The organism is Fibrobacter sp. UBA3718 (assembly GCF_002371935.1).
Lineage (GTDB): Bacteria > Fibrobacterota > Fibrobacteria > Fibrobacterales > Fibrobacteraceae > Fibrobacter.
Map to the genome: position 1 here is coordinate 56,852 of NZ_DFHR01000027.1, position 52,338 is coordinate 109,189.

Here is a 52,338-nt window from a genome sequence, read left to right on the forward strand (position 1 = left end):
CGCATGGAATTCCTTCTGGATTCCGATAAACTTGCTTGCCCACTTCTTGCCCTCTTGCAAGCGGGTCGGGAGCACGATAAACTTTAGCCTCCCCTGCTGCTTCGTAATGAAGTTGACCGCCGCGTGTGCCCCGGCCGACACACCGGACACGTAATTGAAATCAATACCCTCGTCGAACCACGTATCCAGCACTCCTGCGCTGAACATCGTCTGGCGCGAGCCTCCTTCCAGCACCAAACCCGCCTTCACGCATTCCCCCTATTGTCATCCCCGGCCTGACCGGGCGGACAGCACTTAGAGCTTTGCTCTTTAGTGCGCATGGCCACCAAGGTGGGGATCTGTTCGGGCGGTGTTTCTGCCGCAATGGGCAAAACCGGAGGTTCTGCAACGCCGAGCGCACGCTGCTTGAGCGTCCAAACCTTCTGGCGGAAATACTCACTGCGTTCGGCCAGATGCTTCGAAGAAGGTATGCCCTTCACGCGCTCGATTTTCTCGGGTTCACCCACGACTATGCGGGTGCGGCGCCCAATCTTGTAGACACCTTCAAGGCCCACAGAAAGCACGGGAGCGCCCGTACTACGCGCAAGGAAAGCGAACCCCGTCTTGAACTCATTCAAGAGTCCATCATAGCGGCACTTGCCTTCGGGGAAAATAATGACGTTGTTCCCCTTTTCAAGTTCGCGCTTCGCTAGCAAGGCCCATTCGGTATCCAGGTTAAAACGGTCGCAGGGAATCACGCACTTCACGCGCGTCAAAGCCCAGCTGAAATGTGGATCTTCCACCTGGTCTTTCGCCACAACAATGCTCTTCTTGTGGAAAAAGATGGCCAGCATCATGAGGGGGTCAATCATGCTGGTATGGTTCGCAATAATAACCGAAGGGGTCTTGAGCCGCGGAGACTTCACCGTCTCCCCCACGTACTCGATTTTCGGGCGATACGCCACAAGCAGGTAAACGCGCACGGTGTATATCACGACCACCATGACAAACTTCATGAAAAGTTCGAACAAAGGATTCTTCTTTTTCATTACTTTCCGAGGCTTTCTTTCGGAATGCTCGTGAACGTCAGCGCACCCTTCGCGTGCACGTTGCCGTTCACCTTCACGATACAGTCAAAGCCAACGATGACTCCACCACCCTTCGTCTTGTTCACGGTAATTTCGAGCTGGTCGCCCGGAATCACGGGCTTCACGAACTTGAACCCGTCAATCTTCAAAAGCACGTAGAGGTTCTTTTCCAAATCCTCGGCGGGCTTCTCGATAACGAGGGAGCAGAGCTGTGCGCAGGCTTCGCAAATGAGGACGCCCGGCATAATCGGGGTGCCCGGGAAATGCCCCATGAAATACGGTTCGTTCACGCTCACGTTCTTGATGCCGGTAGCGGATTCGTTTGGCACGAGTTCCGTGACCTTTTCGATCATCTGGAACGGCGGACGCTGTGCAATCTTTTCGCTGATTTCGAAAATGTTCATCATAGCGAAAGGCCTCCATCGAGCACGAACACCTGGCCCGTCACGTAGGCGAACTGGTCAGACGCGAGCGCAGACACGATGTTCGCGACCTCGTCCGCGGTACCGAAGCGCTTGAGAGGAATCTTTTCCACATAGCCCTTGCGGGTCTCTTCGGGAATGGCCTCAATCATCTCGGTCGCGATAAAGCCCGGAGCAACGGCGTTCACGCGGATGCCAAAGCCGCCGAGTTCCTTCGCGAGCGTCTGGGTGAGCGAGTTCACGGCTCCCTTCGTGGCGCTATAGACGGCCTGGCCGGCAAGCGCAAACTTGGAGGATACGGAACTCATGTTGATAATCACGCCGGACTTTTGCTTGTACATCTTGACGGCGACCTGCTGGGCGCAGTAGAAGTAGCCCTTCACGTTCAGGTCGAAGCACTTGTCGAGCGTTTCGGGGTTCATCATCAGGAGGTACTCGTCGCGCACGATGCCCGCATTGTTCACGAGCACGTCGATGCGGCCATAGGCCTTGAACACCTCGCGGACCATGACCTTCACCTGGGAGAGGTCGGCCACGTTCGCCTTGTAAATCATGCCGTCACCGCCCTCGGCCTTGATCTGGTCGAGCGTCTGCTGCGCGGCCTCGTCGGAACTGGAGTAGTTCACCACGACCGTGTAGCCGTCGCGGGCAAGACGCAAGGCACAAGCCTTGCCGATTCCCTTCGATGCACCTGTAACGAGAGCAACTTTCATTTTTGAGCCTCCCTATTAAGCATTTTTCCCAAACACGACTGCGCTGTAAGAGCCACCCGCCGCAAAAGAGATGATTAGAATTTTCTTGAGACCGGCCGCATCGGCAGCCTTGCTTGCCACGGAGCCGTCGTCCGCAATAAAATAGGCGTTATCGCTTGTAAGTTCGCCATTCAAAAGCATGGCGGCTTCTGCAGCGGCGAGCGCGGCAGACCCCGCACGGCCTTCACCGACACGTTCCTTGACCTCGAACAGCGGCATCGTAGCGAGCTTGTCGCCGAACACACGCTGGAGGGCTCCCTTCTCGATGTCGTCAATACGCTTGCAGCCGTTCGCGAATCCGCAGACCGCATCGATATCGGCGGCAGAGAGACCCGCATCGGCGAGGGCGTCGTTGATGGCCTTGTCGAGCGCCTCGTCGGAACCCACGAGCTTGCCGAACTTCACGTTTTTGCGGCCATGGCCGAACCCAAGCGCATAGCAGTAGACCTTCGCACCGCGGGCCTTCGCATAATCCTCTTCCTCAAGCATTATCGACACAGAGCCGTCGCCCACCACGAAGCCTTCGTTTTCGGCAAAGGGTGCGACCACATCACCTGCGGCAACACCGAGCTTCTGGGCAAACTCGGTAATAATCGGCAAGTTCTCGTCGGTACCGGTTGCCATCATCGCCTTTTCCTGGCCGTCGTGGATGACGTTCATGGAGTAGCCGATGCTGTCGAGACCGGAAAGCGGGCCCGTCGTAATCGTGACGCCGTAACCCTTGATGCCGGAGCAAATCGAGAGGTAACCACCAGCAGCGTTGTAAACCGTGTGCGGGAACTTAAACGCGGAACCGCCCGCATTGCCCGCCTCGGCAATGAGTTCCTCGAAATCGTAGGTGGCACCGAGACCGCCCTCGCTGGTACCCACGATAATGCCGATATCCTTCGCGTTATCGTCGGTCACCTGGAATGCGGAATCCTGCAGGGCGCGCATGCCCGAAACCGTCTGGAGCTGGCCCAAGTTATCGAGCTTGCGGTAGAACGCCATCTTGATGCCGAGTTCCTTGTAATCGTCGAGCGCGATGGTCGAATGTACCGAGGCGCTCTCGGGCTTCTTGCCCGCCTTCACGGCATCCAGGTAGGCTGCCTTGCTGTTGCCGAGCGGAGACACGATTCCAAGACCGGTCACCGCAATCTTCTTCGCCTTGGCGGACTGAGCCGAAACTTCGCCGGGCACCTTCGAGAACACGATGGCCGCGTTCGTGCCGCCGAATGCCACGTTGTTGCTCAACACGCACTCGAGTTCCTTGTGGCGGGCCTTGTTCTGCACAAAGTCGAGAGCGCCAACCTTCTCCTTGAGGGCAGCGGACTGTTCCTCGGTATAGGGGAATGTCGGGAGCACCGTATCGGTCGTGAGAGCCTTGATGCTGAAAACCGCCTCGATGGCACCCGCGGCGCCCAGGCAGTGGCCAGTCATCACCTTCGTCGAACTCACGCTCACGTTCGCGTTGTCTTCGCCAAAGAAATTCTTGAAAGCCGTAATTTCGGCATTGTCATTCTTGCCCGTACCCGTACCGTGAGCGTTCACGTAGCCGATATCGGACTTATCGATGCCGGAGTTCTTGACAGCGCGGTTAATCGCCTCCATCAGGCACACGCCGTCTTCGCGCGGGGCCGTAATGTGGTTCGCGTCGCTCGTGACGCCGGAGCCGAGCACCTCGCAGTATGTCTTCGCGCTGCGCTTCTGGGCATGTTCGTAAGATTCCACGATAACGATGCCCGCACCTTCACCGAGCGTAATGCCGTTGCAGCGGTTGAACGGGGAGCAACCGTTCTCGTCGAGCGCATGAAGCGAAAGGAAGCCGGAATACGGCACGGACGCAAAGGAATCCGCACCGCCCGCAATCACCACGTCGGCCTTGCCCGCGCGGATGAGGTCGCAGGCAACCGCGATGGAAATCGTGCCAGCCGCACATGCATTCGCCACGTTCGTCACGATGCCACCTGCACCGCAGGTTTCAGCCACCTGGGATGCGATGGATGCAATCGGCATCTTCGCAATTTCTGCGGCATCGCGCCCGTGCTGGTGATACTGTTCAATCGAGAGCACGCCACCCACGCAGCTGCCGATGACCACGCTCACGCGCTGGTCGTCGCCAAAATTAGAAAGCCCCGCATCGGCTAGGGCCTCGTTCGCGGCCTTAATGCAGAGCTTCGAGACGCGGTCCTTCTCTTCGGGGGCGTCAATCTGGTCGAGCGTGTCGCACTTGACTTCGGCAGCCAAGTCCGCATAGCAGTTCTTTGTATCTAGGGAAGTCGTCTTGTGGATACCCGAAACGGATTCCAAAGCGCTCTTCCAGGTTTCTTCGACATTGTTACCGACGGCGCAAATCACACCCAGGCCAGTAACAACACAGCGGCGTTCGTCAGGAGTCATATTTTACCCATGGATCCTGTCGGGCCTTTGTCCGGCTAGCTCAGTAACCGCGGCCATCCAGGATGACCATTCTAAAATTAAGCTTTGTGAGATTCGATGTAGGCAGCGATAGTATCGATGCTCTGGAAGTTTTCCTTGGCAACGCCGGTCATGGACACGCCAAAGGTAGAATCCACGAAGGAGATGATTTCGAGGGAATCGACAGAATCGAGACCGATTTCTTCGCCAAAGAGCGGAGTGTCGAACTGGAGCACGTCACCATCGACGCCGAGATCCGACATAAAGAACGACTTGAGCTTGTTTTTCATTTCTTCGTTAGCCATTGTTTCCTCTTTTGTTTATTTTTGCGACAAAGATAGAAATCTTTTTGTAAGTATTTATCGCAAAAACCTTAAAAAAACGACATGTAGGCCCAAAATGGCGATAAAAAGCAAGAAATCGCCCCTACTGTTCAGGGAAAAGCCGCCCATCCTTCAAAAAAACAATGCAATGAAGAGCCCGCCGTGCAAGGGACTCCTTTCACAGACAACTTATAATTGAACCTAAACTCGCCCCAACCGAACGGAAATTTTGAAATTGCTATTTTTGGGATATGGCACGCGCACGCAAGACAATCACACCTGACCCGTATGCGAAACCGATAGCGAAACCGCTACCGCCCGAGCAGAGCCTACCGGGGCACCTCAAACAGTTCCAGTCGCCGACGCGCGCGAACTTCGAACTCGTGAGCCCTTACGGAGCGGCGGGCGACCAGCCGAAGGCCATAGAGGAACTCACCGAAGGTTTCAAGCACGGGGAGCAGTTCCAGACGCTGCTTGGCGTCACAGGTTCCGGCAAGACTTTCACGATGGCGAACGTCATCAAGAACGTAGGCAAGCCGACGCTCATCCTTACGCACAACAAAACGCTGGCGGCACAGCTCTATCAGGAATTCAAGGCGTTCTTCCCCCACAATGCGGTAGAATACTTCGTGAGCTATTACGATTACTTCCAGCCCGAAGCGTATATCCCGCACACGGACACCTTCATCGAGAAAGACGCCAGCATCAACGACGAAATCGACAAGCTCCGCCTGCGTGCCACCGCGAATCTGTTGACCCGCCGAGACGTGATTATCGTGGCTTCCGTGAGCTGCATCTACGGTTTGGGTAGCCCCAGCGAATACTTCGACCTGATGGTGCGAATCAAGAAGGGTGACGTCTACGACCGGGACAAGATTCTGCACGACCTGGTGCGAATCCAGTACACGAGAAACGATTTCAGCCTGGAGCGCGGCAGTTTCCGCGTGCACGGCGACGTAATTGAAATTCACCCGAGCTACGACGAAGAAGGCCTCCGCATTGAGCTTTTCGGCGATGAAGTCGACAGGCTCGTTCGCTTCAACATCATTACCGGCGAAGTCACTCAGGAAATGGACGAGATGACCATCGCTCCGGCAAAGCACTTCGTGACCAAGGAAGAAGGCCGCGCAGGAATTTTGCAGCGCATGCAAGTGGAACTGACCGAGCGCCTTGCGGAACTCGACAAGGAAGGCAAGGTGCTGGAATCGGCCCGACTCAGCAGCCGCACCCGCTACGACATGGAAATGATTCGCGAGACCGGCATGTGCAGCGGCATCGAGAACTACTCCCGCATTATCGAGAACCGCGCGCCGGGTACGCGCCCGTTTACGCTTATCGATTACTTCGGCGACGACTGGCTCTTGATGGTGGACGAATCCCACGTGAGCATTCCGCAGGTGGGCGGCATGGCTGAGGGCGACAAATCCCGCAAGACGACGCTTGTGCAGTACGGCTTCCGCCTTCCTTGTGCGCTGGACAACCGCCCGATGAACTTTGCCGAATTCGAGTACATGTACCCGAAGCAGGTGCTCTTCGTGAGTGCCACCCCCGGCGATTACGAACTCACCAAGACGGGCGGCGTCGTTACCGAACAAATTAACAGACCGACCGGACTTCTGGACCCGAAAATCGAGATGTTCCCCATCAAGGGCCAGATGGACGTACTGCTCTACCGCATCGAAGAAGTCGTCAAGAACGGCGACCGCGTGCTGGTCACGACGCTCACCAAGAAGATGGCGCAGGACCTCACCGACTTCTTTGTGGAAGCGGGCATCCGCGCGCGTTACCTGCACAGCGACATCAAGACGCTCGAACGCCACGAACTCATCCGGGGCTTGCGCACCGGAGAATTCGACGTGCTGGTGGGCATCAACCTGCTGCGCGAAGGCCTGGACCTGCCCGAAGTGAGCATGGTCGCGATTCTCGATGCCGACAAGGAAGGATTCCTGCGCAACTACCGCAGTTTAATCCAGACCATGGGACGTGCCAGCCGTAACGTGAACGGTACCGTCTTGCTTTTTGCAGACAACATGACCGACAGCCTGGAAAAGGCTATTTCCGAAACCGCCCGCCGTCGTAGCGTGCAGGAAGAATTCAACAAGGAACACGGAATCACCCCGAAATCCGTGACCCGCAAGATCGAAGATGATTTGAGGATTAACGACCCGCTGGGAATAGATGGCGACGATTCCGTCGACGAAGACCAGTTCCCTGAGCCTGCCGAAGGGAACGAACCCGGAATCCGTCCGATGGAACCGCTGCAGCCCAGTTCTAGACGAAAGACGAAAGACGAAAGACGAAAGAAAGGTTCTAATTACTCCAAGCGCGCGGAGAACGCCAAACTGAGTGCGGCAGTCGGCGCCACCGCAACACGTCATCCTCGCGCAGGCGAGGATCTATCGGCAAAACTTGCCGACCTCGAGCGCCAGATGAAGGAAGCCGCCGCGCGCCTCGACTTCGAAGAAGCCGCACGCCTCCGCGACATCATCCGCGGCATGCAATAAACCCTCATGTCATCCCCGGCTTGACCGGGGATCTCCCATAAAAAAATCCCGCGAATTTCTCCGCGGGATTTTTCACATTCGTCATGTTCGCGACAATTACACGTCGACCACTTCAGTCCAGCCGAACGGGTCTTCGGCTTCGCCGAACTGGATAGCAGTGTACTTCGTGAAGAGTTCCGTGCAGACCGGGCCCGGATTCTTGCCGTCACCGTAGGTGAATTCCTTGCCGGCAACCGGATCCACAATCTTCTTGATCGGGGTAATCACGGCGGCGGTACCGCATTCGGCAGTTTCGGAGAATTCAGCGAGTTCTTCGAACGGGACCTGGCGGCGTTCCACGGTGTAACCGAGGTATTCGGCAAGCTGCTGCAAGCTCTTGTTCGTAATCGACGGCAGGATGGATTCGGACTTCGGGGTCACGTAGGTCTTGCCCTTGATGCCGAAGAAGTTTGCCGGACCGCATTCGTCGATGTACTTCTTTTCCTTCGCGTCCAGGTAGATGGTGCTGGAGTAGCCGAGCTTCTTGGCTTCTGCGAGGGAAAGCAAGCTGGCAGCGTAGTTACCGCCGACCTTCACCGTACCCGTACCCTGAGGAGCGGCGCGGTCGAAGTTGCGGCTAATCATCATATCCACGGGCTTGAAACCGTCCTTGAAGTACGGGCCCACCGGAGTCACGAACATCAACAGCAGGTATTCGTCGGAGGGCTTCACGCCGACTTCCGGGCTCGTACCGATGAGGAGCGGGCGGATGTAGAGCGTTGCACCATGACCATACGGCGGAATAAAGCGGGCGTTAGCCTTCACCACGGTGTGGACCATCTCGCGGAACAGTTCGACCGGCGGCACGGCCATGAGCACGCGGTTCGCGGTGTTCTGCATGCGCTTCGCATTCTCGTCAACGCGGAAGATACGGACCTTGCCGTCCTTGCCCGTGTAAGCCTTGAGGCCTTCGAAACCTTCCTGGCCGTAGTGCAAGCAAGTAGCGGCCATGTGGATGCTGATGTCCTTGGAAGAAGAAAGTTCAACCTTGCCCCACTTGCCATCGCGGTAGTAGCAGCGGACATTGTAATCGGTATCGTAATAACCGAAGGGGAGCGTCTTCCAATCGACAGTGTTCAAATCAAGCATAATTTAACCTTTTTTGCAGTTTGTGCATTTTTAAAGGTATCATTCGGTACCGTACAGAAAAATACAATTATCGCAGGGATTTTGGCTTGATTTATCGTGAAAAAATAATGAAATATTGGCTATAAGCCCCGCAACGCCCCGGCTAGCCGTTGCACTACTTCGTAGTGCAGACTGCTGCGCCTCGGAAATGGTCGCACAAGCAAGCTTGGCGACCGCATCACTCGGCTTGCAAGTCTTTGACGCAACGGACAGAGAGTCCGAGATCCTTGAAGTTGATGAACAGGTGCGCTCTGTCGTCGTAATAGCCCAAGCTCACGCTGTGCGCATCGACGCCATTGTACTGGGAAGAACTCCAGAAATACGCGATGCGGCCCTCACCGTTGTATCCTTCGTAGAAGTCGCCGGCAGACAACGCCGTAAAGGAATAGGCGTCCGAGCCACAGCCATTTACATCATTGCCATATACCTTATAATATTTATTCCAGCCCCAGCCGCTAGTAGACTTGAGCATTTTGCTCGCTGTATATATTCCACCGACAGCGGAGAACAATATTTTCCACTCTGTCGTATCCGGCAAGTGCCAGCCCTCAGGGCAAACGCCTCGCACCGGATAAGTCGGCGAACACATCTCATCTTCTTTATGGACATAACCGCAACCCTTACCGTTTGTAGACCACCTGCCCACGCCATCCATCGCAGCAATCCAGGTGTAAAGGCGACCATACTTGGAACACTTGGCAGGGTCATTGCCATAGCACCAGCTAGAGGAATCGGATCTGACCAACCGAAATTCATAGGGAACGCCTGTGTATGCGTAGTTCAAATTCTCTGCCATCCAAGTCTGCGTACCAATTTTGACCGTCTTGTAAGTCTGACCGTCACGTTCGTCAGTCATAGTCCCCTTAACCACAGTCGACGGGTCTACATATCCCTCAGGGATACCGCTTCTCAACGCCGCACTCGACGACGATTTCGCAGAGCTGCTACTAGGCTCAGCCGTGTCACCGAAAGATGAACTTTGCTCAAAGAATTCGTCCTTGAGGCAGCGAACCGAGTGGCCGTAGTCCTTGTAGTTGTGGGTACAAGACACACCATCGCCGTCGTTGTCCAAGCGTATGAAGTACGCATTGCTTCCACTATGCTGGGAGGAACTCCAGAAGTGCGCATCCTCGCCATCATAGCCGAAATAACCTTTTTTGAAGTGCTTGCAGACGGTAGGAAACGCAGCAAAAGAATAGGCGTCTATACCATTGCCATTTTCTCCCCTATTATCATTCCAGCCGCTAGTAGACTTGAGCATTTCGCCCGCATTTAATCGCCCGCCAACCGCAGTGAATAGCGTTTTCCATTCCGTTGTATCGGGCAAGTGCCAGCCCTCGGGGCATACACCACGCACCGGGTATGTCGGCGTACAGGACGCTATAAAATAACACAAGCCCTCTACGCAGCTTCCACAACCCTTGCCGTTTGCAGACCACGTTCCTGCGCTATCTATTGCAACTGCCCAAGTATAAGTACGACCGTATTTGGCGCAGTATTCTGCGGAATCATTATAGCAGAAACTGTTCGCGCTCTCGTAGTTCAGGTTCTCCGCCATCCAAGTCTGCGTACCGATTTTAACAGTCTTGTAGATCTTGCCATCACGTTCGTCGGTCATTGTCCCCTTTATTACAGTCGTGGGGGCCACATAGGCCACAAAAGCACTGCTGCTGGACCTGGAGTTACTAGATTGCAGTTCCTTCGAATCCAACTCTACTAATAAGTCGACAAGTTGCCTAGTATCGTATATCGTGTCGCCCGCAATGACGCTAGAAGAGTTGCAACAGGATCCTTCGCCGGAGCTCAGGATGACGTTTTTAGACAAAGAAGATTCCCCATCAGGATGAGCCTCAGAGTTACGGTTGCCGCCGCAAGCCACCAGCACCGCCGCCACAACTGCAACCATCAAGAATTTCTTCAAGGCCATAAATAACATTCCTGCGCTAAACATGCATGAATATACATTAATTTTTATAGGCACCCTCAAAAAAATCTATCTTTGGGGGTATGGACAAGAAGCACCCCCTCTACTTTACTATTCACGGTCATTTTTACCAGCCCCCTCGCGAAAACCCCTGGACGGGCGTCATCGAGAACCAGCCGAGCGCACGCCCGAACCACGACTGGAACGACCGAATAGCGAGCCAGTGCTACAGTCCCAATTCCGCAAGCCGCATCTTGAGCCCGCACGGGCATATCGTAGACATTGTCAACAACTACGAGTACATGAGTTTCAACATGGGTCCAACCCTCATGGGCTGGATCCGCACGAACACGCCGGATACCTACAAGCGCATCCAGGAAGCCGACAAGAAGAGCATCGAGCGTCTCGGGCACGGCAACGCGATTGCGCAGGTCTACAACCACATCATCATGCCGCTTGCAAGCGAGCAGGACAAGCGCACGCAAATCCGCTGGGGTATCGAGGATTTCAAGTTCCATTTCGGTCGCATGCCCGAGGCCATGTGGCTTGCCGAGACCGCCATCAACTTCGAGACGGTGGTGGAACTCATCAAGGCGGGCATCAAGTTCACCATCCTTTCGCCCACGCAGGCCGATAGCTTCCGCAAGTTCGGCGACGAGGAATGGACCGGGTGCAGCAACACCGACATCGATACGACGCGCCCCTACCGCGTGTACCCGCGGGACAAAGACGGCAATCTCGTATGCGACGGATACCTGGACGTATTCTTCTACAACCCGTGGCTTTCTTCTGCCGTAGGGTTCGAACACCTCCTGCGCGATGCCGGCACGTTCGGCAGGCGCATTGCCGACGCCTGGGACGAGAACCGCGAAGACGCGCAACTCGTGAGCATCGGCACCGACGGCGAAAGCTACGGTCACCACGAGCCTTTCGGCGACATGTGCGCCGCCTGGCTCTACAACCGCTACGCTCCCGAACACAAGATGGTGCCGGTGAACTACGGCTGGTTCCTCGAGAAGTTCCCGCCGCAGCACGAGGTTATGCTCAAGAACTTCTACGGCGAAGGATGTGCATGGAGCTGCGCCCACGGCGTGGGCCGCTGGTACCGCGATTGCGGCTGTTCGACCGGCGGCGGGCCCGACTGGAACCAGAAATGGCGCGGACCCCTGCGTGACGCGTTCAACCACCTGAAAAAGCTTGCCGACGACGTTTTTGTCCGCGAGTTCGAGAAGATTTCGAAAATCGATCCGTGGGATGCCCGCAACAACTACGTGCAGGCGCTCGTCGCACCCGAAGACAAGTCCCGCGTGGAGCAGTTCCTCAAGGATACCGTCAAGGAACCCGAAAACGAGGCCATGTGCGCGAAGGCGATTCGCCTCTTGGAAATCCAGAAGTTCTGCCTGTTCAGCTTCACGAGCTGTGGCTGGTTCTTCAACGATATCGAGGGCCTGGAACCCGTACAGAACATGCGCTACGCCCTGCGTGCCATGGAACTGCTGGAACCGTTCCTGCCGTTCGGGCACAACATCAAGAGCGAGGTGCTGAGCATCCTTGCCCGCGCCACGAGTAACGAACACAAGTGGAACGGAGCCGAGGTCTTTACGCGCTACGCCGAAGACGCGGTTCCCGTAATCCTCAAGGAAATGGCCGAACGCGCCGCGATATTCCACCTGGAACTTGAACAGGATTCCGACAACACGAACTCCCGCATGAAGGCCGAGAAGATTTCTAGCCGCAGACGCCAGACCCTCGTGCGCGTTACCTACGAAGACAAGTTTATCGGCGAAAAGCGCGAGACGACAAACCTCGTGATTACCGACGCCCTCGGGCGCGTGAACATCGTGGTGGCGATGGGGAGCATCGAGGAGAATGGCCTCAAGTTTGTGGAAAACCCGAACATGGGGACCATCGAACTCAGGAACCTGTTCCCGACCGCCTACGTGGTGCGTATGCGCGACCTCATGAGCGACTCGCTGCAGACCATCAACAAGCGCAGCACGCAGAAACACCTTGCGAGCCTCACGGAATCGTTCTCGAGTTTCGCGCTGAATCACGGCATCTCCATCGACAGCCTTGCCGACCCCGATCACACGCTGCCCGACACCATGCGAAAGATTCTCTCGCTCGAACTCAACGCCCGCATTCACCACGAGGCGCTCAAGCTGCTCGAAGGTCCGGACTCTAACCTCGTGAAGGAAATCCAGGGGCTTATGGACGAGGCGAACAGGCTCGACACCAACCCGAGTTTTGGCGGTACGGGCCGCATGTTCTTCCGCAAGCTGAGCGCCCTCATCGACGACGTTTACGCCAAGATCGACGAATCTACGGTCAAGTACATAACCGACCTCATCACGGTTGCCGACTGGCTCAAGCTCGGCATCGACAAGACGAGCCTCGAAAACAAGGTATTCAAGATTTACAAGCAGTTCAAGGAAGACCCGAAGGGCAAACTAGCTGCACTCAAGCCCATGTTCGGCTGGCTCAACTTCGAGGTGGACAATGTATAGGAAGTCCAGCAAACCGCTCATTTCCGCACAGGAGATAAACGAACGGCTGGACACGCTCGGCAAGGACGTGGCCGCGTTCGGGTGCGATATCGTAATCACCGTGCTTTCGGGCGGATTCATATTCAGCGCCGACATCTGCAAGCGTATCGCGACGCCGAAACTGCAACTCGCCTTCATACGGGCGTCCAGTTACGGTAGCGGCACCGAATCGAGCGGGAACCTCAATATCACGGGGCTCGAGAACATCGATATCCGCGGCAAGAAGGTGCTCGTGATAGACGACATTCTCGATACCGGCAACACGATGTTCGGAATCAAGCAGGCTCTTGCCGACATGGGCGCGAAGGAAATCAAGACCTGCGTGCTGCTCGACAAGCCCGCCCGCCGTACCGCGGACATAACCGCCGACTTCGTGGGTTTCGAGATAGAAAACAAGTTTGTCGTGGGCTACGGGCTCGACTACGCGGGCGACTACCGCACATTCCCCGAAATTTGGACGATGGAGGAAGACGATGGCAAGTAACGATTTTGAAGACGTCAGGCTGCATGCCACACAGACATTCGAAGCCGTCGAACGCAGCTACAACAAGATAAGCCGCGGCAAGCGATTCCTTATCAACGCTGCCGTGTGCCTCCTGTTCTTCATTGCAGGCTTTATCGTGAGCAAGGTCATAAACGACGTGCCCTCGCAGGGAATAATCGAGAAGGTGGCCGCGCAGCCCGACCTCAAGAACAAGTGCAAGGGCCGTTACGACCGCCCGATGGAATACGCCATCATGCACGAATGCGTGTTCGCGAAGGGCACTCCCTCCGATGACGTAAAGCTCGTGCAGCGTATCAACTACTGCACCTGCGCCCTCCAGAGCGTGCAGGCGAAAAAGCCCTACCAGAAGATGTTCGAGAACAACCTGGTCGACTTCACCTTCAAGATTCGCGAAGAGAACCTGTGCCAAGAAGAAAAGAACATTCCGGTGCTAGACAGCAACGACGCGGAGAAGTAGCAGGCTGGCGGGGCGGGCGGTTGCACGATGAATACAAACTTGCAAAAAGCGGTTGACGGAACCCGCATCACTCCGGCGGAAGCGCTCGATATCCTAAAAAACGCCCCGTGGACTGAAGTGGTGGAAGCGGGAGACGCGATTCGCAAGCGCATGCATCCCGATAACCGCGTGGGCTATACCGCGTTCCGCATCGTGAACTACACGAACGTGTGCGAGGTGACCTGTAGCTTCTGCAGTTTTTGCAGGCCGGCGCATAGCCCGGAAGTGTACGTGCTTAGTTTAGACGAAATCCGCCGGAAGACTTTTGAAGCGAAGGCGAAAGGCGCCGACCAGATTTTTTTGCAGGGGGGCGTGAACAAGGAAATTCCCCTGAGTTATTACACCGACGTGCTGAAGATGCTCACGCAGGAAATGGGCGTGAAGGTGCGCGGTTTTTCGCCGGTGGAACTCGTGCGTATCGCGGAATTCAACAACATGCCACTCGACGAACTGCTCGACGTGCTGAAGGAAGCGGGCCTGAGTTCCGTTCCGGGAGCAGGCGCCGAAATCTTAAGCGACCGCATGCGCCAGATGCTGAGCCCGAGGAAACTTACCGCGCAGCAGTGGTGCGATACACTCGCCGCCTGCCACAGGAAGGGTTTACCCGGGAGCGCGAACATCGTCTTTGGGAGCGTCGAGACCGCAGAAGAAATCATCGAGCACCTGAACTACGTGCGGAACACGCAGGATATCGCGCAGGGCTTCAAGAGTTTCGTGGTATGGACATTCCAGCCGCAGACCGACAAGTTCCCCATCCGGCACGTGCGCGGCGACGAGTACCTCAAGCTGCTCGCGCTCAGCCGCATATTCCTCGACAACATCCCGCACATTGAAGTCTCACTCCTCGGGATGGGACTTTCCCTAGGGGAACTCGGGCTCCATGCCGGCGCCGACGACATCAACAGCATCGTGATAGAAGAAAACGTACTGCAAAATCACGGCCTCACCACCATCGAGGCGGCCGAAAAGTTCATTACCGACGCCGGTTTTACCCCGTACCGGCGCAGCTTAAATTTTGATTAAAGCATAAAAAAACCGGCCCGTTTTTTCAACGGCACCGGAAATCACTAGAGAGAGATATCTAAAAAAAGAGCCGAGCGTCGATTAGGCGCGTTTGGCGTACTTCTTGAAGCTCTTGACCAGCAGGGCAGCGAGAATGCAGTACATATTAACCTTTCTATCCTTTATTTTTGCTTTTTATCGCCGTTTTTCACTTCTTTTCCAAACAGCGCGCCAAAATTAACAAAAATTTACTAACGTGTCAAGGGGAAAAATTATATATATTTAAATAATTTACCCACTCCATTTTTTCTCGCATCCCTACATCCCTCGCCCTCTTCCCCCGAACGCCCAATTCGGATCTTTCTCGTTGGTTTTCTCCCTGAAAAATTGGTATTTTTGGGGCATGAAACAGATTATCGTATTCTGCCTCGTCCTGGCTGCCATAGCCTCCGCGCGGCCTTCCCTGCAACTCGACAGGGAGCGCGTAGAAGCGGGCAAGACCTTTGGACTGCAGCTTGTATACCCGTTAAGCGAATTGCCCGAAAACAGGAGCGGTTTTTCCATCGACACGCAGAACGGTTTCACGTTCCTTGGCATGGACAGTACCGACCAGGTGATGCGCCCCAGTATGGAAGAAATGTTCAATTCCTTCTGGGGAGGCGGTAGCCGCGGCGCCTACAAGGCCCGCATTTACACCTTCAAGCTAAGGGCCCCCAAAAAGACAGGGCGCCTGAACATCGGCAAGGTCCTAATCGAATTTGAAGGGCAAAAACAACCCATCTCGGGCGAAATCCCCGTCAACATCCAGCGCGCCTATACCGACGATGCTCTCGGCGTATCGCTTACCGCAAGCAAGAAGACCATCTATGAAGGCGAACAGTTCTACGTAACGCTCGGGCTCCACACCTACGAGCATTTCGAGGGCAACCTGCAGGCGACAGACATGAATACGGGCAACGACTTCATCGTGCACCGCAGCGACCTCTCGAACCTAAAATTTGAACCCGTGGAAGGCAGCCGCCGCGAAATGCAGGCAAGCGCCAAGTTTGCATGGCTTAGCCCCACCAAGAGTGGCAACCTACAGATTCCGCCGTTCAAGTTCAAGTACACCAAACGCGGCGAACCGAAGATTGTCGAAGAGAACAAGCAGATGGGCGGCATGTCGTTCCATTCGCAGAGCATCAGGCAGGAATCCGTCGAGGCCGAGGCCCAGTCCCCCACGATTAACATCATGGTGAAACCTCTCCCCACCGAAGGCAAGCCCGCGGACTTCAGCGGCATGGTGGGCAACTACAGCTTCAGCGCCAACTTCGACCGCACCGACGTGAAGGTGGGCGAAGCGCTCACGCTCTCCGTAGACATCAAGGGCGACGGAACGCCCGGCACCATTACCGACCCGAAGTTCCCCGACTTCAGCGACTTCCGCTCCGTACCTCCCGAAAACAACATCAGCAAGAAGGTCGTGGGCAGCAAGGTCATTACCAGCAAGAGCATAAAAGTTTTCCTCTACCCCAAAAAGAAGGGCGACTTCACCGTACCCGAGATTACCTACAGCTGGTTCAACCCCGCAAAGAAGAAGTACGAGACAGCAAAGGCAGGCCCCTGGAACATCCATGTGGAGAAGGGTGAAAATGCCCCCGAGGCAGTATTCCAGAACCCCGTCGCCGCAAGCGGCCCCGCCGCCGTGCAAAAACAGGAAATCGAATCGCTAGGTTCGGACATCCGCTTTATCCACCAGGTCAAGGGCACAGGCAATACCGCACCGTACAAGAGCATCCTTTACTGGGTTCTGATGGCGGCCGCCCTTCCCTTCTATTTCGTCGTGACATGGATTATCCGCAAGCGCCGCAAGCACAATAGCGACACGGCCCTGGTACGCAAGGGCAAGGCGAACAAGATGCTCAAGGCCCGCTTCGCAAGCGCCCGTGACGCCCTGGCGAAGGGTGACGCGAAGGCTCTGTACGCCGCACTCGAAAACGGCCTCATCGGCTACCTGAGCGACCGCACCAACCTGGAATTCAAGGGCATGACCCGCCCACAGATGAAATCGAAACTCGAAGAACTCGGCGTGAAAGCAGAAACCATCGAGGCCATCGACAGCTGGCTCGAAAAGTGCGCCTTTGCGCGGTTTGCCCCGGTGAACCCGAACGAAAGCGAGCAGAAGCAGATGCTTGCCGACGTAGAAAAACTTTGCGAGGAGATCGACGTATGAATTTCATGAAGTACATTTTTCTGGCACTTTGCATCGCTGCGGCATCGGCCGTAGCCGCCCCCGACTGCGCGGGCATTGACGCCGGCACGAAGGCCTATAACGGGGGCGACTTCGAGCGCGCCATCGACGAATGGCGCACCTGTGCCGACAACGGCACACCCGATGCCGACCTGCTTTACAACCTGGGGAACGCCTACTTCAGGAGCGGCAAGATTGGTTTCGCCATCTTCTATTACCGATCGGCCCTCAGGCTGCGCCCGGGTGACGACGACATCCAGCACAACCTCAAGTTTGCGCAGGCCATGACCCGCGACAAGGTGGACGAAGACGAAGAAGAGAACCCCATCCTCTCCGGCCTCTTCAAGTTACACCACGCGCTTTCCCTGAAGGCCCAGCTCATCACGCTGCTTGCTATTTTCTGGTTCATTGCGCTCATCGGCATTGCCGGCCGCATCGTCATCGGTGAACGCGCCAAGAACATCTGCACGGGCGCCATATTCGTGCTCACTGCAATTTTCTGCGTCATCGGTTCCAGTGCCGCCTACAAGATTTTCGTGCTCGAAAAAGACATCTGTGGAGTTGTCACCGCAACCGACGCCGACGTGACAAGCGCCCCGAGCGACAAGTCGCAGACGCTCAATACGCTTTCCGAAGGCACCACGTTCGAAGTCATTTCCGAACAAGGCAACTTCGCAGAAATCCGCCTCGGCGAAAAGATCAAGGGCTTCGTGAAACTCTCCGAAGTGGGGATTATAAAGTAATACTTCGGCTAACTACGTTAGCCTCGCGCACCCACAATTAATTAAACTTCAGCAGTAGTGCAATTTCGAACTGCAGTATCTGCCGCAGGTGCGGAGTCTCGTCATCAAGCTTTTCGTGAATCTGGCGGTATTCGATGTAGCTGCTCATCGAGGCCATCTTATTGAACTGGTAGCTTGCGCTCGGACGGATAAACCATTCGTGTGTCCGCGAGGGCACCGTACGGTCCGTAAGCTTCAGCTCGGGCTTGTAGGCTGCATCGGGAGCGTTGACGCTGGAATCGAAATGCCACTGCATAAACACCCCGCCCGTACCGGACTCCTTATTCCACATGCTGTAGTTCTGATCGGGATTATATTCCTTGCGAATCGTCTTGTTGTAGTCGTAGCCCGCAGTCAATTTCAGGTCCAGGTTATTTTCAAGCTTGAAATACCACTTCCAAATCTGGAAGCCCTTTTTGAGCTTGAGCGGATAGGAAATCGTAAAGTCGTCCCCGATGTTTATGGCAAAATCGTTGTAAAGCGACGTATGTATCCACGGAGTTTCCCAGAAGTAATCGGAGGTATCGGCAATATTGCCCGTAGAATCCGGCCAACATGGGAGCCCGATGACTTCTTCCTTCGGACGTCTGTCTGTTGTCTCTATCTTGAATCGAACGCTATTCTCTATCTTCAGGTTTTTCTGAGTCAAGAAGGTCACGCGGATGAGCGGATTGAAGTTTATCTGATGCGCCCAGGAATCTTCTGCGCTCTGGAACGGCTTCACCGTCGTCGTGTAGGTATAGTCAAACCGATGGACCGTGCTCACACTCTTGAAGCTATTCAACAGAGGAATCCTTTGCGCAAAGTTCGGGACCGTCACGCCTACACCGATCTTCGGCCACACCGTCGTCGTATCTATGTAAAGCGGGTATTCCCTGGACTGCGCGAAATCTTCTTTCCACTGCAAATCGCCGGTAATGCCGATATCCCAAATAGGCAGGGTAAAGCCGGAACCAATCTGGAAGCTACGGGAAACCGCATGGCGGAAGTTGCCCTGGTAGACAAGGGTATCGACATCCTTGCTGCGGTATTGGCCGAACCTTTCGAAATCACCGCGCGAAGTAAGTCCCATATCCCCGGATACAATATTCCACAGGCCACGATTGCGGTAGCCGTTACCAAGGCCTAATCCGTATAGGTAATACTGGAAGGGTGTCACGCCCTGCTGTTCGTACAGCTGCGCAAGTGTAAAGTTTTCACCGATGGTATTCGTGCTGGCCGTCCAGTTCATGCGAATTTCGCGCCACTTGATTTTTTCAAGAGCCTTCACAGCCATGGATTCCTTTCCGAACAATTTAACAAGGTCGACAATCTTGAGCGTGGGTGTGAATTCAAACCGGTTCGTCTGCGAAATCGTCCAGTAATTCTTTTCGAGCGTCTTCTGGTTCATGAAGTCAAAGTCATCGGGAATTGTCTTTTGCTGGTTGAAGTCAGAAGTAAATCCCATGTTGAACGGCAGGAATGGAATCAGGCGAGGATTGAAATTAACCTTGAACTGCTGGTTTCTAGAACGTTCGTTGCGGAGAATGCCGTAGGACTTGCCATATTGGCGACTACCGACGCTATCCACCTTGTAGAACGTGGTGCTATCATAAAGAATCGTGTAAGAATCCGGATTGGACATGTCGATAGCCATATCCTTGCCCGAAGCATCCTTCTTCGGGATCGTATCCGTCGGGATAATCACGAGGCTGTCGCGCGAAATATAGACCTTCCTGTCGGTATGGTCGTAATCGAAAACATACCCGCTAGCAAAAAGCCCGCCTTCATCAGTGGTAAAGAAGTTTTCTTTCACGAAGCCTTCGCGGTCGCCGCCACCATACATGTCGCGCTTGATATTCAACGAGTAGCTCGTAGAAAGGAACGACAGGATGTTCCAGCGCATGTTGAGCTTATGCGTGAGGTCCGCCGTATAGGTGACGACCTTGTCCACCTGCGGTTCCACGAAATCCGGATCTCGCACCTGGTTCACGTAGCGGACATAATTCAAATCGAACAGTGTCACATCGAACGTCTGCGGCCAAGGTTCGAACTCCGTCTTGGAGAGCGCCTTCAGGATTGCGTTTTCGGAATTCGCAAGCGATCCGAACGGCTTCATCTTGAACAAGCTGAACGTTCCGAGCTTGTATTCAAAAACCGTATGGTAAGCATACGTAGAATCTGCCGCCGTAGTCGCGCGGCCTTCGCTCTGCTTGAAAGAGTAGCTCGCCGCGGGGCGTTCCAGAAGCATCTGCGACAGCACCTCGCCCACCTTGGATTCAGAAGCCTTGTAGCTCTTGCTGTAGCTGATACTGAAGTTCTTCTCGCGCGTGTAGGATTCATAGCCCTTAGACTTGGCTTCGTCACGCAGTTCCTGTTCCTTCTTGTCAGATGTCACCGAGAGTTCGTTCTGGAACATGTCCTTCGTAAGGTTGCCAAATCCGCTATGTTCGAGCGTCAGGTCATCAGAGGGCTTCATGTACGGCCGCTTCGTCGAGCTTCTGTAGCCCAAATTCATCGGGATGCGGAATCCCAGGCTATCCGGAAGGAACTTGTTCAAATTGACCGACACGTCGGCCGACACGTCCAACTGCGAAGCTGCCTGCGACGCCTTCGGCTTCGGGGACCCACCCGTCGTCGACAGGGTCGCAAAGTTTCCATCCTGATAGCGGACGGCGCCCGAAACGGAGAGGAAGTCCGCAAAGTTCACCTGTCCCGAGGTGCGCGCCGCATAGCCCCATTCCGTATCCATATCCGACAGCCTGAGGTCATCAATCCAGAACGTTCCCTTGAGATCCGCCGGCGAGGCATTCGAATCCGCGATAATCACGAAGCGCATCCAGTCGATACTTGACACGGTGGGGTTACCGACCAGCTTAATGCGTTCATCGCGGTCACCGCCCAGTTCCCTCACGACCGGTTCCAAAAACGGCGGATGCCGACCCTGCTTCAGGTCAGAGAAGTCCGAGACATTCATCGCAAACGCGTTGTCGAGCCAGTTCTGCTCATGGCAATCCTGGTCACGTTCCGACGACGAACATTCGTATTTCACCGGGCGGAAGCTCCATTCATAATAATCCGAAGAACCTTCAAGAGATCCCGAGCCAAACTGCATCGCGAAGCGCACCGGAACCTTCTCGGCCTCGGTTACATAGTGTATTTCCATCTTCAATGACTTGTAAGACGCAAGGTTTTTCTTGTCCGTTTCGAACAGGCGCGTCACGCCCACTTCCTGCCCCGGATTCATATTCTGGTAATCAAGGACAAGGGATGTTTCCTTGAGCGGCGCGTTTGTTTCGGAATCCCGCTCCGTCTTGGTATTCGGCGACTTGAAGTAAGTATTCGCATTCTCGCGGCTGTTAATGGTCGAAACCTTTATGTAGCTGGTATCCGATGTCGATACATTTTCCGAAACCTTCATCTCGTTGCCATTTACGCTCACCACCTGCGAATTCTCGTTGGAAGACGTCTTATAGAAATCCGCAACCGTAGTTTCTTCCCAGGCATTGCCAACGACCGCAAGACCCACGACCTGGACCTTCGCCTCCGCGACACCCGGATTCAGCTTTCCAATCCAGAGACGAGTGTAGAGCGCCTGAGCGAGGATCGACTTGTAGCTGCTCCCCGTCGAAGACACGAGCGTATCATACTGGTTCAGCGGGATGCGCCACTTGCGCCAGCCATTCTTCAAGCGGTCAAAGTTCGCCTCGTTCGTATCAGAAAGATCTATGCGGTAGCGGACGAAGCTAATGTCGGTATCGAGAGAACCGTTCTTGTTGATGTCCTCGGTATCGTAGGTGCGTTCACCCGAGTTGTTTTCAGTACCGTTAATCGTTACCGGCGGGTCGCTGTCGTCATCCAGGTTCTCGTCGAAGTTGTCCAGCGAGATATCCGTCGTCGGTCCCGCATTGCGAGAATTGACTTCCGAGGAGATACATCCAGAGATTCGGCAATCCCACACCTGGCGTTTTTCGTCTGCACCGCTAGTCCCGTCCAGACCCTTGTCATGAAGTGCCGTCGTAGAGCCCAAGTCATTTTCGCCATTATAGAACCCGTCAGGTTCGTAACCATTAATGGAAAGGTCTTCGCTGACCTGCCCGAGATCGAGGTAAAGCGAGCCTACGTTTCCGCGAGCCACAATCTCGATATACTTCATCTCGCTCATGTCCTGGTAGTAGGCGCTGTTCGGACGCATGATGCCGCCCCACGAATTTCCCACCAGGTTGTCGTTCGCACGGAGCGTCATCTTCAGCACGGTCAAGTGCTGGTTGTCGACATCGGAATTGCCCACATTGGGGTAGATGTACTTGTAAAGTTCCGTGTTATTGCTGTGCCAAATGAATTCGCCCTTATGGCGGTAATCCTGATTCTCGATGTAAGTCGAAGGATTAGCGGACACACCGCCCGGAGGCGACGCATGATACCAGGAGAGCCTCGACAGCGGATAGGTCAGCCCCGAGGAGGTCGCTTCGAAATCTTCGACAAGCGCTTCGGCGTCTTCGCTCGTATTCGCATTGTGGCGGCTTCCGGCAAATTCGGCTTCGAACCTCCAGCTGGACTTTGCTTCCGTGTTAATGCCCGGAATCTTATTCACGAGGTCCGTAAACACCTGGACCGTATCCTGGAGTCTCAGGTTCATGCCCCACAGGAAACTGGAGAAGGGTTCGTTTCCGAGAGTCGGCGTCTTGGCTGTCGTGCTCTGGCTCTTGTAGAGAGCCGTAATGCCAAAGAGGGATCCCGTGCCGAATCCGTAACGTTCCAGCGGCAGTTCCGCGCGAGCACCGAGCAAAAGCTTGTTGTCTATTTCGAACAGGGGTTCACATTCGAACTTCACCTTGATTTCCTTGTTCGGGTCAAGAGCCCGTTCGCTCAGGAGTTCGATTTGTCCCAGTTCGTAGTTCACCTCGTAGTCGACGCCGCGCGTAAGGACCGTGGAACCGGAAGTCAGCTTTTCCGTTCCCGGCGAAATATCCATACAGGCGCTTCCGCTCACGGAATAACTGGAATTCGGGTCGCGGACACTGATGGTGGAACTGCGGCGCTTGCCGACGGATTCAAAATAGAACTGGCTCGTGTAACGGTTCAAGTTGTAAACCGGCAGCGTATACAGTTGCGATACTGCGTTCGAGGAATCCAGCAGGCGGAACGGTTCAAGGCAGTTCGCGCGAGCGCGCTCCGTCGCATTCGGTCCGCTATACTCCGACAGAGGCTTACACGGAAGCCACATTTCACCCGTATAGTTGCCGCTCGCGTCCTTCTTGAAAATCGTAGCGTCGCTCACGAGGGGACTTCCGGTCGAAGTGTCCGCCACCCCTAGAGTCTTCAGGAACGATCCGGCCACGCCCGACTTGTTCTTCATGCGCAATACGAAGCTGCTGGCGCTCGCATCCGAGATACCGATGCTATACACGTTACGCAGCATCAACTTGTCGATGTCGGTCAGTTCGGCAAGAGTCGCATCCCACTGGATAAGGACGACGCGTGCGCCGTCATTTACCGTTGTTCCAGTCCTTCCCGTCCCGTCGTTGCTCCAGCTCGCAGCGAGAAGCGTAGAACGGGTCACCCCGTTCACCTTCACGATACCCGTCTTGGGGTCGTAGGTGAAATCGCTCGACGGAATCTCGACCATGCGTTCCACAGTCTTCTCGACCGTCTTGCCGTTCGGAGCCTTGTAGACGACCGTGATATTGTCGATGACATCCTTCGACGCGTTCATCGCGCTACGCTTGTAGAGCTTGAGGTTCGTCGCCGGATAGTTGGAAGTCGTCCGCCCCGCGATACCCGCATTGATGTAGGCGCTACGCGCTTCATGATTCAAGAAGTAATAGCGGTAGGCAACAAACTGCTTGTCGAGCACCTGGAATTCGGTCGTCGTCTCGCTCGCATTGATGGTGTATTCTTCCTGGCTTCCTCCATCCTGCGAAGCAATCGTCGTGAGTTTCCAGTCGCCCAGCTTCCAGTCAGCCTTGATACCGAACAGGCCCTGATGGTTCTCCGAGTAACCCGTCAGTTCGGTACCCGAAAGCGAAAGCGAAGTCGTACCCGCTTCCACGCGCTGCAGAATGTAATCTTCGAATTCTCCCTTGAACGATTCCTCGTAGACGACGCGCACCTGGTTCTGCACCCCCAGGCCGCTTTCGACATTGTTGACCTCGACCGTGATGTAGGGACCGATCTTACCCTTCACCATGAAGCTCGGTTCGTATTCCAAGGTCGGCGAAGGCCAAAGGCTCGTCTTGGTACTTCCTTCCGCGTCGTCCAGTTCGCCGTAACCCTTGAAACGAACGTTCATCGTTCCCTGGAGCATGAGCTTCGGCTTGTCGAAGCCGAAAGTTTTCATCCACGCAGGCATGTTCACCGGGATGGTGATATCGAACATAGAACCCGTTTCCGGAGCCTCGTACCCGCCGTCACGCTGGCCAACAAGACTGCTGAGCCAAAGGTTCTTACGGCCAATGTCGTACATGTCGGCCACGTAATCCGTGAGTTCAGGGTAATGCGCCGTCCAAAGAGTCGTCGTGTCGCGCGAGACACTGTTCACGCGTTTCTCGCTCACATCCAGTTCGCGGGTCGCCATGTTGATGTCATGGCTGAACACCTGCCCCCTGTTCGACTTCATGAGCATGGGCGAAGAACCCACGCCGCCAAAAGGCAAAAGACTGTTCAGGGGATATGTGGATGGAGGCAGGGGGAAATAGTCCAGTGTCGGCTGCCATTCCGTTTCGGCAGGATCCTGGGGCTGGGCTTCATCCGCATTTTCCGCTGCAGGAGCAACGTCTGCAGGAGCGCTCTCCTGAGACCACGAAATGCCGAACGCCGCAAGGCAAAGGGCAAGCAAACCCGTCGGGGCTTTATGTCCAAACTTCCTAAAAAGCAACAGTCTTAAAATACAGAATTCGGCGGCGCCAAATCCAGTAAAAAAGTTGATTTTGCGGTAAATTAGAAAATTATAACAAGGGAGAAGCTACATAAAAAGGAAATCCCCGCAAAATGCGGGGATTAAATCCTTGAATCGGGAGGTTGCTCCGAGACGTTAGATGAACGCCTCGATACCGCCCTTGCACTTCTCCCAGCTCGAATTCTTCTTGCACAGGAGTTCCATCATCTTGTCGTAGGTCGCCGTGTTCGAGAAGCCCTTCCACAAGCGACGTTCCACGGATTCACCGCTATCCTTGTCAATCGTGGTAATCGTGTCGTAGTAGGCCGGATTATCCTTGAACTCGTTAATCAGGATGCCCTTCAAGTCTTCCGTATAGATCCTGGAAGCGTACTTGAGGATGGATTCGTTGAAGTTGAGTTCGTTCTCGACGAGCCATTCGAAATCCTGGATAGGATCGCCATAGACGAGCCAGTGCTTGAGAGCGAGTGCCACGACGAGATCCCTCACGGCGCTGCGGAAGATGAACTTGTCTTCGAGGCGGCCATTCCAGGTAATCTTGGTCAGCGGGTTATCGTCGTTGGCTTCGATAGAGACACCCTTGCCCGGAGTTACGCGACGAATCTTGATCGGGAGACGGCTAAGAAGCTGCCATGCCTTCGTGAAGGCAATCGTCTTTCGCACGAAGTCCTTTTCCTTGTCCGGCGAAACGCGCACGAAGGCACCGAAGCAACGCTGGTAAAGCGTTTCCTTGTCGAAGATGCAGTCGCTGCTGCGGCATTCGCTGAGCTTGCCGTCCATCATGAACAGAGTCTTCGCAAGTTCCGGGCGCATGCGCACTTCGAGCTTGCGGGTACGGGCCTTGAGGCGCACGCCGTCCTTGTACACGTAGGTAAAGCCTTCTTCCTGGTAACGCTGCCAAATGAAGAACTGCAGGTCGTCGGCGGCACGCAGGTGATAGCTGAACACCGGGTTCTGGCGGTTGTTGGCCATGGTCACCTGGTTCAGGAAGTTGTCGGCACCGGGGTACGGCACCACGACCTTCACCAGGACCTGCGGGTTCACCGGCTTCTTGCTTCTCTTTGCATAGGTTTCATAGGTAAAGAGCGACTGGGCGCCGTTGATGATCTTCGGACGTTCGATCACGAGGACCTTCTTGCCGTCGCGTTCCTTCGCACGGAGGTCATCGCCCGTAAGGGTCATGCCGTTGTGCAGGAACGGGAAATCGTCCACGTTCACGTTCTCGTCGTCGTTACGTTCCATGGTCTGGAAGGCGTCGATGAGGGCCGCGTTCGTATGCGTGAGGTTTCCGAGATAAGTACGGATGTTGCTGCTGACAATCGCCATGTTGTGCTTCGTCTTGAGGCGCTTGCCAAGAGCAACGTGATAATCAAAGATCGTGCGGATGGGGCAGAATCCGAGGAAAAGTTCACCGTGGTCGCTCGTGAGGTGAAGCGGTTCGGACTCCATCACGATTTCGAGCTTGTCGTCGGCACTGCGAAGATCCTTGGTAAGGTCGTCATGCTCGGCCATGATTTCAAGTTTCGCCTTGACTTCGTTCTTCCAGATGGCAAGCTTGCGGCGCATGTCCTTGAGGGTGCGTTCGAGTTCGGAATCAGTGAGATCGCGGCTTGCCTTGGTACGGAGAACCGTAATCTGGAGCGTTTCCATGTAGGGGCGGCTAGCCGGCGTATCTTCGTCATCCTCTTCGTCGCCGTCAGAAATCTTCTTTACATCCCACGGGTCAGCCTCTTCGCGGAGCGAAAGGAAGAACGGGTTCGTGGGGTCGCTCGTGCGGAACACTGCAATCTGCAGCTGCTTGAGGTCGGAATTCAAGTGGGCCACCACCTTTTCGAGGGGGGTATCCTCATCCAGGAAGATGAAGAACTCCATGAAGCCCTGTGAATACTGGAAGCCGTGGAAACAGCCGTTCTCGTCTAGGTTCAGATGCCGGAGTGCCTTGATTCGGTCGTTGGGATCGTTGGGGTTCAGACTCAAGAGGCTAGCGACGAATGCTAAGCGGCGTTCCTGCGATTTTGTTAGTTCCATTTTTTCCTCAATGATTCTTCTTGCGGCCCACCATATTTAGATATATAATAGACCACTTCGGATTTCGCACACTAAAAATAGTTTCAAAACTACAATTTGAGTAAAAAAATAATAAATCTTTTTGTAAAAAGACCAAGAATACCCCTAAAAATAATGCACAAACGAGCAAATTCCAATCAAAAATATCTTTTCCGGGCATTTTCCCCCGCGGATTTCGTCAAAAAAGCTATGATTTAGACGAGAACCAAAACGATCTAGGAGTGCCGTATGAATTTGCTTGATATCATCACCAAAGCCAAGGCCGAAAAAGCTAAAGTGCTGGACCTTTCGCAGAAGGAACTCCGGCTGCTTCCGCCTGAACTTTTCGAAATCGAAACCCTCGAAGAGCTCAACCTGGACCGCAACAAGCTGGTCGAAATCCCCGACGAAATTGCAAAGCTCAAGAACCTGAAGAGCCTTTCGGTGAGCGAAAACGACCTGATGGAGCTTCCCGAGACAATCGGCGAGCTCAAAAACCTGGAACACCTCTACCTGGGCTACAACAGCCTCTCGGAACTCCCGAGTTCCGTCGGCAACCTCGAGAATCTCCGCACGGTAAACATCGCGAAGAACCAGATGCTGGACCTGCCCCTCGAAATCGGCAAGTGGACCAAGGTCGTGAAGCTGTCCCTCCACGACAACATGCTTTCGGAAATTCCGGCCTCCATCGGCCGCATGAAGGGTCTCGTGAAGCTCTACCTCGACAACAACGACCTGACGGCCATTCCCGCATCCATCGGCAACCTCGAGAACCTCGAGATTCTCATGGTGTCGGGCAACAGCCTCGGCTCCGTGCCTTCCGAACTGGGCAACCTGAAAAAGCTCCGCGAACTCGTGCTGGACGCAAACCAGCTCGATTCCCTGCCGGACACTCTCGTCCAGTGCGATTCCCTGGAAACCGTATCCATTGTCGAGAACCCGATGGAAGACGGAGTCCCTCGCCAGCTCCTCGACAAGAAGGGTCTGAAGATAGACCAGTAGCCTATGCGCATGCGCCTGTGGCCACTTTTACCTATAGCCCTCCTTGTCGGCTGTAGCGATTTTCTTTCGCCTGTCGAGAGCACGCCCGAACCGACGGAATACGAGTTCAACTACTGGCTCCTGCAAAGGACCTACCTCTACGAGGACGAGCTTGCAGGTCTCCCCGAGAACGGCGATTCCGTGCAGGCTCTTTACGGAGCGCTTTCCGATCGCTACACACGTTACGTGGAGCCCTCCCGAAGCGAAGCCGTCACCGAATCGCGCAACACGAGCATCATCACGGGCGATATCGGACTCGAATACATGGAAGATTTCAGGTTCGAGCACCCGCTCTTTGTCTATCGCGTCTATCCCGAAAGCCCGGCAGCGAAGGCCGGAGTCCCCAGGTACGGGAATATCATATCCATCAACGGGACCGAACTTAAAGGCGAAGACGCCTACAGCACGTTCCGTGCCGTATTCTCGCAATCAGCGGATATCGTCCTCGAAATCGCATTCGACGACAGCGTCACAGTCTACAGCATGCACCGTGAGAGCATCTACGCGCCGACCATCTTCGTCGACACCATCCAGGGAACGGAAGTCATCTCCATCCGCGAATTCAAGCCGAACACCATCGACCGCGAAAAAGGAACCTACGGCGAACTCCGAAACCACCTGGATTCCACGAAGGGCGACACCTCGGTCCGCATTATCGACCTGCGAGGCAACCCCGGCGGGCATGTCGACCAGTGCATTCCCATGGCAGACCTCTTCGTCCGAGCCGGGACCCTATCGACAAGGTCATGGTCGACCTTCGACGCGAGCGGCAGCCGCATCCACATGCAGCGCTCTATCCATGCCAAGGGAGGCGACCCCGGAGAATCGGGCAAGTTCATTATCCTGGCCAACAACGGAAGTGCCTCCTGCGCAGAGATTTTCATTGCAGCCGTCCGCGAGCTTACGGATATTCCCGTCGCAGGAACCACCACCTACGGGAAGGGCATCGGGCAGTCGGCATGGACCACCGTCGCAGGCGGGCTCGCGACCATCACGACCCTTGAGTTCAAGACTCCCAATGGGAATTCCTACCACAAAAAAGGAATCGTCCCCGATTACCCCTGCAAGGAAGGTGCAACCATATCCTGCGCCGTCGACGCTATAGGCACCCATTTTCAAAAATCCTTAAAAAAGGGATATCACGGCCTCCATGCACAAGAACCCACCATACTCAGGCTTAATTCTCCCGACACAGCCTATTCCGGTGGCGCATGGACGGAAAACTTGCTATTTTAGGAAAAAAGGAGACCCGCATGAACGCATTCAAACACATTGCTTTTTTAGCATTTTCATCGCTAGCGCTATTTTCGATAAACGCCTGCACAACGACATCGGGGACATGGCTGGACGACCCGTTCAACAATGATTTCGACAACCTGGCCGAAGATCAAAAAGAACTCGTTTACAACGGATTCCTGCTTCAGTCTTTCTACGTAAACGCCTCGACCGAACTGAGGGACGCCGATGTTTACGATGGCAAGGGAGCATCACACGGCTTTTCTCCGGACGATTACGAATACCCCGACGTATCGTACATGTACAGCACCATAAACGACAACTACACCAACTACTACAGCCCCCGCATTGCCGACCGGATTATCAACCTGCTGACCTACTCGGAGACCGCAATCGGCATCGGTGCAAAGGTCAAGCCGTATACAAGCCCCTCCTGCGCCGAGACGGATGAAACCTGCAGCGATTCGGTCACCGTGTTCGAATTCTCCCAAGTCTACAAGGGCGGGCCGGCGGAAGCCGCAGGCATCAAGAAAGGCGACATTGTCGTTTCCGTCAATGGGACAGTCCCGAACACGGTAGACGCATTTGACAAGCTGACCACCGGCCAGGAAGGCGAAAAAATCACCCTGGAAATTTCCCGCGATGGAGACTCCCGTGAAATCGTAATCACGCTGGCGCCCTACATCTCGCCCACCGTCTTTGTTGATGACTACAAAGGCATTCCCGTCATCACCATTTCCGAATTTACAGACACGACAACGCTCGCTTCCGGCACCTATGGCGAATTCCTCGAGGCTCTTGAAGAAACCGACGGAGCGCCGTCCACTATCATCGACCTGCGCGGGAACCCCGGCGGAAGCGTCGATCACTGTCTGAATATTTCCGCCGAACTCGTCTCCAAGAACGACACCCTGGTCACCATCATCGAGCACGGGCTCGACGAAGACTACGAAGCCGTCGTGGATACGGTCACCTACACAGCGGATTCGGACGGTCTCGGCAAGGGACGTTACTATGTATTCCTCGCCGACACCGGTAGCGCCAGCTGTGCCGAAATCATGCTCGCGGGTGTTGCGCACAATACCAAATCCCCGATTGTTGGCATGGTCACCTACGGAAAGGGAATCGGTCAATCATACCTTGGAACCTACGCAGGGGGAATCGCAGGCATCACCAGCATGAGAATCATGGACAAATACGGCAAGAGCTATCACCGGTTCGGATTTGCTCCCGATTACGAGGAAGCGGACCCGGACAAGGCTCTCGAGAAGGCCTATTCCCTGGCAGAGGATGCAACCGCCGTCGGAACCGTAAGCTACGGGACGACGGACTTAGGACACTTCACGCTGCAAAAATCCCAACGCGGGAACAAGAGCCCCAAACGCGGCGGAGCGTTCAAGATACTCCGCAAGCCCATTGCAAAACCGGCGCCGCTCAAGTAGCCTTCACGCCATAACGGAAAAGGACCCCGAATGGGGTCCTTTCCTGTTTACTGATTTCCGTTTGCTTAGTTTGCAGCAGCGGGAGCGGCCTCGGCCTTCGGGGCTTCGGCAGGCTTGGCTGCAGCCTTGGGAGCAGCCTTAGCCTTCGGGGCTGCCTTGGCAGGCTTTTCTTCCTTGGCAGGTTCAGCGGCGGCCGGAGCGGCGGCGGCATGCGTATCGATGAGTTCCATTTCGAATACGAGCACGCTGTTGCCCGGAATCTGCGGGCCACGTCCGTGCGGGCCATAGGCAAGGTCACTCGGGATCCATGCGGTCACCTTCTCGCCCACCTTCATGAGCTTGAGCATTTCCGTCCAGCCCGGGATGACGGCGTTGATCGGGAATTCGAGCGGTTCGCCACGGTCGACGGAGCTATCGAACTTGGTTCCGTCGAGAAGCGTACCGGTATAGTGGACCTTGACAACGTCGGAATCGCTAGGAACGGCGCCCGTACCTTCGGTAATGACCTTGTACTGGAGGCCGCTTTCCGTCGTCACGACACCTTCGGCAGTCTTGTTGGTGGAAAGGAACGCTTCGCCAGCGGCCTTGCGTTCTTCATTGGCGATGCTGTCCTTCTTGTTTCTTTCTTCCTGGTTCTTCTGCTGGAGTTCCATCAGGTTTGCAAACACGACAGAGTCCGTCATCAGGTACTTGGCGGAATCCTGCATGTAGCGTTCCTTAAATGCCTGGATAAACACATCCACATCCAGGTCGATAGAATCACGGGTCACCAGCTGGAAATGGGCCTGGTTGCCGAAATGGGCACCGAGAGCGTAGCTGTACTTCTCCTTGTCCGTATTGAGGGAGGTCTTGGCGGCCTGGCCCTGAGTACAAAACTGGTCGCATCCCGTCATCATCAGGGCAAGCGTTCCAGCAGCAACTATAAATTTAGTCTTCATAGAGTCCTCTTTTTTGTGTGTTTCTTATCACACTCTTAAAATAGCAAATCCAGCATGTTTTTTATCATGCAAAACTATTTTTTACATGGCCTTTTTCATATATTATGGGCAAAAACAATCAAGGTATACTGAACATGTGCGGAATAGTCGGCTACATCGGCCCAAATGATGCTTTACCCATCCTCGTTGGCGGTCTCAAGAAACTGGAATATCGCGGTTACGACAGTTCGGGCGTCGCCCTCATCGAAAACGCGAAAATAGAGATTGTCCGCGCATCGGGCAAGATCAGCGCCCTCGAAAACAAGCTCAAGACCACCCATATTGGCGGAAACATCGGCATCGCCCACACCCGTTGGGCCACCCACGGAGCACCGACCGAGGCAAATGCCCACCCCCACGTGAGTTACGACGGCAAGATTTCCATTGTCCACAACGGAATCATCGAGAACTACGCAACCCTCAAGGCGAAACTCATCTCCGAAGGCGTGCAGTTCAAGTCCGAAACCGATACCGAAGTCGTCGCCCACCTCATCGCGAGGTTCTACAACGGCGATCTCAAGACAGCCGTGCTCAAGACTCTCGCCAAGATCGAAGGCACGTTCGGCCTCGCCGTCATCTGCAGCGAAGAACCGGGTACCCTCATCGGAGCCCGCCGCGGAAGCCCCCTCATCCTCGGAATCGGGACCAACTCCGAATTTTTCCTTGCGAGCGACGTTTCGGCAATCATCAACCATACGCAGAAAGTCGTCTACCTCGACGACAACGACGTGGTGCAAATTAAGGACGGCGCCTACTCCATCGTGAACATGAACAGCCACGAAGTCCAGCGCGACGTTCAGGATGTGGAATTCGATGCGGACGCCATTGCGAAGGGCGGGTTTGCGCACTTCATGCTGAAAGAAATTTTCGAGCAGCCTGAAGTGCTCCGCAATACCATGCGCGGCCGCCTGCTCGCCGCCGAAGGGAACGCGAAACTCGCGGGCCTCGACACGAACATCAAGGAACTGAGGAACATCAACCGCATCATCATCACCGCCTGCGGCACAAGCTACTATGCGGGCATGGTCGGCGAATACATGATCGAGGACCTGGCGGGTGTTCCGGTGGAAGTCGAATACGCATCCGAGTTCCGCTACCGTAACCCCATCATCAAGCCGGGCACGCTCGTGCTCGCCATCAGCCAGTCCGGCGAAACGGCCGACACGCTTGCGGCCCTCAAGGAGGCCCAGCAGAAGGGCGCGACCGCTCTTGCGATATGCAACGGCGTGGGCTCCACCATCGCCCGCACGAGCGACGGCGGCGTGTACCTGCACGCAGGTCCCGAAATCGGCGTGGCGAGCACCAAGGCGTTCACCAGCCAGGTGACCGTACTTGCGATGATTGCACTCTTGCTCGGGCGCCAGCGCAGGCTCAGCTTCGAAACCGGAGCGGACATCGTGAAGGCGATGCAGGAACTCCCCGCACTCGTAGAACAGACACTGCAGCTTTCGGACCAGATTGCGGGCATTGCGCAGAAATACGCGAAGGCGAACAACTTCCTGTATCTGGGCCGCCACTTCAACTACCCCGTCGCCATGGAAGGCGCCCTGAAGCTCAAGGAAATCAGCTACATACATGCCGAAGGCTATCCCGCCGCCGAAATGAAACACGGTCCCATCGCCCTAATCGACGAGAACATGCCGGTGGTCGTGATTGCCCCGAAGGATGCGCTGTTCGACAAGGTCATCAGCAACGTGCGCGAAATCAAGGCCCGTGGCGGACGCGTCATTGCAGTCACCACCGAAGACTGCAAGCCGCTCGACGAGTTTGCGGACCACCTCATCAAGGTACCGAAGACCATCCCGATGCTCATGCCTATCGTGACATGCGTTCCGCTACAGCTCCTCGCCTACCACATCGCGGTTCTCCGCGGAAACGACGTGGACCAGCCGCGCAACCTCGCGAAGAGCGTGACGGTGGAATAAGGCAAGCCCCGAGGCTATTTGATTTTCTAGATTTGGAATCATGACCGAAATCGAGGAACAGGAAGATTATGAAGTCCGAATCGGCTCCTTTAACGGGCCGATGGACCTGCTCGTGTACCTTGTCCAGAAGAAGGAAATGTCGCTGGACCAGATTCCGATTGCAGAAATCGCGGACGACTTCCTCGCATGGGTCAACAAGATTGGAGTGACCGACCTCTCGAAGGCGGGCGACTTCCTGTATATGGCGAGCCGCCTGATGGCCCTCAAGGTTCAGGAACTGCTCCCGGCAGAAGAACGCGACCCGGAACTTGTCGAGGAATACAACGCCGACCGCGAAAAACTGATGCAGGAAATGCTCGAGTACCAGCGCTACAAGCAGGTCGCGGGCGGGCTCCAGGACATGGAAGGCAAGAACTTCGGTACCTACAGCCGTGGCCGCCTCGAAAAGACGCAGAGCGACGAGGACACGCTCGCCGACGCGAACATCTGGCAGCTTTTCCGCGCGTACCAGAAGAGCCTCAAGACAAAGATTTCGGATACGGTCCACCACATCGAACTCGACTACGTGACCATCCAGGACCGGCAACAGGCAATAAACAACTACCTCTCGGTAAACGGGCGCGCACTCTTCGAGGAACTGCTCGACAACGACAGCCACCCGATTGTAGCCGCAGTGACCTTCATGGCGCTTCTCGAGATGATAAAGACCGACGAGGTGGTGTTCCGCCAAAGCGAACTGTTTGGCCCCATCTGGATTTACCGCAAGAAGAACAACCCGGACTACGCCGAAGAAATGGCGCACGAAACCGTTTTCTATTCGAAGGACCCGGACGTAAAGCCCGGACTCGTCGAAGAAATCCGCAACATGGCGCTGGCCCGCTCGCAAGCAGGCAGCGTGGGCGATATCGCCGCCGTGATGAAGGAAGCCGTGCTCTGGACGACCCGCGGGCGCGAGGTGACCGAGGAAAACCTGCAGGCCATGCTCGAAGGGCGCGAAGACCTAAGCGAAGTGCAGGAGAACCCGTTCGCCGAGATGATGAAGGAAGACGAGGCCGCCGAGGCGGCGATGTCCGGCGCTCCTGCCGAAACCGCACCAGCGGATGGTTCGACGGGCTCACCAACCGATGTACCGGTTGAAAGCGAGCCGCCGACAACCGAAACGGTTGCGGAATCTTCAGTAGAAATGGAGATGCCCGAACAAGTCGGGCATGACAATGAGAAATGGATCGCCACGCCTACGGCTCGCGATGACGTGAAAGAAGAACCGCAGCCGTCAGACAACATGAGCGACGAGGAGTTCGAGGCGTTCATGAAGAAAGCCCAGGCGTTCTACGACACCCAGGCCGAGGAAACTCACTCAAACGAAGACATCGCCGGAGAATCCGACGATGACGACTTCCCGTCCATAGAAGTCCATTCCGGCGATAACTGACGAGATAAACTTCGGCAAGCAACGCTTGCCTCGCGCTTACGCAAGCGTAAGCGATTATAAATTAGGGTGGACACCTTCGGTGCAAAAATTTAATCCCAGTTGATGCTCGGGGGCGGGTCCTTCAGGTCCTTGTTCTGCTTGGCAGCCTCAAACTTCTTTTCCAGGAGTTCGGCTCGGTTTTTCTGCGCTTCTTTCGCTGCCGCGAATTTCGCGTCCAGGTCGGAACTGCGGGATTTCTGTTCTTTCAAGAAGTCGTCGAAGGACTTGACCTCCTTCTTGAATTCCTTATGGCTCAACACCTCGCCCGTATCGGCATCCACTACGATTTCGCCCTTGCACATGGGGCATTCAATGGTAAGCGTCCTTACGGCCATAGAGCCCCCTAGTCCCTGCGCCCGCCGATAAGGCCTGCGCGGTACGCCCAGTAGAGCAACTGGAGAATCGAGCTGATGGCAGCCGCCACGTAGGTAAGGCCCGCGGCAAACAGCACGCCCGAGACGGTGTTGTACTCGCGGCCCTGTGCCACCACGTCCATGCGGGCGAGAGCCTTCTTCGCGCGGCTAGAGGCGTCGAATTCTACAGGTACCGTCACGAGGGTGAACAGCGTGGTTGCCGCAAACAGCAACACACCGACAAGAGCGACAGGATGACCAATCGCCTTCCCGAATCCCATGAGCATGATGCCGATAATCACGAGCCACGGTCCGAGCGAGCTTCCCAAGTTTGCCACAGGGACAATAAACGAACGCAACCACATCGGGAAATACCCCTGCGCATGCTGGATAGCATGGCCGACTTCGTGCGCGGCAACCCCCGCGGCGCTAGCACTGCGCCCGTGATAAACTTCGCGGGAAAGGTTGAGCGTCTTGTTGAGAGGGTTGTAGTGGTCCGAAAGGAACCCCTGGTGTTCAAGCACCTTCACGTCGGTGATGCCTGCGTCCATGAGAATAGCCTTCGCCACGTCGGCACCGGTAAGCCCGCTCGAAATTTTCACTTTCTGCCCCGCATTGAAGCGGACCTTGACCAGCAGCGAGACACCGCCCGAAAGGGCGAGCGTCACCACGAGAATCATCATGTATAAAGGATCGAAATACATCTGAATTCCTTTTGATAAAGTTTTACACCCTAAATGTATAAAAACAAAGCCGGAAAAGGTAGTTTCCTATCCGGCTTATTCGCATTCCATCGAAAAAAGCTAGCTACATGTCACCGACGTCTATCTTCACCTTGTCGCGGATACGGGTCAGCAACAGCCCTATGACCATGTAGACGACAGCCTGAATGGCAAGCTGGTAGAGCTTGGGCGCCACATCGTAAATATCGGCCCCCATCTGCTCGATGGAGAGCCACGCCGGTATGGCAAAAGTGCTCGGCAGTATGTACGATATCGAGACCATCCACTGGGGCATCAGGTAACTGGGCCAACTGAAATTCGCAAGGAAGAGAATCGGGATGGAAAGGTACAGGAACAGCTGCATGCTGGATTCGCGACGCACAAATATCTGCGAGACCACCATGCCGAAGTTGATGACGGACGCCAAGAACACGATGGAGAAAACCACCATCGGCAACAGTTCCCCACGCCTCGGGAAATCGAACAGGTTGTAGACAATACAGTGGTAGAAGAGAATAAAGGAACAATAATGGACAAAGTAGGCAATGGAACGGCCAAAGTAGCGGTAGGGCACCGACTCGTTCTCGACGGGGCTGTCGCGGAACTTTTTACGGAAACGCCTGTGCGCACGCGAACCGCCGAGCACGCAGATGCCGATAATGAGCGACTGCTGCAAGATAACCACAAGAACACTCGGCACCACGTAGTTCGCATAGCCGCCGGTGCTGTTGAACAACGTCTGAATGCTTATCGGGAAGGGATCGCGCATGGCAATCGCCTTGGTGGAGGGAACCTTCTTCGAAAGCGCGATCTGCTTTACCTTGTTTGTCGCGCCCACTGTCAATGCGCAAGTGGAGAACGCCGTCCCAATGGCGCCATGGAACATGGCATAGGCCCCATGCGTAAAGATGTTTACCGTCACCTGGTGCTTGCCGCGAATATCCTTCTCCATGTTTTCGGGAATGACCATGAACCCGTAAATCTCGTCGCGGGCCATCGCCTCCTCGGCGAGCCGCATTTCGGGATAGATGGATTTGACTTCGATTTGCTGGGCTGCGGACGCCATGCGAATCAGGTCGCGGGACATGGACGTGTTGTCGAGATCGACGACGGCTACGGGAACCTTCGATACCGTCTGGTAAACGTAGGGCACCGGATAGTAGAAAGCATAAATGAGGCCGGCCACCACGAGCAGGAGCACCGCGGCGGGGTCCGTATAAATCAACTTCCATTCGGCGAAGGCAACTTTCCAGAGGCGCTTGATCATGCTTGAGCCTCCGCATTCTTGACTTCTTTCATCTTGGCTTCACGACGCAGGTGCTGTTTCCAGCGCATCGACATGAGGAGCGCACCGAGCACATTCCAGAACACCGCCATCCCGATAAGGATTTTCATGCTCTCCCACGCAGGGGCCATATCCACATCGCCAAGGAGCATCGTCGATTGAATCATGAGCACATGCGTCAGCGGAAGTATGAACGCGAAGCAGCGCACGGCAAAGGGCATCGCCATCACCGGGAATGTCTGGCCCGCAAAGGCGAACGCGGGGCTTCCGATAATGCCAGCGGCACCTGTCGCCATTCTCATGATGCCGAACACGCCCACAAAAACGATTCCCGCGCCGGAACACGCGAATATCATGAACAGCTGGGCCGCAGCCGACATCACGAATTCATCGAAGGTGAGCGGAGCCAGCAACCTGTGGCAGTAAGCATAGCAGCCGACGGTTTCGAGCCAGAGCACGATGTTCATCGGGAACACGCTAGCCACCCACAAGGTAAGGCGCGAGCCGCCCGCATAGCGGATCATCTCGGTCACGCGGTGGTCTCGAAGCGGGAACGAGGTCACGTACACCCCGACAATCATCGCAGCGAGATGGAAAATTGCAGTCACGAGGCCGAACGCGAGGAATCCCTGGTAATTGCTCTTGAGGTTCCCTACCGAATGGATTTGCACCTTCACGGGGTCTTCCATCTGGGCGGTAAAGAGTTCGCTGCCTGCAGACGCAAGCACGGAGCGGATTTCCTTGGTCGCGAACATGTTGGTGAGGTAATTCTGGCCGCTAGAATATACGGGAATGACAGGCGCTTCGAGGCGGAGCGCCCGGCGTTCCAGGTCGTTGGGGAACACGAGGAACCCCTGCAGGTCACCACGGACAACCGCATGCTCGCATTCGCCCATGTCCGTACAAATCATCTTGATATCGAGTACCGGGCTCGAACGCAACTTCATCTCGAGCTTATCGGCAAGCTGGCTATCGTCCTGCTTCACAATTCCGATTGGCACGTGTTGCACAATCTGCGACGAGAACATCCCTATCGTAAAGAGGGATACGCCAATGGGCAGCACCACAAGAGTCATCCACAACACGATATTGTGGCTGAAATAAATCTTGCGGATGGTATTCAACAGGCCATTCAGAATCATGGCACGACCGGATTACTTGATGGAATCGGCAGAAAGGAGAACGCTCATGCCGGGGCGAAGGTTCTCGACCTTTGCCGTCGGGCGGAGGCGCACCTCGAACGTCTTGAGATCGAACCCGCCGCTTTCCTTGGAACTGCGCCAGGTGGCATAGTCGCCCACGGAAGCGATGTAGCTCACTTCCATTTCGACATCCTTGTCGAGAGCCGGAATACGGAGCACGAACTTCTTGCCCTTCGAGACATTCTTGAGCATGTCTTCGCGCAGGTGGAATACGGCCCAGGCGTCGTCCAGGTCGGTGACGGCGATGACGGGCATGCCGGAGCCGACAACTTCGCCTTCTTCGGCAAGCTTGAGCGAGACTTCGCCGCTGATGGGGCTACGGATCTTGGTTTCTTCGAGGTAGGCGTCGACTTCGGCGGTGGCTCCGCGGGCTTGCATCACGAGCGCATTCGCGGCAGCCTTGTCTTCGCTGCGGGCACCGGCCAGCGCCTGGTTATACTGGGCTTTCGCGGCATCGGCAGCGGACTGGCTCGCCTTCATCTGGGTTTCGGCCTCGTCGCGCTTCTGGAGCGGGAGCACGCCCTCGTTAAAAAGTTTCTGCACGCGGTCGTAGGTGTTCTTCGCGAGTGTCGCGGCATCCTGGGCGCGGTCGGCCATCGCCTTGAGCGCAGTGATATCTTCGCTGCGGGCTCCGTTGCGGGCCTTGCTCGCCTGGGCGCGTGCGGCACCGAGGGCACCCTGGGCCTGCATCTTCTTCGCCTCGATTTCCGGGCTGGAGATAACGGCTACGATGGAATCCTTCACGACCAGGTCGCCCTCGTGCACGAACAGCCGTTCGATGCGGCCGGGAACCTTCCCGGCCACGAGCACGCGCCGCGCTTCCATCTGCCCCTGCAAGAACTGTTCGCGCGGGGCAGTCGCAAACTTCTGCAACTGCATGACGCCCAAAACCACGAGCACAATCAGGCCCGCGACAACGATAACCTTTCCGAGAGTCTTAAGCACGTTCATTATTTAGCCTCCGAATTTTCAGCCGAAGATTCCTTTTGTTCATTCTCTGCAGGCGCCGTTTCAGCCTGCTTTGCGCCTTCCTGGGCCGGAGCCTCCGGTGCAGCCTGCATATCGGCAGGAGCAGCCGGTGCAACCGCATCTGCCGTGGCAGCCGTCGTATCTGAGGCAGGTTCCGCAGCGGGCTCCGCAACAGGTTCAGCCTTTTCCACAGGGCGGGTCGCATTGAGCATCGTTCCCGCATCGGCCACCTCGCCCGACGCTTCCAGAAGCCCGAGCCAGGCGACAACCGCATCAAAATGCGCCTTCAAATCGCCCACCTGCAAGCGGGCAAGAGCAAGTTCCGCATCCACCACGTCAAGGCCGGTCGCAAGGCCCGCCTCGTAGGCGCGGGTCTGGCTGCGGAGGGCTTCGTCGGCAAGTTCGCGGGTCTTTGCAAGGCTTGTCAGACGGCCCCTTGCATGTTCCAGTTCGCGCCAGCGCTTTTCGACAAGCAAATTGATATTGTCGAGCGTCTGCTCTTCCTTGCTCGAAAGCGAACGCTCCATGGACTTCGCGGAGCTCACCTTGGCACGGGATTCCTTGCCCCCCAGAATCGGGAGGTCCCACTGCGCTTTCGCGCCCACCGCCCATTCGGGCTCCAGAATCGTCAAATCCTTCGTGTAAAGTTCGCGGTAGCCAAACAGGGCGACCGTCGGGAACCAGTCGGCGCGCGCCGCGCGAACGGCATCCTGACTGCGTTTACGTTCCGTGCGCAACTGGCGAAGGCCCGGATGCTTTTCACGGGCAAGCTGCTTGAATTCTTCCATGCTACGGACCACCTCGGGAGCTTCCACCGGAGTTGTCGCCGTGATGCTCGTATCCGTCTTCAAGAGGCTCGCAAGCGCCATGCGGGCAAGCGACTGGTCGCGCAAGGCATCTTCGTAGGCATTCTGCGCTTCGGCAAGTGCCACCTCGGCACGGAGGCGTTCGGCCTTGCTAATCTGGCCGCCCTCTTCCAGCTTCTTGGAACGTTCCAGGTGACCTTCGAGGTTCTTCATCGTCGTCTCGCGCATCACCGTGAGTTCTTCGGCAAGGCGGAGCGTGAAATACTTCGTCGCGACATCCATCAAGATGGTGTTCTGCGCCATGTCGAATTCGGCCTTGCGGGCGTTCACATTCTCCTTGGCGGCATCGTAGGCAGAATAAATCTTGAGGCCGGTAAAGATGGGCCACACGACCGTCACGCGCGCATTGAAGAACAGGTCATCCTGCACCTTCATGCTAAAGTCGGTATCGCCAATCTTTTTCGAGGCCGATTCCCCATACGAATCGGCAGCCTGCTGGGCAAGGGCACCCACTTCGGGGCTCCCCATCACGCCGCTACGGATATCGCCCGCCTTCTGGTCGACCATGCTTTTCGCGGTCGCCTCGTCCAGTCCGTAAGCGTCCATCGTCTGCTTCACGGCATCGCCGTAAGCCTTCTCGTAAGCCTTCTCGTACACGGAAAGGTAAGCCTTGGAATAGGCAGCAGCACTCGCCACCTCGCCAAGGGGTTCCTGCAGGCGGCTCAAATCAATCTTTATCGGCTCGTTAATCTTCGTGACCCCGGCAGAAAGGGACACCTTAGGTAAAAATCGGGAAAAAGCCTCGCTCTTGCCGCTCTCGGCCATTTCGACCTTGGCGCGTTCCGCCTTGATTTGCGAGTTGTTGGACTTCGCCATTTCGAGGGCGTCCTGCAGAGTAAGCGGGGTCGCCATGGCAGCCATGCTGAATAAACCAATATAGACCAAGCTCTTTTTCATAGCATGTAAAAAAATACAAATTTTCCAGCCAAAAATAACTCCGCTCATCCCGACAATTGCGCAGAAAATCAGAAAAAGAAGGAGGCCCATTTTTCGGGGCCTCTTCATGAAAACTTATGATTTCATATCAAAGGCTATTTCACGCCAGGGGTCGGCTCGGCGGCCTTCCAGGCCTTCGCTTCATAACCCATAGTGGTCACGTCGACGCGCTGCAGGCTGTAACCCAGGCCATCCGCTTCAGCAAGGCCATCCCAGCCATCGGAATAGAGGGTCGCGTCGTGCCAAGTATAAAAATACTTGACTATCGAAGGATCCAGGGCGTCCGTTTCCTTAGAATAGGGTTCCTTCACCGCAATCGTTTCACCGCGGTTAGAGAGCTTGCCGCTGTAGGTAACGATCTGAACCTCTTCCGGTATCTTGTAAATACTGCGGACAACATCCGCATTCCATGCAGAAATGCCAAACGACTCCAAATCGACATCTTCGAGCACTTCCGGAATCAGGAGCATCAAGCCCTTCGCAGGGATTGTCGCATTCGAAGCGAATTCGAGGTTGATGCCTTCGACTTTCCAGCCCTTCTTTACGGAAGAACTGTAAAGGGAGACGGCGGCGTCCGAAGCATTTACGATTTCCATAAATTCAAACGGGACCTTGGTCTTGACCGTTGCCGGATGGTAATGGATTTCGTTGATGTAGAGAGAACCCACCTGGAGGGCAGAGTTCTTTTCGCCGGGGGTTGCTGCGGCAAGCGGCCCTTGTGCCGTAGAACCGTCGGAAAGGTCGACAATGCCGCTTGTCGAATTCGTCGCCGGGACCCAGATACTCGATTCGTCGCCTTCCTGCGGTCCGCGCAAGTAGAACTCGCCACCATCGGGAGCGACAATCAGTTCGGCGTCAAATGCCGTATTGGCATCAAGAACGAGATAACCCTTCGCAGGGACCGTGCCCTCCTTGATAGTAAGCTTGTCCCCGCGGCGCTTGACATCGAGCCTCCATCCCGTAATATCCACGGGCTCGTCCCCCGCATTATAGATTTCGACCCAGGAATCCTCGCCAATCTTGAAAGGCTTGATTTCGTTAATGCGCACTTTCGTCGGAACAACCCATTCATCGCCACCCACACCCGGGGTGCCTTTATCGACCTTGCTCGCCGCCCAAGAATTGGGCTGAGCCGCATTTCCGCCCACATAAACAAGCGAACGGCCCTTGCCATCGGCAAGGCTCGGCCAAGGAGGTTCGTTGCTGAACGCGCAGCTAACGTCGCCTTCGCCGTCCACCTTCACGTTCACCACGTCACCCTCGTTCACGAGTTTCGCGGACGTTCCTCCAACCCACGGGCCAAAGAGCCTTCCCGTAAAGGTCGGGTACATCTTCCTGAATTCGGCAGTGTCGTTCGCGACCACCACGTACTCGCCCTTCTTGAGAGGCTCTCCGGGGAACGTGTAGTCCACGGCACCGCTCAGGTGGAGAAGGAAGTTCTGCATGTTATCCATGTCCATGCCGCTCGCGATGTAGATTTCCACCCATTCAAGGGGCGATGTATCAGGAGCATTGTACATAATTTCGGAGCAGGCCATCTGCACCTTCGCGCCGCTCGCTACCGAAGAGCTGGACTTTACCGTAGCTGCGGAACTGCTGTTCGCGCCAACGTCCCCACTGCTGGTGGGATTTTCCGTGCTGGTCGGTTCTGCAGCCGAACTTTCGGGCTGCGGGGCCGTAGGATCATCGGAGCAAGCCGAAAACGCACCGAGCACCGCGATGCAGGATCCTGTCAAAAGCCACTTTTTCATGTTCATAAGGGCCATCCTTTTTTAAAGTCCATGCCTTTAATAAAATACTTAAAAATTGCCAGCCAGTTTTGTCCAATACGGGGACTTGAACCGGCGAGGGTTCTCGTAAACGCGTTTCCATTCGGCTGCCGCATTACCGAATTTAGAAAATGCGGCGTGTTTGAGGTTCAAAAATCTTATCAGGTCGAACATCCAGTAAGGAACCTGTGAGCAAGGACACTTCAATTCGAGCACTGCATCGGCACCGGGCTGGAAAAACCTCGGGAGACCCGTCGAATGCATGTAGTGCGGGTCCACCGTATAGTCAAATCCGTTCTCTTCGCGGAAGCGCATGCCCGTGTCGATAGTGACGCGGGAATATTCTTCACGGAGCCCGAACCAGGCGCGGCGCTTGTACTGCGTCAAAAGGCGCGGGTGCGCCCCGTAAAGTTCCGTCTTGTACAGGAAATCCTTGAGATACATGCGGTCCTTCTCGCCCTTGCAGGGCCATTCATCGGGTTTCATGTGCCAGACTTCGCCGGGGTTGATTCCCTTGATAGTCGCGCGACTCTTGTAGCAGATGCTCTTGATCTTGCGCTTGACTTCGAAATGGAACGTGCCGTCTTGTGCGGGGTGTTCACCATAAGTGCGGATACGCATGTTGAAGCGATCCAGGAGCTGCTTCTTTTTCCAGCCGAGGAACGTCCACTTCGGGGTGTCCAGGTAGAGGTTCGTAATCCAGTAGAAGCCACCCGGCGTAATTTTCGAGTAGTAGTCCTCCTCGCAGTACGGCGCAAGGAAGGCTCCAATCCGGTCCGCCCATTCGACGGGGATGTGGTACTTGAGCTCGAAACGCTCGAGGAGGCTAAAACCGCGGGCTTCTGCCATATTACTTCAGAGCCTCGCGCAGGTGGTTCACAACGCCCTCACGGGCAAGGATACCCGCGTAGTTGAGCAGTTCAAGATAGCGGGCAAAGATATCGTATTCAAGCTTGACCGCCTTCATGTCGCTTTCGAGCGCGCTTTCCTTTGCACGCAGGAGCAACAGCGGGTCGGAACCGGCATTGCGTGCGAACTGTTCCATGAAGCCGCTCGCGCCCACCTGCTCCACGAATTCCTTCTGCACCTTCCACTGGCCAATCAGCGCAAGCACTTCCTCGGTGAGGCGTGCCACCTTCTGGTTGATATCGCGCACGTCGGCGAGGTAGTCACTCTCGGCATCGAGCTTTGCCACCTGGAGCTTGAGGTCGGCATCCTTCCCGCTGTCGAAGAACGGCAAGCGGAATGCCAGATTCACGAAGAACTTGTCGGCGGTCTTGCGGTTATCCTTATCCGGAACGAGGATGCTGGCCGAAGCCTCACAGTTCAAAGCTTGCGTGCAACCCGTCTCCTTTTTGAACTCGTCCACATAATCCGAATAGGCGCCCGATCCCCAAACGTCATCGGCATACAGGTCCTTGTATTTTTCCATCAGCGATTCAATCTGCAGCGAATACCCGATACCGATATGCGAAATATAGTCGCGGCCCTTGCTCACGTCCTGCTTGGCCTGCGCCACTTCGCTGTCGCGCTTGCCGCGCGCCATGGCCACCAGCGGGAAGTTCTCGTTCACTTCCACGCCGTTAGAAAGGTTCTGGGCCAGCTCATCCATGGTCGGGAGGAACGAGGAATCGAGATCGACGCCTTCGAAGTCGGGCACCCAGATTTTCATCTTGAGTTCGGCATCGCGGAGCGCCGTGCTGTCCGAAAGCAGGTCAGCCTTGATGGTGGCGCTCTTTTCGAGCGTAGACATCAGGTCTTCGGCATTAAACGAGGCAGAACCCGACTTGAGGTGCAGCACCTCGATGCGGTCGGCGTTCACCTGCAGCAGCTGCTGATTGATGGCATTTATCTTCTTGCGCATCACGTAACGCACGCCGCGTTCGTAACGGTCGTAGAGCAACAGCGAACGTTCGACGCCGAACCTCGCCTTCTCGTAATTCCTTACGGCATCGGCCCTTTCCTTGTCGGCACTGCTTTCGCCGAAGGTCTTCGGGCTCATGCGCAGTTCAAAATCGTGCTTTGCAAAGCTGAACCCGTCAAGCTGGTAACGGAGTTCCAACTTGTCCCAGAGTTTCGTATTCCGTTCGCCCGAAGTAGCCTCGGAACGCTTCTGCGCCGCCTCGTAGCGGGGGTCGTTCTTGGCCGATTCTACAAGCTTATCCCATGTGAGCGGTTCCGCGAATACGGCAGCCGCAAGCATGGCGGGGAGGACTGCAATGCGTTTCATTACTTGTTCTCGTTCTTCTTGAGTTTCTTTCCGCTAGTTTCAGAAATGGTCACCATCTCGCCCAGCAGGAACGGATTGTTTTCGGGAATCTTGATGGTCACTTCACGGCCGTAGACCGGCATCTCGGGCATCTTCCACATGCGTTCCGGGAATGCGACAATACGGCTCGAAAGACCGACGACCTCGCCCACCACGGCCTTGCCCGTACCGGCAAGCGTAGTGACCTTCACGGCCTCGCCCAGGTCCATGTTCTGGTAAATCTGTTCGTTGATGTAGCCGCGCACGAGCGTCGGGGACTTGTGAGCAAGCGTCACGATAGGAGCAAAGCTGGATACCTTCTCGCCGTCACGCACGTTCACGTCGCCAACGACCCAGTCTTCCTTCGCAATCTGGATAAGTTCTTCTTGCTGCTTCTGCATTTCCTCAAGTTCCTTCTTGAGGTTCTCGGCTTCGTTCTTGCCGCTCGCCTTCTGGAGCTTGCTGCTACCGCGGAGGAGGGCAATCTGCTCGTTCGCGCTCTTGGTGGCAAGGGCGAGCTCGTTCTTGAGGCTCTTGATGCGCATCGCCATCGCGTCGTTGCCGTCGCTCTGGGACTTAGAGTTCGAGAGGCTCTTGAGCTTTGCAGAAATCGCCTTGTTGCTCTGGTATTCCGATTCGAGGTTGCGGATTTCGGCGGTGAGCGTCAGGCGGCGGGTTTCGAGGTTCGCCTTCACGTCGGCCACCTTCTGGTCGATTTCGGCGGAACTCAGGTTGCTGCGGCCTTCGAGAGCGTCAATCTCGCGGGTAAGTTCGGCAATGCGGAGGGTCAGGTCGGGGCGGTTGATCTGGACAATCGTATCGCCCGCATGGATTTCCTGACCGGGAACCACGTGCACCTTCACAATCTCGGTAGCGGAAGGCACGCTGATGATGGTTTCGCTAGCCTCGGCGATACCCCTGAACATGGCGACCTTGCCCTGGTAGACGACACCGAGCACCACGGCGATGATGACGCACAGGATCCAGGCGATGGAGAGCTTGTGACTGTAAACGTAGGCCACGCCCGCATTGTTCTTGTGGGTGTTCCAGAAGTTGTCGAGGAGATCTTCAAGCTTGTTCATTCCCGACCTCCCCTACATTTCCGTGGTAGCATCTTGCATCATGAACTGCACGTCCGAGATGCCATCGAGCTTTGACAGTTCGTTCAGGATTTCAGCGGCGGGTTTTGTGGCCCGCAAGCGCACCTGGTAGGCGACATCGAGGCGGGAACCGCCATCGACTTCGCGCATGGTAATCAAAATAAACGTCTTGAGGCTCGTCTTCATGATATGTTCGACCTGTTCGCGGACCGGGCCTTCGTTGGGGAGGGCGAAACGAAGCATGCCATCAAAGAAGTGCTTGGTGCCGAGACCCGTGCGCGAAAGGAGGAAAGCCACACAGCAGAAGGCGACCGTACCGCCGGCAGCGGCACCCCACGCATACACGCCACATCCGATACCCGCGCCCAGCGAGGCGAATATGAACATGATATCGCGCGGGTCCTTGAAACTCGTGCGGAAGCGGACCACCGAGAGCGCACCCATCATGCCGAGACCGCGTCCGACGTTATCGCCGATGGCCTGCATGATCATCGCAGCCGCGACCGAGCTCAGGACGATGCCCTGGACGAAGTTGCGGGAATAGGAAAGGCCGAGGAACGTCTTTTCGTACGTCCAGCCAATCATGGAAGAGAGGATAAAAGCCAAGGTTAGCGTATAGATCAACGTGATAATCGTCGCGTTGGTCGTACTGGATTGGACCGCAAGAAGGTCAAGCATGTTGGACTCCGTATAGGTTTGCTATTTGTCCCCATAATCTACTTAAAAAATGCCGTTTTTAGAGCAATTTCATGTAAAAATGGGTCAACAAAGAGCCATTATAATAACGTTTCATCCGAAAAATAGATAAAAACTCCCGAAATTCCTTGTAAAGAAGCGTTAATAAAGCATTCTCCGTTGTAAAAGAGAACATCAAAAAGCGGTATTTTTTCGGAACTGTTCGTTCCAAGAAAAAAAAACGCCGAAGCGGGGACGAAGTTTTTCCAAGCCGAAGCTAGAAGAAAAAAGAAGATGGCGCAAAGCCATCCTCTTATAACACTTTGGGTCTTGAAAATGGCCAAAGCCATTTTTTATCAAATTCAAGATTTGAAGAAGAAACGAAAGGAGATCCCCGCCTTCGCGGGGATGACATTCCACTACTTCTTCAGGAATTCATTTATTCCCGCTGCAGCGCGGCGCCCCTCACCCATGGCGAGAATCACGGTTGCAGCACCCAGCACGATGTCACCACCGGCATAAACCTTTTCCATAAAGGTCTTGTTGGCGGTTGCATCTTCGAGAAGGATGTGCCCCTTCTTGTCGACGGAGAGTTCCGGCGTGGTGTTGCTGATAAGCGGGTTAGAACCGTTACCGATAGCAACGAGCACGGTGTCGCATTCGATTTCGAAGCTTGCACCTTCGATCTTGACCGGACGCGGACGGCCCTTTTCATCGGGTTCGCCGAGTTCGTACTTGTCGACGAGCATGCCGCGAACGTGACCGGCTTCGTCGCCAAGAATCTTGGCCGGGTTCTGCAGAACGCAGAATTCGACACCCTCTTCCTGGGCATGGAGAACTTCTTCCTTACGGGCCGGAAGTTCGTTCATGCTGCGGCGGTAAACGATGCGAACCTTTTCGGCACCCAAGCGGAGAGCCATACGAGCAGCGTCCATGGCGACGTTACCACCACCGAGAACGACCACGTTCTTGCCGGGCCACATCGGAGTATCGGCATGTTCCTTGTCGTAGGCGCGCATGAGGTTGGCGCGGGTCAGGTATTCGTTAGCGGCAAACACACCGACGAGGTTTTCGCCTTCGATGTTCATGAAGAGCGGGAGGCCAGCACCGGTACCGACGAACACGGCATCGAAGCCATCCTTTTCAATCAAGTCCTTGAGCTTGCGGGTACGACCGATGACAAAATTTGTCTCAAACTTCACGCCCATGGCAGCGAGAGATTCGATTTCGTTGTCAACGATCTTCTTGGGCAAGCGGAATTCAGGAATGCCGTAGCGGACCACACCACCGAGCTTGTGGAAAGCTTCGAAAATGGTCACGTCATGGCCTTCGCGGCGCACGTCGGCAGCGACAACCAGACCGGCAGGACCGGAACCGATAACGGCAACCTTCTTGCCGGTAGCGGGCTTCACGGCCGGCACGGAAGCACCACCGTTGTTGCGTTCGTAGTCGGCAGCAAAGCGTTCCAGGCGGCCGATAGCCACAGCCTGGTTCACGTCCTTGTGCATCTTGCCCATGGTGCAGTTCATCTGGCACTGGCGTTCCTGCGGGCACACACGGCCACATATTGCCGGGAGCAAGCTCGTTTCCTTAATCTTGGCGATAGCGGCCTTGAAGTCGCCTTCGGCAATCTTCGCGATGAAGGCCGGGATGTCGATGTGCACCGGGCAGCTTTCGACGCAAGGCTGGTTCTTACAAGCGAGGCAGCGGTTAGCTTCCACGATAGCCTGAGCTTCGGTGTAACCCTGAGCCACTTCTTCCATCACGCGAGCGCGGTAGCTGGGTTCGAGCTGCGGCATCGGCTGGGCCGGAATGGCAGTCTTGTCCTTCGGCTTGAGCGGCTTCGGGAGGGCGTTAATCTTTTCAAGTTCCACCTTGGCGGCGGCGTCCAACTGTTCACGAGTCAAATGTTCAGACATTACTTGCTCTCCTTGGCCTTTGCGTCAGCCATCTTATCAATGTTGCACTTGTGGCCGTCATTGGCACCGAAGCGGTGCAAGGCTTCCTGTTCCTGGGGCTTGAAGGCGCCCATGCGCTGGAGCATGTTGTTCCAGTCGACTTCGTGGCCGTCGAATTCCGGGCCATCGACGCAGACGAACTTCGTCTTGCCGCCGATAGTCACGCGGCAGCCACCGCACATGCCGGTCCCGTCCACCATGATGCTGTTGAGGCTCACGACGGTCTTCACGCCGTAGGGCTTGGTGGTGAGGGCGCAGAACTTCATCATAACCGGAGGACCGATGGCGAGCACCATGTCGGGCTTGCCCTTCGTGTCTTCGCAGAGTTCCTTCAGAGGTTCGGTCACGAGACCCTTGCGACCGTAGGAGCCGTCGTCGGTCATGAAAATGATTTCGTCGGCGAGGGCGGTCATTTCTTCCTTCATGAGGAAGAGGCTCTCGTTACGGGCACCCATGATGATGGTGACCTTGTTGCCGGCCTTCTTCATGGCCTGCACGATCGGGTGCATCGGGGCAATGCCCACGCCACCGCACACGCAAACCACGTGGCCAAAATTCTCGATGTGGGTCGGGGAACCAAGCGGGCCCACGAGCACCGGGATATCGTCACCGACTTCGAACTTGGAGAGTTCGGTGGTGGTCTTACCGACGGTCTGGAAAATCAGGGTGATGGAGCCTTCAGTCGTGTCGGCATCGGCGATGGTGAGAGGCACGCGTTCGCCGTTGTCCTTGTTCGTCTGGAGGATGATGAACTGGCCGGCCTTACGCTCTTGGGCGATCAGCGGGGCCTCGACGCGGAATTGGAATACCGCAGGAGATAACTGTTTTTTAAAGAGAATTTTTGCCATAGTGGCACCAAAAATAGAAAAAAGGCACCCCGGACGAGGTTACCTTTTTGATAAAATGATGTTCCAAAGCGGGCAAAAAGGAGCCCGAACGGGCTACTCGTCCTTGATGCAGCGGAGGTAGCAGCCGTCATCCTTGTCCCGGGACTTTTCTTGCATAATCCCTGACGAGTCGGGCGCATAGGAAAGGGCGTTCACCGTATTACTTTCGCCACTGGGCTTGTCCTGCGTCGTAGTCCACCAGCATGGCTCCGCCTCAAACTTCTTCTCGGTATAAACGTAGGAACCTTTTTGGGAACCCGGCATGGTTCCATACTCAGCAGAGAAATTAAGTTTTTTCAATTCACTGTAATTTGGAACATGCCATCCGTCGGGGCATATGCCTTGCCTAGGAAGACTGAACTCGGCTTTATCGTCAAGATACTTTGTCCCCAAATCCACCGGTGCAGTCCAGTGGTAAAGGGAGCCCTGGCCTTCGCAATCAGCGGCGTTGCTTGTATTGCTGGAACTGTTGTAGCACCACCATGCCTGATTGTGGTTGCCGGCACCATCGCCATGGAAATTGAAGTTGTCTACCATAATTGTGACAGTGTTTATATTCCTATTATCGGGAACACGAGCGTCCAATATACGATAGCTCTGAGGTTCTCCGTTTTCCAGGTGGCGAGAATCGACAATCGTGTCATATGTCCAAATAGACCATGTATGGCTAAGCGTATCGTTACAACGATACCTACTAGTAAAGAGGCTCATTTTTTTTAGGGAAAAAAGCTTGTAATTGGGCCTATTGCAGGCTTTTTTTAATTCTTTTTCTTTTGCCGTTGCCGTACGCCACGCATAGCTGCCCGAAGAATACTCGCAGACATACGTATAGGTCGAATCCATTTTGTACCTCAACTCCCAGTTACACACGCTCCCTGTAGTTTTTTCTGCGGTAGTCGCATTGCGCCAACAAAAACCATTAATTTCATCAGTAATGCAGTTCTGCTTGGAACAGACATACTTTTGGGCATACACCTCATCATTTACCAGGATTGCATCCCCCTCCGCATGAGGAAATCCCCCATTTGTAAGGGCTCTAGATCCACACACAACCCCAGTTTCTTTCTCTACAAAATTTGCCGGGCGCCACCCTAACGAATCTGGGGATTGATAATATTCACATACATATCCGTTCAAAATTTCCGTTTTCTCTCCAGAACACACCTTCCCTGTCGCAATTTCTCCAGCGCTGGCTGGGCGCCAGAAATATCCCGTTGATGAAAGATACAAGCAAGTCCATTCCCCAAACACGGAGTCTTTCATCTTATAGGAACAAACCTTGCCTGCAGCAATTTCGTACGCCGTAGCAACTCGCCAGTGACAATTCGAATAAGAATTGCTAGTACCATTACTATCATACCCACAAACATAGCCGTTCACAACGTTGTCTCCCACGCTTTGTGCAACTTTAGTATTGCAAGGCATCCCTGTCGCAAGTTCTTCCTCGGAAGCCGTACGCCATTTCAACGTTTGGTCCTTGATAAGGCATGTATAGCCATTCTGTACACGGGTGCTGTCCATATTCCTCCTGGTGCAGAATGCGTTATTCGCCTTCTCTGCCGCAGACTGTTTTCGCCAGTTATAAACGGCTCCAGCCTCAGAGTTGGTATGTACACAGGCATAACCGTTCACGAATGTTGAGTCGATATCCTTGTTGCAGAATTTCTTTGTCACGAACTCGGCCTCCGATATGGCGTTCCACTTGCCGCCGGAACAATACCAATAGGCACTATCCGGTGTCATTTGCATCTCGCCATCCCTGCCGGCCGTGCAGAACCCAAGTTCGAACACCTCTCCCGTGATTTCGGTCCAGGAACCGCTTTCGCAAGCATAAAAGTGCTCATTATCGAGTTTTTTGCGTTCACCCTCGCGACCTTCGGTACATACGATGCCCAGTCCGAAAGTAACACCGTCCGTTTCCACCCATGTGTTTCCGGAACACATGTAATAAGAGCCAGATTCTGTTTTCTTCAGGGTGCTATCCGCGACATCCTCGCTGCCGCATACGCCAATTTCCTCTTCGAGTTCACTCAGCTTATCCCAGGAGCCGTCCTTGCCATTGAAATGGCAGACGTAAGTCCCCGCTTTCTTGGTAGAGGCCACTTCCATGTTCCGCTTTTCGGTGCAGAGTTTGAGTTCGTAGGCAACGGAATCGATTTCAAGCCACTGCTTGCCGGTACAGACAAAGTATTCTTTGGACTTGGTAGCCACGTACTCGTTGTCGCGGTCTTCGGTG

General features: G+C 55.2%; 36 protein-coding genes and 1 pseudogene (1 of these 37 running past the window's edge). 12 read left to right on the top strand and 25 right to left on the bottom strand.

The genetic code is table 11. The features are described 5' to 3' along the window. The 6 genes from B4A77_RS12605 to B4A77_RS12630 form a co-directional block, all read right to left on the bottom strand. Positions 1-249: the 5' end (the start) of a patatin-like phospholipase family protein gene (locus tag B4A77_RS12605; RefSeq protein ID WP_290741182.1), read on the bottom strand. 597 nt of this gene lie to the left of the window's left edge; the window shows 249 of its 846 coding nt (coding positions 1-249); it begins with the start codon at positions 247-249; its stop codon lies beyond the left edge, outside the window. Further along, the gene (locus B4A77_RS12610; protein WP_290741186.1) at positions 246-1,028 is read right to left on the bottom strand and encodes a lysophospholipid acyltransferase family protein; all 783 of its coding nucleotides are present in this window, start codon (positions 1,026-1,028) and stop codon (positions 246-248) included. The genes B4A77_RS12605 and B4A77_RS12610 overlap by 4 nt, the downstream gene beginning before the upstream one ends. Further along, on the bottom strand, positions 1,028-1,474 hold the full coding sequence (fabZ, locus tag B4A77_RS12615; protein WP_173365777.1) for a 3-hydroxyacyl-ACP dehydratase FabZ: 447 nt from the start codon (positions 1,472-1,474) through the stop codon (positions 1,028-1,030). The genes B4A77_RS12610 and fabZ overlap by 1 nt, the downstream gene beginning before the upstream one ends. Beyond that, positions 1,471-2,202: an SDR family NAD(P)-dependent oxidoreductase gene (locus B4A77_RS12620; RefSeq protein WP_173365778.1), complete on the bottom strand. Its 732-nt coding sequence runs from the start codon at positions 2,200-2,202 to the stop codon at positions 1,471-1,473. The genes fabZ and B4A77_RS12620 overlap by 4 nt, the downstream gene beginning before the upstream one ends. A 15-nt stretch (positions 2,203-2,217) precedes the next feature. Next, complete coding sequence (locus tag B4A77_RS12625) at positions 2,218-4,620, bottom strand: beta-ketoacyl-[acyl-carrier-protein] synthase family protein (RefSeq protein ID WP_290741189.1); 2,403 nt, start codon at positions 4,618-4,620, stop codon at positions 2,218-2,220. A 77-nt stretch (positions 4,621-4,697) separates the two neighbouring features. Then, positions 4,698-4,943, bottom strand: coding sequence for an acyl carrier protein (locus B4A77_RS12630; protein WP_173365779.1), 246 nt, complete (start codon positions 4,941-4,943; stop codon positions 4,698-4,700). A 269-nt stretch (positions 4,944-5,212) separates the two neighbouring features. On the opposite strand from B4A77_RS12630, the gene uvrB reads away from it, so the two are divergent. Further along, positions 5,213-7,465, top strand: coding sequence for an excinuclease ABC subunit UvrB (uvrB, locus tag B4A77_RS12635; protein WP_290741192.1), 2,253 nt, complete (start codon positions 5,213-5,215; stop codon positions 7,463-7,465). Between the two features lie 96 nt (positions 7,466-7,561). On the opposite strand, the gene B4A77_RS12640 is transcribed toward uvrB, so the two are convergent. Then, the gene (locus B4A77_RS12640) at positions 7,562-8,584 is read right to left on the bottom strand and encodes a branched-chain amino acid aminotransferase (protein WP_088638563.1); all 1,023 of its coding nucleotides are present in this window, start codon (positions 8,582-8,584) and stop codon (positions 7,562-7,564) included. A gap of 226 nt (positions 8,585-8,810) precedes the next feature. Continuing rightward, entirely contained in the window at positions 8,811-10,559 is a 1,749-nt protein-coding gene (locus B4A77_RS12645) for a fibrobacter succinogenes major paralogous domain-containing protein (RefSeq protein WP_290731062.1), read from the bottom strand. An 80-nt stretch (positions 10,560-10,639) separates the two neighbouring features. On the opposite strand from B4A77_RS12645, the gene B4A77_RS12650 reads away from it, so the two are divergent. From B4A77_RS12650 to B4A77_RS12675, 6 genes are all read left to right on the top strand, one after another. Next, a complete protein-coding gene (locus B4A77_RS12650) occupies positions 10,640-13,063 on the top strand; it encodes a DUF3536 domain-containing protein (RefSeq protein ID WP_290741196.1) in 2,424 nt (807 codons plus the stop codon). Beyond that, entirely contained in the window at positions 13,056-13,586 is a 531-nt protein-coding gene (hpt, locus tag B4A77_RS12655; RefSeq protein WP_290741199.1) for a hypoxanthine phosphoribosyltransferase, read from the top strand. Before B4A77_RS12650 ends, hpt begins: the two co-directional genes overlap by 8 nt. After that, positions 13,576-14,064 carry a hypothetical protein gene (locus tag B4A77_RS12660; RefSeq protein WP_173380827.1) on the top strand — a complete coding sequence of 163 codons (489 nt, stop codon included), beginning with the start codon at positions 13,576-13,578 and terminating at the stop codon, positions 14,062-14,064. Before hpt ends, B4A77_RS12660 begins: the two co-directional genes overlap by 11 nt. Positions 14,065-14,091: 27 nt before the next feature. After that, positions 14,092-15,126 carry a CofH family radical SAM protein gene (locus B4A77_RS12665; protein ID WP_290741201.1) on the top strand — a complete coding sequence of 345 codons (1,035 nt, stop codon included), beginning with the start codon at positions 14,092-14,094 and terminating at the stop codon, positions 15,124-15,126. Positions 15,127-15,508: 382 nt separating this feature from the next. After that, positions 15,509-17,317 carry a BatD family protein gene (locus B4A77_RS12670; RefSeq protein ID WP_290741204.1) on the top strand — a complete coding sequence of 603 codons (1,809 nt, stop codon included), beginning with the start codon at positions 15,509-15,511 and terminating at the stop codon, positions 17,315-17,317. Further along, the gene (locus B4A77_RS12675) at positions 17,314-18,078 is read left to right on the top strand and encodes a tetratricopeptide repeat protein (RefSeq protein ID WP_173380824.1); all 765 of its coding nucleotides are present in this window, start codon (positions 17,314-17,316) and stop codon (positions 18,076-18,078) included. Before B4A77_RS12670 ends, B4A77_RS12675 begins: the two co-directional genes overlap by 4 nt. 37 nt (positions 18,079-18,115) lie before the next feature. On the opposite strand, the gene sprA is transcribed toward B4A77_RS12675, so the two are convergent. Further along, positions 18,116-24,973 carry a cell surface protein SprA gene (sprA, locus tag B4A77_RS12680; RefSeq protein WP_290741208.1) on the bottom strand — a complete coding sequence of 2,286 codons (6,858 nt, stop codon included), beginning with the start codon at positions 24,971-24,973 and terminating at the stop codon, positions 18,116-18,118. 156 nt (positions 24,974-25,129) lie between these two features. Continuing rightward, positions 25,130-27,022 carry an AIPR family protein gene (locus tag B4A77_RS12685; RefSeq protein ID WP_173364912.1) on the bottom strand — a complete coding sequence of 631 codons (1,893 nt, stop codon included), beginning with the start codon at positions 27,020-27,022 and terminating at the stop codon, positions 25,130-25,132. A gap of 267 nt (positions 27,023-27,289) precedes the next feature. Here B4A77_RS12685 and B4A77_RS12690 point away from each other — a divergent pair, with 267 nt between their 5' ends. From B4A77_RS12690 to B4A77_RS12700, 3 genes are read left to right on the top strand one after another with little or no spacing between them, the layout of a single operon-like run. Next, positions 27,290-28,042 carry a leucine-rich repeat domain-containing protein gene (locus B4A77_RS12690; RefSeq protein ID WP_173380823.1) on the top strand — a complete coding sequence of 251 codons (753 nt, stop codon included), beginning with the start codon at positions 27,290-27,292 and terminating at the stop codon, positions 28,040-28,042. Positions 28,043-28,045: 3 nt separating this feature from the next. Continuing rightward, a complete protein-coding gene (locus tag B4A77_RS12695; RefSeq protein WP_290741227.1) occupies positions 28,046-29,317 on the top strand; it encodes a S41 family peptidase in 1,272 nt (423 codons plus the stop codon). A 17-nt stretch (positions 29,318-29,334) separates the two neighbouring features. After that, positions 29,335-30,759 carry a S41 family peptidase gene (locus B4A77_RS12700; RefSeq protein ID WP_290722551.1) on the top strand — a complete coding sequence of 475 codons (1,425 nt, stop codon included), beginning with the start codon at positions 29,335-29,337 and terminating at the stop codon, positions 30,757-30,759. A gap of 65 nt (positions 30,760-30,824) precedes the next feature. On the opposite strand, the gene B4A77_RS12705 is transcribed toward B4A77_RS12700, so the two are convergent. Continuing rightward, complete coding sequence (locus B4A77_RS12705) at positions 30,825-31,697, bottom strand: FKBP-type peptidyl-prolyl cis-trans isomerase (RefSeq protein ID WP_173364916.1); 873 nt, start codon at positions 31,695-31,697, stop codon at positions 30,825-30,827. A 134-nt stretch (positions 31,698-31,831) separates the two neighbouring features. Between B4A77_RS12705 and glmS the strand changes: the two genes are divergently transcribed. After that, on the top strand, positions 31,832-33,661 hold the full coding sequence (gene glmS / locus B4A77_RS12710) for a glutamine--fructose-6-phosphate transaminase (isomerizing) (protein WP_290731085.1): 1,830 nt from the start codon (positions 31,832-31,834) through the stop codon (positions 33,659-33,661). Positions 33,662-33,701: 40 nt separating this feature from the next. Then, the gene (locus B4A77_RS12715; protein WP_290733400.1) at positions 33,702-35,093 is read left to right on the top strand and encodes a segregation and condensation protein A; all 1,392 of its coding nucleotides are present in this window, start codon (positions 33,702-33,704) and stop codon (positions 35,091-35,093) included. A gap of 89 nt (positions 35,094-35,182) precedes the next feature. Here B4A77_RS12715 and B4A77_RS12720 read toward each other — a convergent pair whose 3' ends face one another. From B4A77_RS12720 to B4A77_RS12785, 14 genes and pseudogenes are all read right to left on the bottom strand, one after another. Continuing rightward, positions 35,183-35,467 (bottom strand): hypothetical protein, encoded by a 285-nt coding sequence (locus B4A77_RS12720; RefSeq protein ID WP_290733398.1) that lies wholly within the window; start codon positions 35,465-35,467, stop codon positions 35,183-35,185. An 8-nt stretch (positions 35,468-35,475) separates the two neighbouring features. Further along, a complete protein-coding gene (locus B4A77_RS12725; protein ID WP_290733396.1) occupies positions 35,476-36,189 on the bottom strand; it encodes a zinc metallopeptidase in 714 nt (237 codons plus the stop codon). A gap of 103 nt (positions 36,190-36,292) precedes the next feature. Beyond that, positions 36,293-37,474 carry an ABC transporter permease gene (locus B4A77_RS12730; protein ID WP_290722548.1) on the bottom strand — a complete coding sequence of 394 codons (1,182 nt, stop codon included), beginning with the start codon at positions 37,472-37,474 and terminating at the stop codon, positions 36,293-36,295. After that, positions 37,471-38,634: an ABC transporter permease gene (locus B4A77_RS12735; protein ID WP_290733394.1), complete on the bottom strand. Its 1,164-nt coding sequence runs from the start codon at positions 38,632-38,634 to the stop codon at positions 37,471-37,473. The genes B4A77_RS12730 and B4A77_RS12735 overlap by 4 nt, the downstream gene beginning before the upstream one ends. Positions 38,635-38,646: 12 nt before the next feature. Next, complete coding sequence (locus tag B4A77_RS12740) at positions 38,647-39,645, bottom strand: HlyD family secretion protein (protein ID WP_173364923.1); 999 nt, start codon at positions 39,643-39,645, stop codon at positions 38,647-38,649. Beyond that, a complete protein-coding gene (locus B4A77_RS12745; protein WP_290722546.1) occupies positions 39,645-41,426 on the bottom strand; it encodes a TolC family protein in 1,782 nt (593 codons plus the stop codon). Before B4A77_RS12745 ends, B4A77_RS12740 begins: the two co-directional genes overlap by 1 nt. Before the next feature lie 134 nt (positions 41,427-41,560). Beyond that, positions 41,561-43,222 carry a lamin tail domain-containing protein gene (locus B4A77_RS12750; protein WP_290741230.1) on the bottom strand — a complete coding sequence of 554 codons (1,662 nt, stop codon included), beginning with the start codon at positions 43,220-43,222 and terminating at the stop codon, positions 41,561-41,563. A 42-nt stretch (positions 43,223-43,264) separates the two neighbouring features. Next, positions 43,265-44,083 (bottom strand): polyphosphate polymerase domain-containing protein, encoded by an 819-nt coding sequence (locus B4A77_RS12755; RefSeq protein ID WP_290722544.1) that lies wholly within the window; start codon positions 44,081-44,083, stop codon positions 43,265-43,267. Position 44,084: 1 nt separating this feature from the next. Continuing rightward, entirely contained in the window at positions 44,085-45,464 is a 1,380-nt protein-coding gene (locus tag B4A77_RS12760; RefSeq protein WP_290741233.1) for a hypothetical protein, read from the bottom strand. Next, on the bottom strand, positions 45,464-46,564 hold the full coding sequence (locus B4A77_RS12765; protein WP_290722541.1) for an HlyD family secretion protein: 1,101 nt from the start codon (positions 46,562-46,564) through the stop codon (positions 45,464-45,466). The genes B4A77_RS12760 and B4A77_RS12765 overlap by 1 nt, the downstream gene beginning before the upstream one ends. Before the next feature lie 12 nt (positions 46,565-46,576). Next, positions 46,577-47,260, bottom strand: coding sequence for a DUF4956 domain-containing protein (locus B4A77_RS12770; protein WP_290722540.1), 684 nt, complete (start codon positions 47,258-47,260; stop codon positions 46,577-46,579). 416 nt (positions 47,261-47,676) lie between these two features. Further along, positions 47,677-49,176, bottom strand: a complete 1,500-nt coding sequence (gltA, locus tag B4A77_RS12775) for an NADPH-dependent glutamate synthase (RefSeq protein WP_097034706.1) — start codon at positions 49,174-49,176, stop codon at positions 47,677-47,679. Then, positions 49,176-50,063: a sulfide/dihydroorotate dehydrogenase-like FAD/NAD-binding protein gene (locus B4A77_RS12780; RefSeq protein WP_072809080.1), complete on the bottom strand. Its 888-nt coding sequence runs from the start codon at positions 50,061-50,063 to the stop codon at positions 49,176-49,178. The genes gltA and B4A77_RS12780 overlap by 1 nt, the downstream gene beginning before the upstream one ends. A 93-nt stretch (positions 50,064-50,156) precedes the next feature. Beyond that, positions 50,157-52,338, bottom strand: a pseudogene (locus tag B4A77_RS12785) (FISUMP domain-containing protein); the annotation flags it as partial.

Bases quoted from the DNA above. Each gene is read 5' to 3' on its own strand.
- B4A77_RS12735 (WP_290733394.1), bottom strand. From the start codon at position 38,634: ATGATTCTGAATGGCCTGTTGAATACCATCCGCAAGATTTATTTCAGC.
- B4A77_RS12645 (WP_290731062.1), bottom strand. From the start codon at position 10,559: ATGGCCTTGAAGAAATTCTTGATGGTTGCAGTTGTGGCGGCGGTGCTG.
- B4A77_RS12700 (WP_290722551.1), top strand. From the start codon at position 29,335: ATGAACGCATTCAAACACATTGCTTTTTTAGCATTTTCATCGCTAGCG.
- B4A77_RS12770 (WP_290722540.1), bottom strand. From the start codon at position 47,260: ATGCTTGACCTTCTTGCGGTCCAATCCAGTACGACCAACGCGACGATT.
- B4A77_RS12695 (WP_290741227.1), top strand. From the start codon at position 28,046: ATGCGCATGCGCCTGTGGCCACTTTTACCTATAGCCCTCCTTGTCGGC.
- B4A77_RS12730 (WP_290722548.1), bottom strand. From the start codon at position 37,474: ATGATCAAGCGCCTCTGGAAAGTTGCCTTCGCCGAATGGAAGTTGATT.
- B4A77_RS12780 (WP_072809080.1), bottom strand. From the start codon at position 50,063: ATGGCAAAAATTCTCTTTAAAAAACAGTTATCTCCTGCGGTATTCCAA.
- B4A77_RS12685 (WP_173364912.1), bottom strand. From the start codon at position 27,022: ATGGAACTAACAAAATCGCAGGAACGCCGCTTAGCATTCGTCGCTAGC.
- B4A77_RS12660 (WP_173380827.1), top strand. From the start codon at position 13,576: ATGGCAAGTAACGATTTTGAAGACGTCAGGCTGCATGCCACACAGACA.
- B4A77_RS12675 (WP_173380824.1), top strand. From the start codon at position 17,314: ATGAATTTCATGAAGTACATTTTTCTGGCACTTTGCATCGCTGCGGCA.
- B4A77_RS12740 (WP_173364923.1), bottom strand. From the start codon at position 39,645: ATGAACGTGCTTAAGACTCTCGGAAAGGTTATCGTTGTCGCGGGCCTG.
- B4A77_RS12755 (WP_290722544.1), bottom strand. From the start codon at position 44,083: ATGGCAGAAGCCCGCGGTTTTAGCCTCCTCGAGCGTTTCGAGCTCAAG.
- B4A77_RS12725 (WP_290733396.1), bottom strand. From the start codon at position 36,189: ATGTATTTCGATCCTTTATACATGATGATTCTCGTGGTGACGCTCGCC.
- B4A77_RS12650 (WP_290741196.1), top strand. From the start codon at position 10,640: ATGGACAAGAAGCACCCCCTCTACTTTACTATTCACGGTCATTTTTAC.
- uvrB (WP_290741192.1), top strand. From the start codon at position 5,213: ATGGCACGCGCACGCAAGACAATCACACCTGACCCGTATGCGAAACCG.
- B4A77_RS12610 (WP_290741186.1), bottom strand. From the start codon at position 1,028: ATGAAAAAGAAGAATCCTTTGTTCGAACTTTTCATGAAGTTTGTCATG.
- glmS (WP_290731085.1), top strand. From the start codon at position 31,832: ATGTGCGGAATAGTCGGCTACATCGGCCCAAATGATGCTTTACCCATC.
- B4A77_RS12665 (WP_290741201.1), top strand. From the start codon at position 14,092: ATGAATACAAACTTGCAAAAAGCGGTTGACGGAACCCGCATCACTCCG.
- B4A77_RS12765 (WP_290722541.1), bottom strand. From the start codon at position 46,564: ATGAACAAGCTTGAAGATCTCCTCGACAACTTCTGGAACACCCACAAG.
- B4A77_RS12760 (WP_290741233.1), bottom strand. From the start codon at position 45,464: ATGAAACGCATTGCAGTCCTCCCCGCCATGCTTGCGGCTGCCGTATTC.
- B4A77_RS12705 (WP_173364916.1), bottom strand. From the start codon at position 31,697: ATGAAGACTAAATTTATAGTTGCTGCTGGAACGCTTGCCCTGATGATG.
- fabZ (WP_173365777.1), bottom strand. From the start codon at position 1,474: ATGATGAACATTTTCGAAATCAGCGAAAAGATTGCACAGCGTCCGCCG.
- B4A77_RS12745 (WP_290722546.1), bottom strand. From the start codon at position 41,426: ATGAAAAAGAGCTTGGTCTATATTGGTTTATTCAGCATGGCTGCCATG.
- B4A77_RS12690 (WP_173380823.1), top strand. From the start codon at position 27,290: ATGAATTTGCTTGATATCATCACCAAAGCCAAGGCCGAAAAAGCTAAA.
- B4A77_RS12670 (WP_290741204.1), top strand. From the start codon at position 15,509: ATGAAACAGATTATCGTATTCTGCCTCGTCCTGGCTGCCATAGCCTCC.
- B4A77_RS12620 (WP_173365778.1), bottom strand. From the start codon at position 2,202: ATGAAAGTTGCTCTCGTTACAGGTGCATCGAAGGGAATCGGCAAGGCT.
- B4A77_RS12625 (WP_290741189.1), bottom strand. From the start codon at position 4,620: ATGACTCCTGACGAACGCCGCTGTGTTGTTACTGGCCTGGGTGTGATT.
- B4A77_RS12715 (WP_290733400.1), top strand. From the start codon at position 33,702: ATGACCGAAATCGAGGAACAGGAAGATTATGAAGTCCGAATCGGCTCC.
- hpt (WP_290741199.1), top strand. From the start codon at position 13,056: ATGTATAGGAAGTCCAGCAAACCGCTCATTTCCGCACAGGAGATAAAC.
- B4A77_RS12750 (WP_290741230.1), bottom strand. From the start codon at position 43,222: ATGAACATGAAAAAGTGGCTTTTGACAGGATCCTGCATCGCGGTGCTC.
- B4A77_RS12720 (WP_290733398.1), bottom strand. From the start codon at position 35,467: ATGGCCGTAAGGACGCTTACCATTGAATGCCCCATGTGCAAGGGCGAA.
- gltA (WP_097034706.1), bottom strand. From the start codon at position 49,176: ATGTCTGAACATTTGACTCGTGAACAGTTGGACGCCGCCGCCAAGGTG.
- B4A77_RS12630 (WP_173365779.1), bottom strand. From the start codon at position 4,943: ATGGCTAACGAAGAAATGAAAAACAAGCTCAAGTCGTTCTTTATGTCG.